General features: G+C 60.9%; 38 protein-coding genes and 1 riboswitch (1 of these 39 only partly in view). Of the genes, 34 read left to right on the forward strand and 4 right to left on the reverse strand.

Annotated features, from left to right (window positions below):
• Nucleotides 1-1134 carry the 5' portion of a 1-deoxy-D-xylulose-5-phosphate synthase gene (locus tag AAAT03_RS06835; protein WP_117640240.1) on the reverse strand. Its footprint begins 648 nt before the window's first position, so only the first 1134 of its 1782 coding nucleotides appear in the window; the start codon lies at nt 1132-1134; the stop codon falls past the left edge of the window.
• Nucleotides 1135-1362: 228 nt separating this feature from the next.
• Here AAAT03_RS06835 and AAAT03_RS06840 point away from each other — a divergent pair, with 228 nt between their 5' ends.
• The 11 genes from AAAT03_RS06840 to AAAT03_RS06890 all read left to right on the forward strand — a co-directional run bounded on the left by AAAT03_RS06840 (nt 1363) and on the right by AAAT03_RS06890 (nt 15762).
• Nucleotides 1363-1920, forward strand: coding sequence for an HD domain-containing protein (locus tag AAAT03_RS06840; RefSeq protein WP_117790168.1), 558 nt, complete (start codon nt 1363-1365; stop codon nt 1918-1920).
• Nucleotides 1921-1923: 3 nt separating this feature from the next.
• Nucleotides 1924-2943 carry a putative ABC transporter permease gene (locus tag AAAT03_RS06845; RefSeq protein ID WP_233540202.1) on the forward strand — a complete coding sequence of 340 codons (1020 nt, stop codon included), beginning with the start codon at nt 1924-1926 and terminating at the stop codon, nt 2941-2943.
• Nucleotides 2944-3141: 198 nt separating this feature from the next.
• Nucleotides 3142-4419, forward strand: coding sequence for an ammonium transporter (locus AAAT03_RS06850; protein ID WP_349102940.1), 1278 nt, complete (start codon nt 3142-3144; stop codon nt 4417-4419).
• A gap of 212 nt (nt 4420-4631) precedes the next feature.
• Nucleotides 4632-4970, forward strand: coding sequence for a P-II family nitrogen regulator (locus AAAT03_RS06855; protein ID WP_349102941.1), 339 nt, complete (start codon nt 4632-4634; stop codon nt 4968-4970).
• Nucleotides 4971-5044: 74 nt separating this feature from the next.
• A complete protein-coding gene (locus tag AAAT03_RS06860) occupies nt 5045-5707 on the forward strand; it encodes a TetR/AcrR family transcriptional regulator (protein ID WP_158565718.1) in 663 nt (220 codons plus the stop codon).
• A 99-nt stretch (nt 5708-5806) separates the two neighbouring features.
• Complete coding sequence (locus AAAT03_RS06865; protein WP_349102942.1) at nt 5807-7069, forward strand: MFS transporter; 1263 nt, start codon at nt 5807-5809, stop codon at nt 7067-7069.
• Between the two features lie 115 nt (nt 7070-7184).
• The gene (locus AAAT03_RS06870; RefSeq protein WP_349102943.1) at nt 7185-8042 is read left to right on the forward strand and encodes an HAD family hydrolase; all 858 of its coding nucleotides are present in this window, start codon (nt 7185-7187) and stop codon (nt 8040-8042) included.
• A gap of 121 nt (nt 8043-8163) precedes the next feature.
• On the forward strand, nt 8164-8874 hold the full coding sequence (locus AAAT03_RS06875; RefSeq protein ID WP_040358972.1) for a TetR-like C-terminal domain-containing protein: 711 nt from the start codon (nt 8164-8166) through the stop codon (nt 8872-8874).
• A gap of 11 nt (nt 8875-8885) precedes the next feature.
• Entirely contained in the window at nt 8886-13667 is a 4782-nt protein-coding gene (locus AAAT03_RS06880) for an acyl-CoA dehydratase activase-related protein (RefSeq protein ID WP_349102944.1), read from the forward strand.
• 415 nt (nt 13668-14082) lie between these two features.
• Nucleotides 14083-15042: a 3-hydroxyacyl-CoA dehydrogenase gene (locus AAAT03_RS06885; RefSeq protein WP_117756876.1), complete on the forward strand. Its 960-nt coding sequence runs from the start codon at nt 14083-14085 to the stop codon at nt 15040-15042.
• A 270-nt stretch (nt 15043-15312) separates the two neighbouring features.
• Nucleotides 15313-15762 (forward strand): hypothetical protein, encoded by a 450-nt coding sequence (locus tag AAAT03_RS06890; protein WP_117637650.1) that lies wholly within the window; start codon nt 15313-15315, stop codon nt 15760-15762.
• Between the two features lie 125 nt (nt 15763-15887).
• On the opposite strand, the gene AAAT03_RS06895 is transcribed toward AAAT03_RS06890, so the two are convergent.
• The gene (locus tag AAAT03_RS06895) at nt 15888-17027 is read right to left on the reverse strand and encodes a DUF389 domain-containing protein (protein WP_349102945.1); all 1140 of its coding nucleotides are present in this window, start codon (nt 17025-17027) and stop codon (nt 15888-15890) included.
• A 215-nt stretch (nt 17028-17242) separates the two neighbouring features.
• Nucleotides 17243-18946, reverse strand: coding sequence for an OPT/YSL family transporter (locus AAAT03_RS06900; RefSeq protein ID WP_349102946.1), 1704 nt, complete (start codon nt 18944-18946; stop codon nt 17243-17245).
• A 289-nt stretch (nt 18947-19235) separates the two neighbouring features.
• On the opposite strand from AAAT03_RS06900, the gene AAAT03_RS06905 reads away from it, so the two are divergent.
• The 11 genes from AAAT03_RS06905 to AAAT03_RS06955 all read left to right on the forward strand — a co-directional run bounded on the left by AAAT03_RS06905 (nt 19236) and on the right by AAAT03_RS06955 (nt 29693).
• Entirely contained in the window at nt 19236-20087 is an 852-nt protein-coding gene (locus AAAT03_RS06905) for a type III pantothenate kinase (protein ID WP_117770097.1), read from the forward strand.
• A gap of 82 nt (nt 20088-20169) precedes the next feature.
• Nucleotides 20170-20694 carry a dCMP deaminase family protein gene (locus AAAT03_RS06910; protein ID WP_349102947.1) on the forward strand — a complete coding sequence of 175 codons (525 nt, stop codon included), beginning with the start codon at nt 20170-20172 and terminating at the stop codon, nt 20692-20694.
• A 172-nt stretch (nt 20695-20866) separates the two neighbouring features.
• Complete coding sequence (locus tag AAAT03_RS06915; protein ID WP_099432127.1) at nt 20867-21145, forward strand: NifU family protein; 279 nt, start codon at nt 20867-20869, stop codon at nt 21143-21145.
• A gap of 109 nt (nt 21146-21254) precedes the next feature.
• Nucleotides 21255-22076 (forward strand): prolipoprotein diacylglyceryl transferase, encoded by an 822-nt coding sequence (gene lgt, locus AAAT03_RS06920; protein ID WP_349102948.1) that lies wholly within the window; start codon nt 21255-21257, stop codon nt 22074-22076.
• A gap of 145 nt (nt 22077-22221) precedes the next feature.
• On the forward strand, nt 22222-24405 hold the full coding sequence (locus AAAT03_RS06925; RefSeq protein ID WP_349102949.1) for a DUF6020 family protein: 2184 nt from the start codon (nt 22222-22224) through the stop codon (nt 24403-24405).
• Between the two features lie 167 nt (nt 24406-24572).
• The gene (locus tag AAAT03_RS06930) at nt 24573-25379 is read left to right on the forward strand and encodes a YebC/PmpR family DNA-binding transcriptional regulator (protein WP_055251993.1); all 807 of its coding nucleotides are present in this window, start codon (nt 24573-24575) and stop codon (nt 25377-25379) included.
• 166 nt (nt 25380-25545) lie between these two features.
• The gene (locus AAAT03_RS06935) at nt 25546-26091 is read left to right on the forward strand and encodes a hypothetical protein (RefSeq protein WP_349102950.1); all 546 of its coding nucleotides are present in this window, start codon (nt 25546-25548) and stop codon (nt 26089-26091) included.
• Nucleotides 26084-26461 carry a DUF2273 domain-containing protein gene (locus AAAT03_RS06940; protein WP_117806079.1) on the forward strand — a complete coding sequence of 126 codons (378 nt, stop codon included), beginning with the start codon at nt 26084-26086 and terminating at the stop codon, nt 26459-26461. Before AAAT03_RS06935 ends, AAAT03_RS06940 begins: the two co-directional genes overlap by 8 nt.
• Before the next feature lie 44 nt (nt 26462-26505).
• Nucleotides 26506-27021: an Asp23/Gls24 family envelope stress response protein gene (locus AAAT03_RS06945; RefSeq protein WP_055251999.1), complete on the forward strand. Its 516-nt coding sequence runs from the start codon at nt 26506-26508 to the stop codon at nt 27019-27021.
• A 206-nt stretch (nt 27022-27227) separates the two neighbouring features.
• Nucleotides 27228-28250: a YitT family protein gene (locus tag AAAT03_RS06950; RefSeq protein ID WP_349102951.1), complete on the forward strand. Its 1023-nt coding sequence runs from the start codon at nt 27228-27230 to the stop codon at nt 28248-28250.
• A 150-nt stretch (nt 28251-28400) separates the two neighbouring features.
• Nucleotides 28401-29693 carry a zinc-ribbon domain-containing protein gene (locus AAAT03_RS06955; protein ID WP_349102952.1) on the forward strand — a complete coding sequence of 431 codons (1293 nt, stop codon included), beginning with the start codon at nt 28401-28403 and terminating at the stop codon, nt 29691-29693.
• A 140-nt stretch (nt 29694-29833) separates the two neighbouring features.
• Here AAAT03_RS06955 and AAAT03_RS06960 read toward each other — a convergent pair whose 3' ends face one another.
• Complete coding sequence (locus AAAT03_RS06960; protein ID WP_349102953.1) at nt 29834-31297, reverse strand: M20 family metallopeptidase; 1464 nt, start codon at nt 31295-31297, stop codon at nt 29834-29836.
• A gap of 168 nt (nt 31298-31465) precedes the next feature.
• Between AAAT03_RS06960 and AAAT03_RS06965 the strand changes: the two genes are divergently transcribed.
• The 12 genes from AAAT03_RS06965 (at nt 31466) to AAAT03_RS07020 (ending at nt 45562) form a co-directional block, all read left to right on the forward strand.
• On the forward strand, nt 31466-33103 hold the full coding sequence (locus AAAT03_RS06965; RefSeq protein ID WP_349102954.1) for an amidohydrolase: 1638 nt from the start codon (nt 31466-31468) through the stop codon (nt 33101-33103).
• A gap of 378 nt (nt 33104-33481) precedes the next feature.
• The gene (gene groES, locus AAAT03_RS06970; RefSeq protein ID WP_022094351.1) at nt 33482-33775 is read left to right on the forward strand and encodes a co-chaperone GroES; all 294 of its coding nucleotides are present in this window, start codon (nt 33482-33484) and stop codon (nt 33773-33775) included.
• 98 nt (nt 33776-33873) lie between these two features.
• Nucleotides 33874-35511: a chaperonin GroEL gene (gene groL, locus AAAT03_RS06975; RefSeq protein ID WP_022094352.1), complete on the forward strand. Its 1638-nt coding sequence runs from the start codon at nt 33874-33876 to the stop codon at nt 35509-35511.
• A 476-nt stretch (nt 35512-35987) separates the two neighbouring features.
• Nucleotides 35988-36180: riboswitch (FMN riboswitch) on the forward strand.
• A 5-nt stretch (nt 36181-36185) separates the two neighbouring features.
• A complete protein-coding gene (locus tag AAAT03_RS06980; RefSeq protein WP_346971746.1) occupies nt 36186-36776 on the forward strand; it encodes an ECF transporter S component in 591 nt (196 codons plus the stop codon).
• Nucleotides 36773-38677: an energy-coupling factor transporter ATPase gene (locus tag AAAT03_RS06985; RefSeq protein ID WP_349102955.1), complete on the forward strand. Its 1905-nt coding sequence runs from the start codon at nt 36773-36775 to the stop codon at nt 38675-38677. Before AAAT03_RS06980 ends, AAAT03_RS06985 begins: the two co-directional genes overlap by 4 nt.
• Complete coding sequence (locus tag AAAT03_RS06990; RefSeq protein WP_117563814.1) at nt 38677-39477, forward strand: energy-coupling factor transporter transmembrane component T; 801 nt, start codon at nt 38677-38679, stop codon at nt 39475-39477. The genes AAAT03_RS06985 and AAAT03_RS06990 overlap by 1 nt, the downstream gene beginning before the upstream one ends.
• Before the next feature lie 30 nt (nt 39478-39507).
• A complete protein-coding gene (locus tag AAAT03_RS06995) occupies nt 39508-39954 on the forward strand; it encodes a pyridoxamine 5'-phosphate oxidase family protein (protein ID WP_117563813.1) in 447 nt (148 codons plus the stop codon).
• A 51-nt stretch (nt 39955-40005) separates the two neighbouring features.
• Entirely contained in the window at nt 40006-40416 is a 411-nt protein-coding gene (locus tag AAAT03_RS07000; protein WP_117637582.1) for a pyridoxamine 5'-phosphate oxidase family protein, read from the forward strand.
• 257 nt (nt 40417-40673) lie between these two features.
• Nucleotides 40674-41744, forward strand: coding sequence for an N-acetyl-gamma-glutamyl-phosphate reductase (argC, locus tag AAAT03_RS07005; protein WP_117774044.1), 1071 nt, complete (start codon nt 40674-40676; stop codon nt 41742-41744).
• A gap of 134 nt (nt 41745-41878) precedes the next feature.
• Nucleotides 41879-43147 carry a bifunctional glutamate N-acetyltransferase/amino-acid acetyltransferase ArgJ gene (argJ, locus tag AAAT03_RS07010; RefSeq protein WP_349102956.1) on the forward strand — a complete coding sequence of 423 codons (1269 nt, stop codon included), beginning with the start codon at nt 41879-41881 and terminating at the stop codon, nt 43145-43147.
• An 81-nt stretch (nt 43148-43228) separates the two neighbouring features.
• Complete coding sequence (gene argB / locus AAAT03_RS07015; RefSeq protein ID WP_117648252.1) at nt 43229-44209, forward strand: acetylglutamate kinase; 981 nt, start codon at nt 43229-43231, stop codon at nt 44207-44209.
• 69 nt (nt 44210-44278) lie between these two features.
• Entirely contained in the window at nt 44279-45562 is a 1284-nt protein-coding gene (locus AAAT03_RS07020) for an aminotransferase class III-fold pyridoxal phosphate-dependent enzyme (RefSeq protein ID WP_117745772.1), read from the forward strand.
• Nucleotides 45563-46277: the final 715 nt, after the last annotated feature.

A 46277-nucleotide genomic window follows, 5' to 3' on the forward strand; every position in this document is an offset into this window, starting at 1 on the left:
GGGGGCGTCGTTGAGGCACAGGTCGTGCCACAGTTCGTCGTAGGCACGCTGCAAGAACGTACCGTACACGCCAAAGACCGGCTTGGCACCCGAGCGGGCGAGTGCGGTGGCAAAGGTCACGGCGTGCTCCTCGGCAATGCCCACGTCGACAAACTGCTTGCCTGCCGCGGCGCGAAGCTCGGGTGTAAAGCCCATGATGTAGGGCGTGGCGGCCGTGATGCCCACGACCTGCGGATCGCGCTCGATGGCGGCGCTGAGCGCCTCGCCCGTAATGTCGGCATAGGTGCGCGGCGCAGGCTCGCTCGGATGGCCCGGGCAGAGCTTGCGCCCAGTCGCCATGTCAAACGGACCCACATGATGCCAGCGCTCGGGGTCGCTCTGGGCTGGCTCAAAGCCCTTGCCCTTTGCGGTGGAGACGTGCAGCACGATGGGATGATCGATATCGCGCAGCTCCTGCAACGCGTCGACCAGGGCCAACACATCGTTACCGGCGTCCAGATAGCGGTAGTCGAGCCCCATCGCGCGGAAAACGTTGCGCTCGCAGGTGCCGTTGCTGGCGCGCAGCTCGGCCAGATTGCGATACAGGCCACCGTGGTTTTCGGCGATGGACTGGTCGTTGTCATTGACGATGATGATCAGGTTGCTGTCGAGCTCGGCGGCATTGTTAAAGCCCTCAAACGCCAGACCGCCCGAAAGCGAACCGTCGCCAATGATGGTAATGACGTTGTAGCTGTCGCCCGCCAGATCGCGGGCGTGTGCCAAGCCGCAGCCCAGGCTCACCGATGTGGAGGTGTGGCCCATGGCGAACAGGTCGTGTTCGGACTCGTCGGGATTGGCAAAGCCAGAGGCCTCGCCGTAGCGTGCCGGGTCGATATAAGTGTACGCGCGCCCAGTCAGCGCCTTGTGGGCATAGGTCTGGTGCGACACGTCAAAGACAATTTTGTCGGTGGGGGAGTTAAACACGCGATGGAGCGCAACCGTAAGCTCAACGACGCCCAGGTTGGGGGCAACGTGCCCGCCGACGGCGGCGGAGCTTTCGAGGATGGCGTGGCGGATCTCGCCGCAGAGCAGCGGAAGCTCGGCGCGATCGAGAGCCTTGACGTCCTCGGGCGTTGTCGTTTGCGTAAGCAGCATCGTTGTGGGTTACTCCATGCGAATCGTGCGCCGGCACTCCCTCGGCCGGCACAATTGCACAAGACAGTCTCGCACATTTTGGCGTTTGATATGTGACGGCGGCGCGGTAATTCGCCAACTGGTGGGGCAAAACGTTTTGTCCGATGCCATACTGGTAAATTCGATGATGATTTTATTCATTGCGTGCAGGCTGCGGCTTGCCGCCGAGCGCCGCCGGAAGGAGGCCGCATGTCCGATACCGTTCGTGCCGAGAAAATCGCGCGCGAGGTCGACGATGCCGCCCGTCAGCTTGCCCAGGCGGGCCGCTTGGACCTGATGCATGAGTTTATCCAACATGGCGATGTGACGGTCTATACACATGTGACCTCGGTAGCGCGGGCAAGTCTGTCCTTTGCCGAGCGCCTGGGCCGCGTCGGTATCTCCGTCGACCGCTTATCGCTGCTGCGCGGGGCCCTGCTGCACGATTACTTTCTCTATGACTGGCACGACCCCGACCCAAGCCATCGACTGCATGGCTTTCGTCACCCGTTTTTTGCCCTGGCGCGTGCGGAGGAAGATTTTGAGCTGACGTCGCGCGAGCGGAATATCATCGCGCGCCATATGTTTCCGCTGGTGCCGGTGCCGCCGACGTGTCGTGAGGCATGGATTGTGTGCCTGGCGGATAAATGGTGCGCGCTGCGCGAGACGATTGCCGGCCGTCTGCCGCGCAAAGGCGGCGCGAACGATTTGAACGAGGGTTCGAGCGACGGCTCGAGCAAAGAATCGAACGAAAAGAGGAGTGGGTAGACGGTGGGAACCGCGATCGGCATGGCATTTGACGGCGCGACGCTTGCCGCTTGTCCGCTCTCGGCGCTGGTACTCTCGTTTGCCTTCTACGGTTTTTGCGGCTGGGTATGGGAGTCGACAGTCTGCGCCATGCTCAACCACGGACGCTTTGCCAACAGCGGCTTTTTGCTAGGGCCGTGTTGTCCCATCTACGGTGCGGGCGGCATCGCGTGCTGGTTGCTGCTGCGTGGAATCCCAGACGCCTCGAGCCAGTTTGTCGCTGCCGCGCTCGTATGCAGCGTAATCGAGTACAGCGTGGGCGTGCTGTTGGAAAAAACGACGGGTGCCCGGTTTTGGGATTACTCGCATCTGCCGTTTAACCTGCACGGACGCATCTGCCTGTACTGGGCCTGCGCGTTTGGCTTGGGTGCGTTGTGTATTTGCCGTTTAGTGGAGCCGGCATTGCTGGGGCTGCTTGGCCATCTGCCGGTGCTGATTGTGCGGCTGTCCGCCTTTATCGTCGCGGTCGCGATGATGGTCGACGCGGCGTGCTCGTTGGCGAGCTGGCGGCGTCTGTCAGATCAGCTGGAGCGTGTGCGCGCCGACCTTGCCGACCGCATCAATGAGTCGCTTGCCGATGCCTCCGACTCTATGCTCGAACGTATTCCCGATTCGGCGATCGACTCGGTGGCGCAGACGCATATCCGCGGTCGCGCCGTTAACGCGTGGCTGGCGGAGCTGGGCGACGCGGCACTCGATGCCCTGCGTGAGAAGGCTTCGATGCCGACGTTTATCTCGGATGGTGCTCGCGGCCTGGCGCTTGCTGCCCGCCGCGTTGCCGATGCCGCGCCGAGCATGCCGCGTCCGTCGCTCAGTCGTCGCCTTGCCGGCAAGCACATGAGCCGTCCGGTGCCGAGCGTGTCGCTCAGCCGTCGTGACCTGCGCTTCTTCAATGCTTTCCCGCGCTTGCGCATCAACCGCTACGAGGGTGTCATCCGAGCCACCAACCTCCGCGACCGAGCCCGTGAGCTGTTCCGGCGCTAGCCGGGACGGGCGCGCTCACGGCTCCCTTGCCCTCGCATTTCCCGTTCGTTTCGCGCCCGTTGCCGCGCCGTTTCCAAGATTGCGGCACCGTTTCCATTCGACAACGCAGCGTTTAACAACGCCGTATCTGGTCTACACCAGTTGCCCCTCGGCCGCACTATGGGCGCCGACAACGTTCATGCGACCAAGGGGGAGCGAATGTACGATACGGGGTCGACAACGTTTATGCTCATCTGCACCATGCTCGTGTTTTTAATGACACCGGGCCTGGCGTTTTTCTATGGCGGCCTGTCCAGGCGCAAAAATGTCATCAACACCATGCTTATGTGCTTTGGCGCCATTGGCCTAGTTGGTGTGCTGTGGATTGTTGCCGGCTGGTCGCTGGCCTACGGCGGCGACGGCTCCAGTCCGTTTATTGGAGGCCTTGACCAGCTGCTGTGCCTGCCGGTGCTCAACCAGGTGCTGCAGGCGGCCGAGGGCAATGCTGCGGACGGTGCCGTCTACCCTCAGATCATCAACATCGCCTTCCAGATGGCGTTTGCCATGATCACCGCCGCTATCATTACGGGCAGCCTGGCCGGTCGCGTTAAGTTTGGTGCCATGACGGCCTTCCTAGGCATTTGGCTGCTTGTGGTCTATGCGCCGCTCGCCCACATGGTTTGGGGCGGCGATGGCTCCTTTATCGGCGACATCATCGGCGCGCTCGACTTTGCCGGTGGCGACGTGGTGCACATTTCGTCCGGTCTTACCGGCCTGGTCCTCTGCTTAATGCTCGGCCGTCGTCGCGGCTTTGGCATGGTGAGCTACCGTCCGCATAACGTACCGTTTGTGGCGCTGGGCGCCGGCCTACTTTGGTTTGGCTGGTTTGGCTTTAACGGCGGCAGCGAGTTTAAGGCCGACGCCGTGGCGGCGCTCGCCATCCTCAACACCGTGACGGCCAGCGCGGCAGGTATGGTCTCGTGGCTTGCCGTCGAGCGCGTGCACACTGGTCGTCCCACGCTGGTGGGTGCCAGCACCGGTCTGGTCGCGGGCCTCGTGGTGGTCACGCCGGGCGCGGGCTTTGTCGGGCCGTGGGCGGCGCTGGTCATGGGCCTGATCGTATCGCCCGTCTGCTACCTGGCCATCAGCCATCTTAAGACCATGTTCGGCTACGACGATGCGCTCGACGCGTTCGGTTGCCACGGCATCGGCGGCATCTTGGGCGGCGTGCTCACGGGTCTGTTTTGTGTGCCGGAGCTCTCGTGGACCGGTAAGGGCGGCCTGTTCTACACGGGCGACGTGTCGCTGCTCATCTCGCAGATCCTGGGCATTGTGGTGACGGTCGTTATTGTGCTGATGCTCGACTTGGTGATCGCCGCGGTGGTCAAGGCGCTGTTCCACGGTAGCCTGCGCGTGGACGAGGCCGACGAGGCACTGGGCCTGGATGCCAGTCAGCACGGCGAGAGCGCCTATCCTTCTTTCTCCGGACTCGATTAGCAGCTTCCCCAAGCACCGCACCTTGCCGTTCAATCGTCGCTCACGTACTTAAGTACGCTTCGCTCCTCTTTCACGGCAATCTGCGGCACTTGGGAAACCTGCTAAGACCAGTCAGTTGAACTTATTGATCTCTGAGGTTGGTTTGCGGCACCTGGAAAACCCGTGCCATGTGAAGGACAATTCATTTCTTTTATTGAAGAGAGGAATTCACTATGAAGAAAATTACGGCTATCGTGCGCCAGGAGAAGCTTGAGGTTCTTAAAGATGCGCTGTTTGCTGCCGATGTTCGCGGCATGACTATCAACCAGGTGCAGGGCTGCGGCGCACAGCATGGCTGGAAGGAATACGTGCGCGGCAACGAGTTGCTTGTCAACACGATCCCTAAGGTGCAGTTCACCCTTATCTGCGCTGATGAACATGTCGATGGCATTGTCGACATCATCTGCAACGCCGCCCGCACCGGTGCCGTTGGAGACGGCAAGATTTGGGTCGAGCCGGTCGAGGATGTTATCCGCATCCGTACCGGCGAACACGGCCCCGCCGCGGTGTAGAATCGACCGTCTGCCATCCGCAACGTTAAAATGCTGCAATGAGGCACAAGGCTTGCGTTGCGGATGGGCGGATTATGGGTCGCAATAAATATCCCGAGGAGACGGTCGCGAAGATTCTCGACGCGGCACTGGAGCTATTCTGCGCACAGGGTTATGAGGGGACGAGTATTCAAGATATCGTTGACCGTCTCGATGGCATGACCAAGGGCGCTGTCTATCATCACTTCAAGAGCAAAGAGGAGATTTTCAACGCCGCATTTGATCGGGCAATGGCTCCGATTGTTGAGCACCGTCGCTCGATGCTTGGCGTCGGTAATATGACCGGCGCCCAAAAGCTAAAAAGGCTTTACGCTTCCGAGTCCGTTGTTCCGCAAATTGAGCTATGGGCACGTATGCGTCCTGCAGCAGATCCGGTAAAAAGCTCGCGTCTACTGGCGATGCAGTACCAGGGCTCGTTTGACGAGTCAGCCGATGGCTGTCTCTTGCCAGTGATCGAGGAGGGCATCGCCGACGGATCCATTGCGTGCGAATGCCCGCGCGAAGCGGCGGAGGCCGTATCGTTGCTGGCGAATCTCTGGTTGCTGCCACTGTTTCGTCCGCTTGAGCCCAAGGATCGAATGCTCGCTCGCGCTCAATGTTTGGCGCAGATGGCCGCCGCGGTGGGACTCGATTTGGGTGAGGAAGTGCTCCAGACAACGGCACGGATTTGGGACGTATGGGACCGTGCCGGGTGGTAATATAGATACCAACGGTATGTAATTGATTTGTGAGGGCAGCTCAGGCTGCCCTTTTCAAGTCGATAAATACATACTAGCGGTATGTATGGGGGCGGACTTATGGCTGGGCTGAGAGACGTCAGCGTCTCGTTGAAATCAAAAACAGTGCGGTCAATCAGGCTCGCGGAACTTCTGGTTGCGCAGCTGTGCACGTATTCGATGCTGTCGGCGCTGTGCTTTGCGTATCCACTTTACTTGTTCGATTGCAGTGGATCGTCAACGTTATATGGCGTCGTCGTGGCGATAGCGTTCATACCCGGCGTACTCGCAGCTCCGGTTGGCGGAATCTTGGCGGATCGGGGAAGACATCGCGAGGTCCTCGTGGCCCTCGGCATTGCTCTGATGACTGCATCGCTGCTGTCTATCCCCATGAAGCGCTCGTTGCCTCTTGCGGTCGTCGTAGTAGCGATACTTTGTGTTCAATATGGTGTTCAATCGCTGCTAAAGCCAATGCTCCAAATTGAGACGGTGCGCATGGCGGGTGAAAAGAAGGTTGAGCGGGCCACTGCATTGGTTTCGCAGGTGACCATGGTGAGCAATATCTTGGGTCCTGTGGTCGGGACGGCAGTCTATGGGTGCTTTGGCATCGATGCTCTTTGCACAACCGCGTCGGTGGCGTTTGCGATTTCAGCTCTCTTGTTTGGGGTCGCACTCAAGCAAAATGCCTCATCTGAAACGATGGGAGACGGCGCGACTCGCACGACATGCCGAAACGATTTTCGGGAGTCGATTCGGTATCTGTTGCAAAATGCATCATTGGTCGCTGTGATTTTGCTTGCGGCCGTTTTGAACCTTGCGTTGGTTGGGCTAACGATTGGCGCTCCCATTATTGTTACAAAGCATCTCGGCATGCAATCGTCCTGCGTTGGGATAGTTGAGGTTGCTCTGGGCTTGGGTGGTCTTACTGGCAGTGGCTTGGTCGGCATTTGGCCGCATCGTTTTTCTTTCAATGGCATATGTCGATATGTTGCGATGATCTGTTTTGGAGTCGCACCGATCATTGTCACGCTACTGTTCGGCGCAGATACATACATGTTCACCGTGTTTGCAGTTGGTTCGGCATGGGTCATGGTGTGGGCAAGCATTGCGTCGGTTGAAATCATCGCGTTTGTTCAGCGGGCAGCGCCGACTGAGCTCTGCGGAAAAGTGCTTTCGGTCGTTTACATGGTCCTTTCCTGCGCAACACCTATCGGCCAATTGACGTACGGGGTTGCATATGATCGATGGACACCGGCGATTGTATTCGCAGGCATGCTGGCGGTGCTGACGTTGACGACGGCGCTGTTTTATCGGCTGAAAAGTTGCTTGTGGCGATTGTCTTAACGCGCTGGGGCACCGTGAATTTGCGGAGGCAGTGGCCCGCCACGCCAGGACGGCATTGTTTGGGCATGCCTCTCTTTCGTCTACAATATCGTGCAGACGAAAGAGAGGCATGCCCATGATCAAGATGTTCGCGAGTGACTTAGACGGTACGTTGCTTAACGCCCTGCACGAGGCGGATGGGACCATCCGCCGTGCCATTCGCGAGCTGACCGAGGCTGGCCTGCATGTGGTTCCCGCGACCGGACGCTCGACGCTGCCGATCGGCGAGCATGGCTTTACGGGTCTGGCGATCGACGCCTGCTGCTCCAACGGATCCATCGTGCGCGACAGTCATGGCGAGGTGCTCAAGATCTGGACCATCGACCCACAGATCACCGAGGAGCTGCTCAAGGCGTTCCCGGACATTTGCTTTGACTGCTCCACGCCCGATGGCATGTTCTCAAGCGGATCGTTCGAGATGCATCAGGCGGGCTTTAAAAAGGACAGCCCTATCAAGCGCATCGTGATGCGCGGTATGCGAGCGCGTGGCGGGTATCACGAGGAACAGTATTTCGACCAGTCGATCGGCGATATCTTGCGCCACGATGTGTGCAAGATCAACTGTCGCGTGACCTCGCCCGAGCTGGAGCGTGACCTTAAGGCGTATCTTGCCGAGCGCTCGGACCGTGTGGTCAACGCGCCGTTCGATCCGGTGATGTTCGAGATCACGGACGTGGCGTGTAACAAGGGCGAGAGTGTGGCCTGGCTGGCGGGCTACTACGGCATTGCCGAGGACGAGGTCGCGGTTTATGGCGACGGCGGAAACGACATCGCCATGCTCAAGCGTTTCCGCCACAGCTACGCGACCAAAAACGCTAGCGATGCAGCCAAGGTCGCCGCGAGCGCAACTATCGGCAGCTGCATGGTCCACGCCGTCCCCAAACACATGCTCGCCACCATGCATAAGCAGAGCTCCCGCACCATCATCGAATAATGTGACAAAGGGACTGCCCCCTCGTCACATTCCAAATATTGCCTTTACGTGTTGATGCACACGGTGTGCAATAATACTCGCACTGTGCAATAGCGCACAGGCTGAGTAACAAGGAGGACGCTTGTCCCAGCTCGAGAAATGCGACCGCCGATCCCTTCGCTCGCAGCGTGCCCTTCGCCAGGCACTTGCCAGCGAGCTTGCCGAAAGCGGCGACCTTTCGCGCATTAATGTCGCGTCGCTCACCGAGCGTGCTGGCCTTACGCGCCGCACGTTCTATTCGCACTACCGCGATATCCCCGACTTTATCAATCAAATCGAGGACGGCTTGCTGGCCGAGATCCGTGAGCGCATTGAGCTCATCACCGCAGCTCAGCTGCCCGATCTCTATCACAATATCGACGAGCTCGAGCCGGCGCCCGGTTCGGTTGAGCTGCTGCGTTATCTTGCGGCCAACCGCGACTTAATCGGTGCGCTGCTGGGTCCGGGCGGCGACCAGGCCTTCATTAAAAGGATCATCGACACCGCGCGTGAGGCTGTGGTGCCGCGTGCGCAGACGGGCATTTTGGGCCTGGCGCTGGGCACGTTCTTTGACTACTACGTCACCTACGTCGTGAGCGCCGAGGTTGGCATGATTCAGCGCTGGTTTGAGCGTGGGCTCACCGAATCGCCCGAGGCCATGGCGCGCATTATGACGGTGCTCGCTTTTGTTCGTCCTGGTGACCTGTATGGCCAACCCATCGATATCAACGTGCCGGAATACGGCATGAAGCTATTGAACTTGCAGCTCGAGGACGCGGCCGACACCGCCGCAACCGTCGAGTCCAACAACTAAGAGGAGAGACAATGAGCAAACTCGTCGAGGGCATCAAGGATCGTATGGTCGCTGCCGCACGCGAGGCCGCGCCCGCCGTGGTGGACGCCGCGCAGAAGGCCGCGACCGCGGCTGCCGAGAAAGTTGCCGAGGCAGTTGCCGATGCCAAGAACGCGGCAGGGGAGACGTCCATCGCTAGCGAGCTCGCCACCGCCGCTGAGCCCGTGGCCGCCGCCCACGCCCCCGAAGGCGCGATTTTCAACTCCGAGGCCGCCCGCGGCAACCTGCACCTGGGCATCGACGTGGGCTCCACCACCGTCAAGCTTGCCGTGCTCAACGATGACAACCAGATCGTCTACGCCAAGTACCAGCGCCACCACACCGACGTCCGCGCTTGCGCCCGCGACTTGTTCGAGGGTGCCGCGACTGTGCTGCCGACGGCCCAGATGACCTGTGCCATCACCGGCTCGGGCGGTCTGCTGCTGTCCCAGTGGCTCGACCTGGAGTTTGTCCAGGAAGTCATCGCCAGCAAGCGCGCCGTCGAGACCCTCATCCCGGCCACCGATGTCGCCATCGAGCTGGGCGGTGAGGACGCCAAGATCATCTACTTTGACAACGGCATCGAGCAGCGCATGAACGGCACCTGCGCCGGCGGCACGGGCGCGTTCATCGATCAGATGGCCACTCTGCTGCACACCGACGCGAGCGGCCTCAACGAGCTCGCGGCCAACGCCACCACCATCTATCCCATCGCCAGCCGTTGCGGCGTCTTTGCCAAGACCGACGTGCAGCCGCTCCTCAACGAGGGCGCCCGCCCCGAGGACGTCGCCGCTTCCATCTTCCAGGCCGTCGTGACCCAGACCATCTCGGGCCTGGCGTGCGGCCGTCCCATTCGCGGTAACGTCGCCTTCCTGGGCGGCCCGCTGCAGTATCTCTCCGAGTTGCGCCACCGCTTCTACCTCACGCTCAACCTGGACGAGGAGCACCGCATTGTGCCCCAAAACGCCCACCTGTTTGTGGCGAGCGGCGCTGCCATGGCGCACGAGTCCAACAAGCTCAGCACGTTCCCGCAGCTTATCGAGGCCATCGACAGCCTGGGTGACACGCAGGGTGCCGAGGTCGAGCGCCTGGATCCGCTCTTTGCCACCGACGAGGACTTTGCCGAGTTCAAGAACCGCCACGACCAGGAAGTCGTCCCCAAGGGTAAGCTCGACGGCTACACCGGCCGCGTGTTCATCGGCATCGACGCCGGCTCCACCACCATGAAGGCCGCGCTCGTGGGCGAGGACGGCCAGCTGTTGCACACCTGGTACGGCAACAACAACGGCGACATCCTGGGCACGGCCAAGGTCATCATGGCCGATTTCTACAATCACATCCCTGCCGGCTGCACCATCGGCCACGTGACCACCACGGGCTACGGCGAGGCGCTGCTCATCGAGGCCCTCAAGGCCGATTCCGGCGAGATCGAGACCGTCGCGCACCTGCGCGGCGCCAAGGCATTCCTGCCCGGTGTCGAGTTTATCCTGGACATCGGCGGCCAGGACATGAAGTGCCTGCGCGTGAAGGACGGCGTCATCGAGCACATTATGCTCAACGAGGCCTGCTCATCGGGCTGCGGCAGCTTTATCGAGAGCTTCGCCGTGTCCATGAACATGGACGTGCGCGCGTTCGCCGATGCCGCCATCCATGCCAAGGCCCCGGTCGATTTGGGCAGCCGCTGCACGGTCTTTATGAACTCGCGCGTCAAGCAGGCGCAAAAGGAAGGTGCCACGGTGGGCGACATCGCGGCCGGCCTGTCCTATTCCGTCATCAAGAATGCTCTGTTCAAGGTCATTAAGCTGCGCGACCCCAAGGAGATCGGCAGCCAGGTGATCGTTCAGGGTGGCACCTTTATGTCCGATGCCACGCTGCGCGCATTTGAGCAGCTCACCGGCGTGCACGCCGTGCGTCCCGACATCGCCGGCTGCATGGGTGCTTACGGTGCGGCCCTGCTCGCCCGCGACCGCGCCGGCGCCGACGGCACCTCGACCATCCTGTCGGCCGAGGACATCGCGCACCTCACCGTGACGCAAAAACACGTCCGCTGCGGCCGTTGCTCCAACAACTGCCAGCTCACCGTCAACGATTTTGGCGGCGGCAGGCGTTTCATTACCGGTAACCGCTGCGAGAAGGGTGCCGGCCACAAAAAGCAAAAAACCGAGGCTCCTAACCTCTTTAAAAAGAAAAACGAGCTGCTCTTTAACCGCGAGGTGCTGAGCCCCGACGAGGCCCCGCGCGGCACCGTGGGTATCCCGCGCGCACTCAACATGTACGAGAACTACCCCTTCTGGCATGCGTTCTTTACGCGCCTGGGCTTTAGCGTGCAGCTGTCCGACCAGTCGAGCAAGAAGACCTACCAGGCGGGCATCGAGTCCATGCCGTCCGAGAGCGTGTGCTATCCGGCAAAGATGAGCCACGGCCATGTGATGAACCTTATCGACCGCGATGTCGACTTCATCTGGATGCCGTGCGTGCGCTGGGAGCGCAAGGAGGATCCGACGGCTGGCAACTGCTATAACTGCCCCATCGTCATGAGCTACCCCACGGCGTTGGCACTCAACATCGACGAGATCCGCGAGCAGAACATCGAGTTCCTGTATCCGTTTGTGCCGTATCACGACAAGACCGAGCTCAAGCGCCGTCTGTACCAGGTGCTCGCCGTCGACCGTGTGGCCGATGCGCAAGCCGGTCGCGGTCGCGTGCGTGGGCCCAAGATCACGCGCTCCGAGGTCGATGCCGCTGTCAACGCTGCCTTTGAGGCCGATGCGCGTTTCCATGAGGACATCCAGACCATGGGCGAGGAGGCTCTTAAGTGGGTCGAGGACCACGGTGGCCACGGCATTGTGCTCGCCGGCCGCCCCTACCATAACGACCCCGAGATCAACCATGCCCTGCCCGAGCTTATCTCGAGCTTTGGCTTTGCGGTCTTTACCGAGGATTCGCTCGCGCACCTGGTAAAGCCTGAGCGTCCGATTCGCGTCGTCGACCAGTGGATGTACCACAGCCGCCTGTATGCCGTCGCCCGTTTTGTGACGATGCGCAACGACCTGGATCTGATCCAGCTCAATTCCTTCGGCTGTGGCCTGGACGCTCTGACCACCGACCAGGTGCAGGAAATCCTTGAGGCCAGCGGCAAGATCTACACCGTGCTCAAGATCGACGAGGTGTCCAACCTGGGCGCTGCGCGCATCCGCATCCGCTCGCTCATGGCGGCGCTCAAGGACCAGGAGGCCGAGCGCTTGGCCGAGGCTACGGCAGCGGGCGAGGCCTACGAGCAGGGCGACGCCGCGCCGGTGGCACCCTCCATGGATGCTCCCGCATTCGCGAGCCGCAAGTACACGTTCGAGGCGCAGCGTGAGAGCGCCTCGACCGCATGGCCCAAGGTGCCCTTTACCGAGCAGATGCGCGAGGAGGGTTACACCATCCTGTGCCCGCAGATGGCGCCGATCCACTTTGACCTGGTCAAAGAGGTGTTCCGCGGTGCCGGCTACAACCTGGAGCTGCTGCCCTCGACTGACCACGATGCCGTCGAGGCCGGTCTGCGCTATGTGAACAACGACATCTGCTATCCGTCGATCCTGGTGACGGGTCAGATCATGGAGGCCATCGAGAGCGGTCGGTACGACCTGTCCAAGACAGCCGTGGTCATCAGCCAGACCGGCGGTGGCTGCCGTGCCACCAACTACATCGCGCTTATCCGCAAGGCCCTGCGCGAGAGCGGCCACCCCGAGATTCCGGTGATCTCGCTTTCGGCCGTGGCGCTGGGCGAGGACAACCCCGGCTTTAAGATTACGCCGGCGCTGCTTAAGCAGGCAGTCTACGCGGTGCTCTTTGGCGACGTGATGATGCAGATGCTCTATCGTTGCCGCCCGTACGAGGCAACGCCCGGTGCGGCGAACGCACTCTACGAGGAGTACATGGCGCGCGCCCGCAAGCTGGCGCCCAAGTTCAACAGGCATAACTACACCAAGCTGTGCCGCGAGGCCATCCGAGCGTTCGACACCATGCCGCTCGTGGGCGAGGGTACTAAGCCGCGCGTGGGCGTGGTCGGCGAGATCTTGGTCAAGTTCCATCCCACGGCCAACAACCACGTGGTCGATGTCATCGAGCGCGAGGGCTGCGAGGCCGTGGTGCCGGGCCTGCTCGACTTCTTCCTGTACTCCATGAGCAACGCGGAGCTGCAGAAGGACGAGCTGGGTAGCTCTGCCACTACGCGCGCGGGCATGCAAGCGCTCATCAAGCTTGTGGACTGGATGCGCACGCCGGTGGAGGAGATGCTCGAGAAGTCCCGCCGCTTCGAGGCGCCCGAGCGCATCGGCACCATGGCCGAAAAGGCCCGTACGGTACTTTCGGTGTGCAACAACATGGGCGAGGGCTGGTTGCTCACGGCCGAGATGCTCGACCTGATCGACCATGGTGCGCCCAACATCATCTGCACGCAGCCCTTTGCGTGCCTGCCCAACCACGTGGTGGGCAAGGCCGTGATCAAGGAGCTGCGCCGCCAGCATCCCGAGAGCAACATTGTCGCGGTGGACTACGACCCCGGTGCGTCCGAGGTCAACCAGCTCAACCGCATTAAGCTCATGATCAGCGTGGCCAAGGAAAACATGCGCGCCGGCAAGGGCTTTAAGCTCGAGAAGGTGGCGCCGCTCGCGATGGACGAGGTCACCGGTCAGATGCGTGCCCATGACGACTGCGTGAGCTGCGGGCCGGCCAGCGAGGAGGCCGTCACATCGGTCGCCAAGCGTCTGGGACGCGGCATTAAGAAGTAACTGGCCTGCTATGGGCTAGATATGAGACAAACGGGCGGTAGCGTATCGACTACCACCCGTTTTTGCTGGACATATGTTGCGTAAATGCCCCAACTATCACCCTTTGCGAACTTAGATTTCGGAAGTATGCGGCAAAATCTGAATAGGCCGAGCACACCTGATATGTCCAAGCTCTGTACCTGCGGTTTTATTGGCGAAAAACCAGGATGTGCTCAAGAGTTCCGGAATTTGCCGCATACTTCCAAAAACGACGTCTCGGTGGCACCAAAAACTGTCCTCGGAACCCTGAGATAATGAACATATGTAGCCGTTTGCCGCGAAATACCGCCCGTTTATAGAACCCACCCCCAGCGCGCGTCATCCTTACGGTTGAATAAATACACATCTATGGAATTACGTAAGAGAGGACCGTTCCATGAGCTACAAGACCGTTTGTGTTGCCGGCGGCGGCGTGTTGGGAAGCCAGATTGCCTTTCAGGCTGCCTACTGCGGCTTTGATGTAACGATTTGGCTGCGCAGCGAGGGCAGCATCGGCCGCACCCAGCCCAAGATCGATCGCGTGCGCAAGGAGTACATCGCGGCAATCGAGGGCATGGCGGACGGTACGGGCGAGTGGTGCGCCGGTATCGCCGATGGCACCCAGCCCTTCGACAAGGAAGCGGCGCTCGCCGCCGTCGAGCGTGCCTACTCCACACTCAAGCTGGAGCTCGATCTTGCCAAGGCCGTGGCCGACGCCGACCTGGTCATCGAGTCTATGGCCGAGGACACCCAGGCAAAGATCGACTTCTACAAGAAGCTCGCCCCGGTTCTGCCGCAAAAGACCGTCATCGTGACCAACTCATCCACGCTGCTGCCGAGCACCTTTGCCAAGTACACCGGCCGTCCCGAGAAGTACCTGTCGCTGCACTTTGCCAACTCTATCTGGAAGAACAACATGACCGAGGTCATGGCACAGGACCAAACCGACAAGCGCTACTTCGACGAGCTCGTCGACTTCGCCAACGACATCCGCATGCTTGCCCTGCCCGTCAACAAGGAAAAGAACGGCTACCTGCTCAACTCCATGCTGGTACCGTGGTTGCTTTCGGGTCTTGACCTGTACGTCTCGGGCGTGAGCGACCCCAAGAGCATTGACCTCGCATGGACGCGTGGCACCGGCGCTCCCAAGGGCCCGTTCCGCGTATTCGACACGGTGGGTATCCAGACGGCCTACAACATCGTCATGCAGTATCAGAAGGTGCCGGGCTTGGTGAGCCCGCTGCTCAAGAAGATGATGATGCCCTACAACTTTAAGGCTATGGCGTCCGTCCTCAAGAAGATGCTCGACGAAGGTAAGCTGGGCGAAAGCTCGGGCGAGGGCTTCTTTACGTACTAAAAATGATCTCTTGGGGGCGGAAGCGTTGGGGATCTACGGTAGTATGCGACAAGATCTGAATAGGTCGAGCAAGAGCCGTAGCGCGCGTTGACGTTTGGCCAATAGAACGCAAAAATGCACCGTTCGCCGATACTCCTCTCGCGAGTGGTTGCCATATGGTTTGATGTTGTAAACATATGATTGCCGGCAGGCCGTAGGTGACGTTCGTCATGATACCGGAGGTACCAAGTATGTTTTGCACTCCGTTAAACAAGTATCGGGCTGGTTGACATGAACCGCCGTACTATCTCGATAGCCCTCGCAGTGGTCTGCCTGGCTGTGCTCCTGGGCGCTGCAGGGCAGTTTGCTATAAATCGAGAAACATCCTATATGCAGGAATGCGTTTCCGAAGGCTTTGCCATTGATGGTTACTATCGGGATGACGAAACAAGTCGGGAAACCCTGGCTTTTCTTGAGGAGGACAACTGTCGATGGCAGCTGGTCGACCAAGACGGAATCTGCACGGACGGGCAGTTTAAGCGTACGGATGACCCCAACATCCTGATATTAAAGAAGGAAAACGGCGAAGAATTCGGTGCGGTCCACGTGGCGTATATTTCGCGCCGACGCGATCAGGGCTTGCTCTACCTATTTAGAGATACCAGGGTGACCCGTTTTTATCTGGTGAGTACCGGTCCGGCGTTTACAGTGGAGTCTGGCGATGTCGATGCGGACAGATGATTCACGGCAATAAATCAGCGAGCGGAGCGCGGCCATGGACCGCGCCCCGCTATTTGCTCGTGGCCCGCGTCACGTCTGCGCCATGTCGTGACTCGCGGCTGCGCGCATCCATCCCACGTCGCGTATTACTGCACATCAAACTCCACGCGATCGAGCTCGGGCACATTGAGGTCGATGAGCTTGCGGGCTACACGGCGGTCGTGTGCCCCAAGCGCCTCGCTTGTCGTCACGTGGGCGACAACCTCGCGCTCGACAAGGCCCTCCTCCTCGCCTTCGGTGGCCGAGGTCTCGACGGCAACGGTGTAATCCTTAAAGCCCGGCAGCACCGCGGCAAGCTCGCGCGTGGTTTCGGTGACGCCGTAGCCGTCCTGCACGCCGGCCTGTGCCGAGCCAATGGACCCCGCGGTCATGACGATGCAGGGGATGGCAAAGATCACCGTACCCACGATGATGCGGCGGCGCACCTTGTGTGACAGCTCATCGACCTCGGCATTTTCCTCGGCGGTCACAATGCCGTCGTCGTTGAGGTCGCGCTTGAGCGGCACGCGCAAAAGAAGTAGTACGGCTTCGGCCGCCAGCGCGATAAAGACGACGTTGATGCCAAACTCGTAGAGGGCCGAGAGAAACAGCGACCCGCTCGCGATGGCGATGCCATAGCCCGCCGCGCACAGGGGCGGCATGAGCGCGGTCGCCACGGCCACGCCGGCGATGAGCGTGGCGGGTTCCTGGTCGCGCGAGTTGCCCAGTCCGCCCGCAAAGCCGCCCGCGAGCGCGACGGCAAGGTCCCACACAGTCGGTGTCGAGTTGTCGATGATGGCGGCCGTGGTGGTGCCAAGGGGCGAGAGCTTAAAGTACAGCGTGGACGTGATTAGACAAAAGACCATCTGCAGCGCGAGGCCGGCAATTGCCTCGACGGCAATCTCGCGGTCGAGCGTGGCGATGCCGTATGCCATGGCAAGGACCGAGCCCATGAGCGGACAGATGAGCATGGCGCCCACGATGGCAATGTCCGAGTCGATATCGAGGCCGATGCTCGCGATCAACATGGCAATGATCAGGATGCATAAGTGCGAGCCAGTCAGGCGCGCCCCGTTTACAAAGCGCTTGCGAATCACGTGATAGGGCGCGCGTCCCTCGCGTATGTTGAACGCCTGCTTAAGGAAACGGGTGGCATTCTCCATGGCCTCGCTGTGTGCAGGGCGTATACCGTGACGACGATGATGACGCTCGCGCAGCCGCTTGATCTGTTGTTTGTCGAGTTCCATGCTTACCTCGTTTAGCTTCTGAGCCGCTTCTTGCGTCTGTCGTCTTTACTCTACACCGCGTTAGGCGAGGTGTCAGACAAGGTTTGTTGACCTGGAAGTCAGGACAATCGACATGGCTAAAACGCCGTGAGGATCATAAGAGTCAAATAGACAAAAAAGCGCGGGGCCGGTTTGATTCCGACCCCGCGCTCTGCGCTGGTGCGTTGTTGTTCGGCCTACCCCAGCAGGCTCAGACCAACAGAGACAAACGCCAGGATAACGCCGACGATGGACTCGCCGCCGAGCAGGCCGCTGGCGACGACCAGGCCCTGCTCCTGGAAGGCGGCATCCTTGGAGGCCTTCTCCTCGTCCGAAAGACCGGCAGCGGCGTCGCGGCGTGCGGCCCACTTGTCGTAGGCGAGCTTGGCGCAGGAGCCCAAGAAGGCCGTGAGCGACATGTAGAACGGCAGGTATACGCCCAGGCCGATCATCATGGCCGGAATGCCGAGCCAGTACATGACGATGCCGGCGATAAAGCCGCCTGCGAACCACGGCACGCTCGGGATGCCCGAGACCATGGTGGCGACGACGCTTGCCTGCGCGGCCACAAAGCTCTTGTCGGGGCCGAAAGCATCCGGACCATAGGCGGTGACAAGCGCGACCATGACGGCAGCGGCGACCAGGGCGCCCACGATGCCGCCGATGGCCTGGCCGATCCACTGCGCACGCGGATTGGTGCCCAGCACGGCGCCGGCCTTAAAGTCGTTCATGACGTCGCCCGCAAGGCCGCATGCCACGGCCACGATGCCGGCGATAAAGAACAGCTTGACCTGGGCGATCTGTGCGAAGGCAGCCACGATGAGCATGACGATGAGGCCGAAGATCTCCATGGGGTCGATGCCCGTCTGGCCGCAGCTCTGCGCGCTCATGATGGTGGTGACAAAGGTGAACAGCGTGACGATGACGGCCGGGACGGGGCCAAGGTCGAGCGCGATGGCGACGATCACGGCGATGGCGGCAGTACCCAGGCCGATGATGCCGGCGTCGAGCTTAAGCGAGCCCGAGATGAGCGACTGCTCGTCGGTGTCGCTGGAGCTGTCGGCGGCGAGGCCGCGGGCGATGCCGGCGACCTGCGGCAGGATGTCCTTGAGGACGACGGCGACGCCAAAGCCCATCATGAGGCCCATGCCGAGCGATTTGACGATGCCCTGCGCAGTCACAACGTCGAATAGACCGGCAGCGGTGCCGCCCACGATGATGCCAAAGTTACCTAGCAGCGCGCCGGCAAACCAGAAGGCAACCGGGGCGAAGCCAACCAAAAAGCCGATGGAGAGCAGCATGGGCGAGTTATAGATGGCAAAGGTCACGCCGGGGATATTGAGCGTGCACAGCATGCTGGGCACCACGCCCAGAGCGTCGCGAAGCACGCTGTAGATGCCGGCGACGGCCATGGAGCCAAAGAGCTGCTTGCCGGTCTTGCCGCCGGCCTCGGTGGCGCGCAGTGTCTGAGCTGCGGCATTGCCGGTGGGGAACTCGAGCGCGGCGTCCACGATAAAGTGGCGGTGGATGAGCGCCGTTGCCAGCAGGCCCAAGATGGTGCCGGCGAGTGCCACGATAAACATGTCGAGCCAGCTGATCTGGTCGGCATAGCCCAGCATCCAGGCGCCCGGGATGGTAAACGCCAGGCCGCCGGCGACCATGGCGCCCGCGGACATGATGGTGTGGGTGACGTTGGCCTCGTTGAGGCTGGCGTCACCCATGAGCTTCAGGAAGAACAGCGAGATGACGGCAGCGAAAATAATCGGCCAGGGGAGTGCACCCATCTTGAGGGCCGTGTAGGCCGAGCTTGCCGTGATGATCACGCAGCCAAGGACGCCGATGACGACGCCGCGCAGCGTGAGTTGCCCGCGCATCGAAGCGCGGTTCGAGGGATTGCTCATATAAAACTCCTTTGCGTATATCCGCTTCCCCCGGGAGCGCCGTTACGGATACGGCGCGGGAAGTCGGGTTACCAAGGGCCGCCGCGTGAGCTCGCAAACGACCGCGCACCAGTATAGCGGCACGGCAGTTAATTTGGGACTGGGCTTTTTTAGCTATCCCAAACGAAGCCGAAGGATGATTATTCTGGGACGGGGATTTAAAAATCATCAGGTACGCAATGATTTTTAAATCCCCGTCCCAGAATAATCATCGGGATATACTGCTGGGCAGACGAAAGGAGCGCCGACGATGCTTAATGGGTGCGCATATATATTGACGGTCGACGTGGGCAACACGTTCATTCGCTTTGGCCTGTTTGCAGAGGATTCGGCCGCGGCGCAGGAATGTCCGCTTGCGACATGCGAGATCACGACGCCGTCGAGCATTACGGCCGACGAAGCGCGCATGCGACTTATGCAGGTCATGGGCGCGCTCGCCGCCGATGCAGGTGTGCCCGGGGTGCTTGCACCCGCCGCGGCCGTGCTGAGCTGTGTAGTCCCGGCGCTCGAGCGCCCGTGGAAGGCGGCACTTTCCCGCACCTGCACGGGGCGCGTGCTCACCGTGGGGCCGGGACTTAAGACCGGCATACCCGTGCACTACGACGATCCGGCCGAGATCGGCCCCGACCGCATCGCCGATGCCGTGGCGGCCCGCGCCGTCTACGGCTCGCCGTGCATCGTGATTGACCTGGGCACGACGACCAATATCGAGGTCATCGACGTGCACGGTACCTTTGTGGGCGGCGTTATCGCGCCAGGCCTGGCCCTCGGCGCCCGTTCGCTTTCGGCGGCAGCAGCGCGCCTACCCCAGGTTGAGCCCTCGGCGCCAACGCACGTCATCGGACGCAACACGCGCGAGGCCATGCGCTCGGGTGTGGTTTTGGGCGAGGTAGCCCGCATCGACGGAATGCTCGACATGGTGCTTGCCGAGATGCGCGCGACCAAGGCCGCGGGGGAGGGCGATGTGCCCATCGTCATTACCGGCGACGATGCCGAGGCACTTGCGGCGCTGGTCGGCCATAGCCTGACGGTAGACGACGCGCTGACGTTGCGGGGTCTCGCCGAGCTCTACCGCATCAACCAAAAGCCCCGCTGCGCGTAGGGCGAGGGGCTGGTGGGATAAGCGCCCCTACCTTTCACCTGCTACAATGGGCCAAACTATTGCGATTGCGGAGGTGTCTGCCATGTCGGACGATCTTCATCAAACCGCGTCGGGCAAGCGCCTGGACGTCATTAGCTGGGACGAGTTCTTTATGAGCGTGGCCATCGCCGCGCAGCGCCGCAGCAAGGACCCCAACACGCAGGTGGGAGCGTGCATCGCCAGCACCAACCACCGCATCCTTTCGGTGGGTTACAACGGCACGCCCTCGGCGCTCAACGACGACTTTTTCCCGTGGGGTACGAGCGATGACCCGCTGCAGGACAAGCACAACTACGTGGTCCATGCCGAGGCCAACGCCGTGCTCAACTACCGTGGCTCGCTCAAGGACCTCGAGGGTTCCACGGTCTACGTCACGCTGTTCCCGTGCCACGACTGCGCCAAGATCCTGGCGCAGGTGGGCGTGGGTGAGGTTGTCTACCTGGACAACAAGTACGCCGACACCGATGATGGGCGCATCAGCCGTCGCATCCTCGACTCCTGTGGCATCAGCTACCGCCAGGTTATCGTCGATGTTCACATCGGCACCGAGGGACAGGCTCGGCAGTAGCGCGTGGCAACGCCAGCTGGCAACAAAAAACAGCCAAAAGAGACCCGTCCCAAATTGACCGCTCGTGAAAGTCGTGTCCGCACGCATGGCTGGCGCCTAAGCGGGTACATGGCTGTAGTAACATAGCCCCTGTCCGCGGGCGCGCCCGCGTAATTGTGAGAAAGGAGCCCCTGTGGCTGTTAACGAAGAGCTGCTTAAGAAGGTTCTTGAAGAGATTCGCCCCAACCTGCAGGCCGACGGCGGCGATATGGAGTATGTGGGCGTTGACGACGAGGGCGTCGTCAAACTGGAGCTGCAGGGCGCTTGCGCCGGCTGCCCCATGAGCTCGCTGACCCTGTCCATGGGTATTGAGCGCATCCTGAAGGAGCATGTGCCCGGCGTTACCCGTGTCGAGCAGGTCAATGCCTCCGGCGAGACCGACGACCTGTACGACGAGTACGCGCCGTTCTAAGATGCGAAAGCTGCGGACGGCATACTCCGCATAGACGTTACGCCCAAATATGCGGCTGCGAGCGTAAGGCCCGCGGCCGCATTTGTATGTAGGGAGTAGGAGGGTCGACATGCTCAACGACTTCTACCATATGCTTGATCCCGTCGCGATTTCGGCGGGGCCCATCACGATTTACTGGTATGGTCTGGCCTATGTGGTCGGTGCCCTGCTCACGGCGGTCGTCATGTACCGCACGCAGCGTCGCTGGGGCTTTAGCATCACGATTGACGACCTGACGAGTGTCGTGGTCGGCGTGGTCTTTGGCCTTATCATTGGCGCCCGTCTGTTCTACGTCATCTTTTACGGCGACGGCTACTACTGGGCGCACCCGCTCGAGATCTTTGCCACCAACGAGGGCGGCATGAGCTTCCACGGTGGCCTGGTCGGCGGCATCTTGGGCGGCATCATCGTGTGCCGCATGTATAAGCTCGATGCATGGACGTTGGCCGATCTTGCCGTCATTGGCGCTCCGCTGGCCCTGTGCCTGGGCCGTTGTGCCAACTTTGTCAACGGTGAGCTGTGGGGCAAGCCGACCGATCTGCCCTGGGGCGTGGTCTTCGGTGGCACCGCGGGCGATATGCCGCGTCACCCCTCCCAGCTCTACGAGGCATTTCTTGAGGGCATTGTGCTCTTTTGCATTCTGCAGGTGCTCAGCCGCAAAAAGCCGCTGCTGCCCCAGGGCACGTTTATGGGCGTGTTTGTGATGGGTTACGGCATCGTCCGCTTCCTCGTCGAGTTCGTGCGCGTGCCCGACGCCCAGCTTGGCTATCTGCTGGGCGGCGTCATCACGATGGGTCAGCTGCTGAGCCTTCCGCTCGTTATTGCGGGCCTGGCGCTCGTCATCTTTGCCCGACACCGCAATCGCCCCCAGCGCATCTACCTCGACGCTTAACCACCACATACGACCACAAAGGGGGCAGGCACCTTTGTGGTGGTTTGCTGGGCAATGATGACAGAACCGTAACGTTTCCCCAGATAAAACCTGCCAAAATAAACCTGTCCCTTTTTGGTAGGTTTCTAGAAAGGCTCTTTGGACTGTGAAGGATTCCGATCTCTCCACAACGGCTGCGCGCGACGCTGCCCGCATCGTCTGGTTTAAGCGCTACCCCGCCAAGCAGACGCTCATCGCATTTCTGCTCGCGCTGTTGGCGACCACGGCGTTTTCCATCGATCCCGCCCCGGTGTCGAGCAACGCAGTCTTGGCGATTGACCCCAAAGCCTCGGGCATGCTGTACGTGTGCTACGAGGTGCTCCTCTCGTTTGCCGGCCATACCGACGCGGTCATGCTGCTTGCGCTTGCCTGCCTGCTCACGCTGCCGTTTCGCTACGTGTTCTTTGGCCGTGGCGACACCTGGCGCCCATCGATTATTCTGCCGTCGCTGTTTTTCGCCATCTGCATGGTGTTCGGCCGCAGCTACGACCTTATCGACTCGGCCGAGATTGTTCTTGGCGACAAGGCCCGCATCATCTGCGCCTGGATTGGCGGCGCGGGCTGGATGCTCCTAGCGATCGTGGCCTTCTATCTGGCTTTTGAGTGCCTGGATTGGCTGAGCTCTCGGCGCATTCCGTTTTCCGAAGCGCACTTTGGCCGCGTATGGCGTGTGGCTCACGCCGTGCTCTCGGTCCATCCCTTTGCCGGGCCCTTCCTGGTGCTTATGATCGCCTGGGCGCCCACGCTCATCGCTTCGCTGCCCGGCCTTTTTATGGGAGATACGGGTGCGCAGATTCGCCAGTGGTTCAACTATCCCAATGGCACGAGCGACTACCTGCGCCTGCTCAACCCCAACGTGCTGCTCAACGGGCACCATCCCGTAGTGCACACGGCCATTATCGGCTCGTGCGTTCAACTGGGACTTTCGCTGTTCAACAGCGCTAACGCGGGCCTCATCATCTATACCTGCGCTCAATTTGTCATCACGGCTGCCTGCATGGCCTATTCCATTTCGTCGCTGCGCAAACTGGGCGTGAGCCTGCCGGTTCGCGGTACGATCCTGCTGTTCTTTGCGTTTATGCCGATGTTCTCCAACTACGCGGCGTTGCTCACCAAAGACGTGCTCTTTGCCGACGCGTTTTTGGTGCTGCTGGTACAGACCGTCAAGCTCGTGGCATGTGGCTTGCCCCGTCGTGATGCCAATGCCGAGCGTGCGGGCGAACAGAGGCCCGTGCTCTTTGCGCGCCACGACTGGCTGTTGCTTGCGCTGGCTGCCATGGGTTCCACGTTTTTGCGCAATGGCGGTCTGGTCTTTCCGTTGGCGGCCTGCGTGATTGCGGCGGCGTTTTGCGCATGGGATGTACATGTCGCCCGTCGTGCGGCTAAGCAGACGGGCACCGCGGTCTCATGCGCCACGCCGCGCTTCCGCTGGGTTGGCGTCCTCGCGGTGCTCGCACTCTGCCTTGCCTCTAATATGTACTTCACCAAGGTCTTTATGCCGGCGCACGACATCACGCCTGGTTCCAAGCGCGAAATCCTCTCGATTCCGTTCCAACAGACGGCTCGTTTCGTCCAAAAGCACGACGGCCTCAACTCGGGCGTCAACCCCACGGTAAAGGAGGACGGCACCATCGTGGAGGCTCCTTGCGACGGTTTGGTGACCGACGAGGAGCGCGCCGTGATCGACCGGGTGCTCAAGTACGAGAATCTGGGCCGCCGTTACAACCCGGATAAGTCGGACTCCGTCAAAAATTGCTTTAACGAGTACGCCTCGCAGGAGGACATCAAGGCCTATTTTGAGGTCTGGGCGCAGATGTTCAAAAAGGATCCCGAGTGCTATATCTCGGCGCTCATCAATAACTATTACGGCTACTTTTATCCGAGCGCGCGCGATGCCTGGGTCTACAGCACGGCGCGTAGTGCCGAGATCATGGCGCGTCCCGACAACCTCAAGTACTTCGACTTCCATCCGGTTGACAGCAACGTGGTGCGCTGGTGCGACCACCTGATCAATCTGTACCGTGTGGCGGTGCAGCGCATCCCGTTTATTTCGCTCACCATGAGCTCGGCCACCTATGTGTGGATTATGATCGCCGTGGTGGTCTACCTGCTGCGTCGTCATTCATGGCGTGCGCTGGCGATCTGGGTGCCGCTGTTGGGCGTGCTCGCCGTGTGCCTGATTGGTCCGTGCAACGGCTCGACCTACATGCGCTACCTGTATCCGGTCATCGCCTGCATGCCCTTCGCCATCGGCGCCACCGTCACCCGCAGTGACTTCCTCTGGTTCTAACCTGGTGCATTGGGGTCAGGTTTCTTTGCTGCACCAAAGGGGCCATCATCACGACGCCTTCATTTTGGGGTTTATCTTGAAGGCCAGTAGGTATATCATAACGACGTTTGTTTATATTGCCCGAGCATCTGCGCTGGGCTTTAGGTCGAAACCGATAGGAGACACGTATGTCCGGACACTCTAAGTGGGCCACAACCAAGCATCGTAAGGGCGCGCAGGACGCCAAGCGTTCCGCCCTCTTCTCCAAGCTCAGCCGCAACATCACCGTTGCTGCCCGTCTCGGCGGTGACCCGCTGCCCGAGAACAACGCCAGCCTCGCCGCTGCCGTTGCCAAGGCCAAGGCTCAGTCCATGCCTAAGGACAAGATCAAGTCCGCTATCGACAAGGCTTTTGGTTCGGGTGCTGACGCCGCCGTCTACGAGAACATCGTGTACGAGGGCTACGGTCCCGCCGGTGTCGCCGTCTACGTCGACTGCCTGACCGACAACCGCAACCGTACCGCCGCTGATGTCCGTTCCGCCTTCTCCCACGCTGGTGGCAACCTGGGCACCTCCGGCTCCGTCGCCTTCCAGTTTGAGCGCAAGGGCCAGATCGTCGTCGCCAAGGAGATCCTGGACGAGAACGCCAAGAAGGAGACCATGATCGCCAACGGTGCTGCCGGTGACGAGGATGAGTTCATGATGGCCATCGCCGAGGCCGGTGGCGAGGACTACGAGGATGCCGGCGAGGAGTGGATCGTCTGGACTGCTGCCAACGACGTCATGGCTGTCTCCAAGGCGCTCGAGGAGCAGGGCGTCCAGGTCAAGGGTTCCGAGACCACCATGGTCCCGACCACCCCGACCGAGGTCTCTGGTACCGACGCCAAGAAGGTCCAGCGCCTCATCGACCGTCTTGAGGAGCTCGACGACGTCCAGGATGTTTACAGCACCATGGACATGACCGACGAGGTCATCGCTGCCCTCGAGGAGGAGTAGCGCTCGCACGGGTTAAGCCGTGCATATCTGGGCATAATGAAGCAAGCATGCAAGCCTCGTGGAATAGATGAGCCGGATCCGCGTGCGTAGAGCACCGGACCCGGCTCTTTTATAATGATGCGAACCGTTTTGCATTTCGAGAGCCGAGATTTGAAGGGAGCGCCGCGTGCGCGTACTCAAACGAGCCCTAGCGATCGTGTATCTTGCCGCCACCATCGTGGCGCTGGGTACGCTTGTCTGCCAGTTTTGGGGGCCGTATACGTATCGCTTTATGCTGCTGATGCGCGACCCCATGCCGCGCATCGTCGTCAAGGCGTGCGCCGGCGTCGTGGCGATCGGCGTGCTGGTAAGCTTTTTCCGCCTGATGTTCGCCCGTCGCGAACCGTCCTGCGTGCATCCGGCGGGGGAGCGCAATATCGAGGTTACCCTTGCGGCGCTTTCTTCGTGCGCCAGGGCTGCTGCCGAGCGTGACGACCGCGTGATGGTCGAGCATGTCGAGGCCCGCGTCCAAGGCCCCGACGATTCGCACGTCCGTTTTAAGGTCGAGGCCATCGCGCTCGATGATAAGGACGTTGCCGCTCTTGCCACCTCGATGCAGCAGCGCATCGAGAAGGCCTGCGACACCATGCTCGGCACGCCGGGTACGACCGCGCGTGTCCGTTTTTTGCCGTCCAAGACTACCGTCCAGACCGTGGAGGTTTCCGGTGAGTGATACCAATCAAGATAAGACCGCTCGTACGCCGCGCCTGACGATTGACCAGAGCGCCACGCCGGCGAGCGAACCTGTTGATTCCAAAGCAGAGGCAACCGAGTTACAAGAAGCGGCAGCCGCGGATTTTGACGAGGCTGTGGGTCTCATCAAGGGTACGGGCGCTGCCATCTGGAGCTATGCGGTGCGTCATCCCAACACCACACTCGGCGCCGTCGCCGGCTTTATCCTCGCCGTGTTGGTGCTCACGTTGGGCCTGTGGGACACGCTCGTCATTGCATTCTTCGTGCTGATCGGCGCTGTGATCGGCCAAATTCGCGACGGCGAGAACGGGATCGTCAACTTCTTCGGCCGTTTGTTTAGCGGCCGCTAATATGTATTCGACTGTCGCATCCGCGGCAGGCATAAGGAGGAACCATGGCTTTTAATACGAAGGTCGATGTAGCCGATACCGAGCTCGAGGAGAACGAGGCGGTCGTCGCCGAAGCTGAGGATGTGACGCTCGAGGACGAAGCTCTCGTCGAGGCCGAGTCCGATACGGATGAGGACGACGAGGAAGCAGACGAGTCCGAGGACTCGCTGACCTATTCCAACGGCGTGATCGAGAAGATCGTTGCCATGGCCACTCGCGAGGTTCCGCACGTTCTGGGCATGAAGGGTAACCTCATGCACTTTGTGCAGGAGCAGTTTGGTGCCGAGAATCTGACCAAGGGCGTGACGGTCGAGGTCACCGATGACAATCGCGTGGTCGTCAACATCTCCGTCATCATCGAGTACGGCGCCTATGCGCCCGCGATCTTCGACGATGTCAAGGCACGTGTCACCGAGCGCCTTGCCGCGATGACTGGCCTTGAGGTGGCGGGCGTCAACCTGCGCATCGAGGATGTCATCACCCCCGAGGAGTACGAGCACCGCACCAGCCAGCACGAATAACCTTCCAAAAAGGGACAGGTTTGTTTTGGCAGGTTTTATCTGCGAAAACATTAAACGGCCGACCGCGCAAGCAAAAGCGTGGCCGGCCGTTTTTGTACGCTCCCGATATAGTCATACCGCTCGTCTAACTAAGGGTTGCAATCCCCACGTTCCGCGTTACTCTAATGGGCGCATTGTTTCCAAATTGTTAACGAGGGGTTGCCGTAATGGCCGACGAGCACGAAACAGAAAGCAAGGCATGGGCAATTGAGGCCGCTGCGGCAGAGGCGGCGTCGCGTGCTGCCGAGGAGGTGCATCGTCCTCCCGTAGTGCCGATGGAGCGCGTGGTCGATCGCGATGTTATCGAGCGGGGCGAGCGCGCTGGTCGCAAGCGCAGCCAGGAGCCGGGCTTTCCGCGCTTTTTTGCCGAGCTCAATTTGGGCCTGATCCTCACGGCCTTTGCCATCGTCGCGTTTAAAACCCCTAATCACTTTGCTTTTGGCGGCACCTCGGGCGTGTCGGTCATTCTGTCCACGCTGTTCCCGACCCTGCCCGTCGGCGTTTTTATGTGGATTATCAATGCGGTCCTGGTCGTTTTGGGCTTTATCTTTTTGGAGCGCAAAGCCATCCTGTGGAGCGTCTTTGCCTCGTTTGCGCTGTCCGCCTATGTTTCGCTGTTTGAGCTCTTTATTCCGACCGATGTTTCGATGACGGGCGATATGTGGCTCGACCTATGCTTTGCCGTGATTCTGCCGGCGCTCGGCAGCGCCATCGTCTTTGACATCGGCGCCTCGACGGGCGGCACGGACATTCTCGCCATGATCCTCAAACGTCGCACGACGCTCGAGATTGGCCGCGCCCTGCTGTTGGTCGATATCGGCATCGTGACCATCGCGGCCTTCTTGTACGGTCCGCGCGTCGGTCTGTATTGCGTGCTCGGCCTGTTTGCCAAGACGCTTGTGGTCGACAAGGCCATCGAGAGCATTCACCTGCGCAAAGTCTGCACGGTCATTTGCTCCGAGCCCCTTAAGGTCGAGGAGTTTATCGTCAAGCATCTCAACCGCACAGCAACGATCAGCCGTGGCTACGGCGCCTTCTCGGGCAAGTGCGTCACGGTGATCATGAGCGTGCTGAGCCGTCGCGAGGCCGTGCAACTGCGCCGCTATACCCGCGAGATTGACCCTGGCGCCTTTATCACGATCGTCGACAGCTCCGAGATCGTTGGCAAGGGTTTCCGCGGAACGAACTAACGCGGTCGAGCTCATCAAACAATCGAATAGCGCCCTGCGCATTGCAAATGCGTCATGTTGGAGTATTTGTCCCCACATTGGGTGATAATGATGCCAAAGACATCGTTTGCGATCCAGATGATTCGCTCAAGATACGAAGGGATGATCTCGATGTTCTGTTCGCAGTGTGGTGCCCCCATGGGCGACAACGATAAGTTCTGTGGTGCGTGTGGTGCCCCCAATGTCGGTGCCGCAGCCTCTGCCCCTCAGGGTCAGCCCCAGCAGTTTGTTCCGCAACCGCCCGTGGCGAATGCGTCCAAGGGCTGTGTGGCTCAGGCGTTTGAGGACATGACCAAGACGCCGGGCGTGCTGCAGCGCGTGTGCCAGATCGCCTTTTTGCCGGCGCTCATCTGTGTCGTGTCAGTGCTCGTGCTGTTCATTCCCGTTATCGGCGGTATCGCGGCTGCCATCGGCTTTTTGGCTGCCTGTGTGGCAAGCGCGTGCGGTTCTGGCTTTGGCATCGAATGGGGCCGCGACCTGTCGCTTAAGGTCGATGACGGCATGGATCGTCCGCTGATGCGCTCCACGTCGTTTGGTCTGGGCGTCTTTTCGGGTGTTATCTCGGGCGTGCTCAAGGTTATCGCTGCCATTCCCGTTATCGGTGTGGCGCTTTCGCTGGTGGAGAGCGTGGTAATTGGTGCCGCGGGTTCGTATTCATATTACGGCTCTTATGCGCTCGAGGCCGCGCTGATCGGTTCGCTGGGCCTGTTTGTTCTGGCTATGATTGCCGCGGCGGTCCTGGGCGTCTTCTTTACCATGTTCGCCGACATCGCCGTGATGCACTTTGCGGTGACCGGCCGCGTCGAGAGCGCGTTTTCGCTCGATAAGGTCTGGGCGGCCTTTAAGAACAATAAGACCAAGCTGTTCTGCGCTTCGTTCCTTCCCGAGTTTTTGACGGGCCTGGTCGCCAACGTTGTCACCTGGATCCTGACGTTCGTCTTTGGCACCATTGCCTCTGTCGGTATGTATAGCTACTACTACCGTCCTACGGCTATTGAGGCGCTTGTTACCGGCGGTGGCATCACGCTCGTATTGTTCTTGGTGCTGACGGCGTTTGTCACGGTATTCCTCACGGTCTTTGGCAACATGCTCAAGCATCGCGCCGTTGGCTATTGGGTTGCACGCTACGCAAGCGAGTGGGCCGACGAGGACAAGGACGACGTCCTGACTTTTGTGCTGCCGTTTGAGAAGAAGTCTGCTCCGGCTGGTTTTAGCGCCGACGCAGCGCCCGTATCCGATTCCGCTGCGGCGCCGGCGCCTGCGCCCGAGCCCGAGCCCGAGCCCGTGCCTGAGCCTGAGCCCGCGCCCGAGCCCGAGCCTGCGCCTGAGCCCGAGCCCATGCCGGAACCGGAGCCCGAGCCCGAGCCTGCACCAAGCTCCGACGAGGACCCGCAGGACGAGTAGCCCTGCCGCCTGCCATTTGGGGACGGGGTAGAAACGGTAGAAATAGCGCTTGACAAATGAGCGGGGGCGGACGTGTCGAAACGTCCGCCCCCGCTTTGATATCGCGATGTGGCTATGACTGCGAGATGGCCGCGAATCGACTACTCGCCGCGCTTCTCCTCGCGGCGAGCGGCGGCACGTGCATCGTGGATGCCCTTGATCGCGGCATGGCGTGCCGTGCGGGCGTCATGGATGGCGTCGCGAGCCTCGGCGGTCGTTGCCTTGGCAGAGCGCAACTTGGCGGCCAGGTCGGGGTTGGTTTCGGCGACCGCGGTGATCGCGGGGCCGTCGAGCTCCTCTTGCGTGGGCTCGGCCAAAAAGTCGATGGCATACTGGGCGGCCACCATGGAGCCCTTTGCCAGCACAGCCTCGTCGATCTTGTAGAAGCAGGAATGTTGGGCGTACGTGGCGCCAATCTTGGGGTTGCGCGTACCTACAAAGGCGAGCACGCCCGGTACACGGCGCAGGTACTCCGAAAAATCCTCGCCCGAAAGTGTGCCGCGATAATGGCCTTCGCCGGCTGCACCCAGGCACTTGACCACGGCCTGACGACAACGCTCGCTCGAGGCGGCATCGTTTTCGACCTTGTAATTGGCGATGGTGTAGTCGGTGAGCTCTGCCTCGGCGCCCAAGGCGGCCGCGGTATGCTCCACGATGCGGCGCATGAGCTCCGGCATTTCCTCGTGGGTCGAATCTCCGTAGGTGCGCACCGTGCCGGCGAGGTAGGCCGTGCCGGCGATAACGTTGCGCGCGGTGCCGCCGTGCAGCTCGCCGACGGTAATGACGGCCGGCTCGTAGGGACTGATCTCGCGCGAAACGATGGTCTGCAGAGCGTTGACGATCTCGGCGGCAACCATAACGGCGTCGTGACCGCGCTGGGGCATGGCGCCGTGGCACGAGGTGCCGCGGACGTCGATGCGGAACCAGTCGGTATTGGCCATGCGCGGTCCGGGCTCGCAGCTCACGGTGCCGGCGTCGACCTCACTCCAGATGTGCGCGGCGTAGGCGCCATCGACGCCGTCGAGCACGCCCGTGCCGATCATGAGCTTGGCGCCCTGGCCGTTTTCCTCGCTGGGCTGGAACACGATGCGGACTTCGCCGTGGATGTCGTCGGTCATATGGCGCAGGATTTGCAGCGTGCCGAGCATCATGGCGATGTGGCAGTCGTGGCCGCAGGCGTGCATGCAGCCCTCGTTGACGCTGGCAAACTCCTCGCCGGTCTGCTCGGTGACGGGCAGGGCGTCGATATCCGCGCGCAGCAGGATACGGCGGCGCGGCGTGCCGTCCTCGTGGTAGGCATCCGACGCGGTACCGCGAAGCGTTGCCACCAAGCCGGTCTTGAGCGGACGCTCGTAGGGGATATTCATGGCGTCGAGCTGGTTGGCGATGTCGGAGGTCGTGCGCTCCTCGGCAAGGCTCAGCTCCGGGTGCTTATGGAAGTGCCGGCGCTGCTTGATGATATAGGGTTCAAACTCGGTAGCGATATCTTTGATGGCTGCGGTGACGTCGTCAGCCGCGCGAGCCTCGGTCGCCGCCATAATCTGCTGTGCCTTGGTCTTCGTCATGGTCGATTTGCTCCTTGCTGGGTTGATCGCAAAATCGTACAGGCTCTCTCCAGTATGCCACCTGCCGCTAGGGCTGGTAAAGTTGCCGTTTGCCGCTTGGGGTTTTGTTACAAGGGCGGGGGAGTACACTCGGGGGTGTTGAATTTCCTGCCAGAGATGGGGATGCCCATGCAACATATCGATCGGATTATCCGCTCCAAGAACGTCTTTACCGCGCAAGACGGCATCGATACCGCCCGCGAGCTGGCGATTGCCATCGCAGGCGACCGTATCGTCGCAGTCGGTGCGCCCGATGACGTGATTGCCGCCGCGCCTGCCGCCACGCCGGTTATCGACTACGGCGAGCAGTTTGTCTGCCCAGGTTTCCATGACGCTCATCTGCACTTCTTCCATACCTCGGTCGGCTCCTCGCCGTACATGCTCATGGATATGGGCACGTCCGAGGCGGCGCTGGTGCAACACGCGCTCGAGTTTTCCCAGGACCTGCCCGACGACGCTTGGGTTGTGACTCAGGGCTGGCGCGACTACCGTTGGGACCCGCCCGAGCATCCTACCAAGGCGTCGCTCGATGCGGCATTCCCCGATCGCCCCTGCGTTATGTATTCGGGCGACGGGCACACGCTGTGGCTCAACAGCCGCGCACTCGAAGCCCTCGGCGTCACGCGTGACAGCGAGCCGCCAGCGGGCGGTAGTTACGACAAAGACTCAAACGGTGAGCTTACGGGTATCGTCCACGAGGCAGCTGCTATGCAGCTGCTGCCGCGCTGCCTGGAGTGGCTGGGCGAGGACCGCATCGCGAGCGCTTACGCCGACCAGATGAAGCGTATGGCCGAGCAAGGCATCACCTCAATCTGCGATATGTCGCTCATGCCCATGCCGGGCTGCGACTTTATTCGCGACGATGTTTACGACAAGCTGCAGGCCGCCGGCAAGCTGGGCATCCGCGCCCATCTATTTCCCACGCTGCTGGATGACCAATCGCGCTTGGAAGAACTCCAGACCCGCTACGCGAACAACGCGCTGCTCTCGGCGCCAGGCTTTAAACAGTTCTTCGACGGCGTGTCGAGCGAGCATACCGCATACCTCACTGAGCCCTATACCAACCCGCGCTTCCCGGGCGACCAGGGCCGCCTGACGGTCCCTGTCGAGCGTATGCGCAAGTTGGTTTTGGCGGCAGCCGAGCGTGACCATACCGTGCGCATCCACGTTATCGGCGATGGTGCCATCCATGCTGCGCTCGATATCTTTGAGGAGGCGGCAGAGCTCTACGGCTTGCCCCAGCACGGCCATAATACGCTTGAGCATTTGGAGAATCTGCTGCCCGAGGACATCGATCGTCTGCGCAAGCTCAACGTCATTGCCTCGAGCCAGCCCTGCCACATCACGCTCGACCCGGGTGGCCCGGAGCGCGACCTGGGCCCGGAACGCAGCCGCATCATGTGGCCGTTCGCGACCTATAAGCAGCGCGGCATCCGCCAGGCCTTCGGCACCGATAGCCCCATCACGGCCGTTACCAGCATGAACGTGCTCTACACGGCTATCACGCGCCAAGACCCCCGCAGCCACTGGCCCGAGGGCGGCTGGTTACCGAGCGAGCGTATCGACGCGGCAACGGCCCTGCGCAACTACACCCTGGGCAGCGCCTATGCAGCAGGTGACGAGCAAAATCTCGGCAGCCTGGAGCCCGGTAAATACGCCGACCTGGTAGTCCTAGACCAAAACCCACTCACCATCGACCCCCAAGAACTCCAAGCCACCAAAGTTCAGGCCACCTACCTGGCAGGTAACGTAATCTACGAGCGCTAACCCCATCCGCATCGCCATTTTGCTGCACTGACTTTTCCGAATGCCGGGCCCGAATTATTTACTCAGCCCCCGTGTGGCTCCGGAGGGGCGGGGCATAAGGTTTATCGCGAGTTCCGCACGAGCCGAAGGCCACTTAATGTGGCCTTCGTGCGAGCAGGACTGCCCGAGCAGGAAACCTTATGCCCCGCCCCTCCGGAGCCACACGGGGGCCGCGCACAAGTTATCCCCCGGCATTCAGAAAATCTAAGTGCCAAAAAATAAGATTTTTTGACTCCGTGTTGTATAACCCGCCATTCGTGGGTACCATTCAACGCGTACGCAAACAAAAGGGTTAGTGCGCGCGGCATAACCGCGCAACCCAAAAAGGAGGAGACAAGCATGTCGTCTTTGAAGCCGCTTGCAGATCGTGTTCTGGTCAAGCCCGACGAGGCCGAGCAGAAGACCGCTTCTGGTCTGTATATCGCCAGCAACGCTCAGGAGAAGCCGCAGCGCGGCACCATCGTTGCCGTTGGCGCCGGCAAGGTCAACGACAAGGGTGAGCGCATCCCCATGGACGTCAAGGTCGGCGACGTTGTCATCTACGGTAAGTTCGGTGGCAACGAGGTCAAGGTCGACGGCGAGAAGTATCTGCTGATGCGCGCCGACGACATCTACGCCGTCGTCGAGGCCTAGGCTTCAACCGGAATCGCACGATTCGTCTTTGAACGCGTCCGCCGCAAATGACTCGGTGCGGCGGCGCGAGTCACGTTTCTTTTGGAGGATTACCTACCATGGCAAAGAACATTACGTTCAACACCGATGCCCGCGCTAAGCTTGCCAAGGGCGTCAACACTCTGGCCGACGCCGTTACCGTCACCATGGGCCCCAAGGGCCGCTACGTTGCGCTGCAGCGCACGTTCGGTGCTCCGACCATCACCAACGACGGCGTTTCTGTCGCCAAGGAGATCGAGCTCGAGGACAACATCGAGAACATGGGCGCTCAGCTGGTGAAGGAGGTCGCCACCAAGACCAACGACACCGTGGGTGACGGCACCACCACCGCAACCCTGCTCGCTCAAGCCATCGTCAACGACGGTCTGCGCAACGTCGCCGCTGGCGCCAACCCGCTGGCCATCCGTCGCGGCATCGACAAGGCCGTCAACGCCGCCGTCGCCGAGATGAAGAAGCAGGCCAAGCCGGTCGAGACCAAGGAGCAGATTGCTTCCGTCGGTACCATCTCCGCCGGTGACCCCGAGGTCGGCGAGAAGATCGCCGAGGCCATGGAGGTCGTGGGCAAGGACGGCGTCATCACCGTCGAGGATTCCCAGACGTTCGACATCACCATCGACACCGTCGAGGGCATGCAGTTCGACAAGGGCTACGTCTCCGCTTACTTCGTCACGGATAACGACCGCATGGAGGCCGTGATGAAGGATCCGTACATCCTCATCACCGACCAGAAGATCTCCAGCGTCCAGGACATCATGCCTGTTCTCGAGGCTGTCCAGCGCGCTGGCCGTGGCCTGCTCATCATCGCTGAGGACATCGATGGCGAGGCTCTGCCGACCCTCGTCCTCAACAAGATCCGTGGCGCCCTCAACGTCTGCGCCGTCAAGGCCCCGGGCTACGGCGATCGCCGCAAGCGCATCCTCGAGGACATCGCCGTCCTCACCGGCGGCCAGGCTGCCCTGGACGAGCTGGGCGTGAAGGTCGCTGACATCACCGCAGATATGCTCGGTACCGCTAAGTCCGTCACCATCTCCAAGGACAACACCGTCGTCGTCGGTGGTGCTGGCTCCAAGGAGGCCATCGACGCTCGTATCGCTCAGATCAAGGGTGAGATGGAGAACACCACCTCTGACTTCGACCGTGAGAAGCTCCAGGAGCGCCTGGCCAAGCTCTCCGGTGGCGTTGCCGTCATCAAGGTCGGCGCTGCTACCGAGTCCGAGCTCAAGGAGATCAAGCACCGCGTCGAGGACGCCCTGCAGGCAACTCGCGCTGCTGTCGAGGAGGGCATTGTCGCCGGCGGCGGCGTCGCCTTCATGGACGCTGCTCCTGCGCTCGACGCTGTTGAGCTCGACGACCCCGAGGAGAAGATCGGCGTCGACATCGTCAAGAAGGCTCTGACCGCTCCGGTCGCTACCATTGCCAAGAACGCTGGCTTTGAGGGCGCTGTCGTGGTCGACAAGGTTGCCGAGCTGCCCGCCGGCCAGGGTCTCAACTCTGCCAACGGCGAGTGGGGCGACATGATCGAGATGGGCGTCCTCGACCCCGTCAAGGTCAGCCGCGTCACCCTGCAGAACGCTGCTTCTGTCGCCAGCCTGATCCTCATCACCGAGGCCACCGTCTCCGATGTGCCCAAGAATACTCAGCTTGAGGACGCTATCGCTGCTGCCACCGCTGGTCAGCAGGGCGGCGGTATGTACTAAGGCCGACAAGGTCTAGAACTCCCACCGGGAATCCGGGGGCGTGACGGGGGCTTCCCTCCGGAACGTCCTCGGACATGCAAAGAGGCTCCGCATCGCGCTTCGCGCTGCGGAGCCTCTTTGCGTCCTGCGGAATGTTCCGGAGGGAAGCCCCCGTCACGCCCCCGGATTCCCTGCGTTTACGGCCTTGAGGTCGGCGGGCGGAGAAGGACGTGGTCGATAGGGATACGTGTCCCCTTCGCTGTTTCGCGCTTTGCGCGAAAGGCGCGCTACTTTGGGATGGATGGGGAACGTGGTTGTTGCGGTGGCTTTTCCCTTTTGCTGTTTCGCGGCTTTGCCGCGAAAAGCGCAGCACTTTGGGATGGGCGGGTACGTTATTGTCGCGCTGCTCTGTCCCGGCTGCATTTCTAGAGCGTTTCCCCCGCCATAAATTACCCTCGGCATACTTGCGTGAAAACCTGCTCGTGCTACACTTGCAAGTGCTGTTTCAGGGCGGGGTGGAATTCCCCACTGGCGGTAAATCGGGCGGTGCCAAAGGGGTGCCGTGGCGTAGGCGAGGTGCCTGCGTTCGTGCCGATGAGTCCGCGACCCGTGTGTGCGTTGGTTCGCATACCGGCTGAACTGGTGAGATCCCAGTACCAACGGTTAGAGTCCGGATGAAAGAGGCAGGTGATCTTATGTCTGAACAGTCGCAGCATATCCATTTTGAGAACACGAATAGGTGGAGCACCAAACAGCTCGTTACCATGGCGCTGATGTGTGCCTTGGGCGCCCTGTTTATGTACGTGCAGCTGCCTATCCTTCCTTCGGCGCCGTTTTTGACGTATGACCCGTCGCTGGTGCCGGCGATGGTGTGTGGATTTGCGTACGGCCCTGGTGCCGGCACTGCCGTTGCCGCTATGGCGATCGTTATCCATGCGCTCACCACGGGTGACTGGGTCGGCGCGCTTATGAACCTGGTGGCTACGCTGGGCTATATTCTCCCCGCGGCTATCGTGTACCAGAAGATGCATACCTATAAGGGTGCTGTGATTGGCCTGGCGCTCGGCGTCATTGCCGCTACGGCGTTGTCTATGGTCGCGAACCTGACCATTGGCGTATGGTTCTGGTATGGCTCGGTCGATGTGATCGCACCGCTCATGATTCCTGCCGTGCTGCCGTTCAACCTTATCAAGACCGTGCTTAACTCGGTGTTGACACTGGCGGTGTATAAAGTGGTCTCCAACCTCATCACGCCTAAAAAGGACCAGGTCAAAGGCCGCGCATGATTGAGTGTCGGGGCGTTTCCTTTAGCTATGACGGTGCCGTGCCGGCACTCGACGGCGTCGATCTAAACATCGAGGATGGCGAGTTTTTCTGCATCCTCGGTGGTAATGGGTCGGGCAAGTCGACGTTTGCCAAGCACCTGAATGCGCTGCTACAGCCCGATGCGGGAACGGTGTGCGTCAACGGCATGGACGCGTCCGATCCCGAGCTGGTCTACGACATCCGCTCGACTGCTGGCATGGTGTTCCAGAATCCCGACGACCAGCTTGTGGCGACGCTTGTCGAGGACGACGTTGCGTTTGGTCCCGAGAACTTAGGGGTCGAATCGGCCCAGACCGCACCGCGCGTGCGCGAGGCGCTGAAGGCCGTGGGTCTGGTGGGCTTTGAGCGCCACGAGACCCATGCACTCTCGGGTGGCCAAAAGCAGCGCGTGGCGCTTGCCGGCGTGCTCGCCATGGAGCCGCGCGTGCTCATCTTGGATGAGGCGTCCTCGATGCTCGATCCGCGTGGACGCAAGGGCCTCATGAAGGCTTGCCGCGCGTTGCATGATCGTGGCATGACCATCGTGATGATTACGCACTTTATGGAAGAGGCCGCCGAGGCCGATCGTGTCGCGGTGTTTCGGGCGGGGCGCGTTGCCATGCTCGGTACGCCCGAGGAAATCTTGACGCGAGCGGACGAACTTGCGCAGCTCAACTTGGATATGCCGGCGTCGTGCTGTCTAGGTAGGGCACTTCGTGAGAAGGGCGTATCCGTTTGCGCACAGGTGCGTGAGGCGGATATGGTCGCTGAGATTGCGCAGGCTTATGCCGAGCGAAGTGGGGCAGGCACCGCGGGACAGTCTTCCGCATCCCAGTTGGAAATCGCTGACGGCACTGTTCCGGTAGACAACGAGGGCAACGCGTCGGAGCCCGTCATCGAGCTATCCCATGTTTCGTACAGTTATTCGCTCAGTCCGCGCGAGCGCCGCCGCTGGCATAAGCGCTCGGTCACTGCGGGCAAATCGAACAAACAGACCCTCTGGGGCAACGACCCTAGCAGCCCGTGGGCGCTGCGCGATGTATCGCTGACGGTGCGTCGCGGCGAGTTCCTGGGCTTAGCAGGTCATACCGGTTCGGGTAAGTCGACGCTGGTCCAGCATCTCAACGGTTTGATTCGCCCCCAGGAGGGATTCGTTCGCGCGCTGGGGCTCGACCTGGCAAACAAGAAAGATGCCGCTGCGGTTAAGGCCAAGGTCGGCGTGGTGTTTCAATATCCCGAGCGTCAGCTGTTTGCCGAAACCGTGACGCAGGACGTGGCGTTTGGCCCGCACAACCTTGGCTTGCCGCAAGATGAAGTCGACCGTCGCGTCGAGTCGTCGCTCTCGCGCGTGGGCCTCGACCTTTCCACGGTCGGCGACAAGAGTCCCTTTGAGCTTTCGGGCGGTCAGCAACGGCGTGTGGCATTCGCCGGTGTGCTCGCCATGGAGCCCGAAGTCCTGGTGCTCGATGAACCCATGGCGGGGCTCGATCCGGCTGCGCGCAGGGATTTCCTTGAGCTTATCGATCGACTTCACCGCGATGGCCTGACCGTTGTCATGGTTTCGCATAGTATGGATGACCTGGCCAACTGCTGCGACCGCATCGTCGTGATGAACGAAGGTGCGGTGTTTGCCGAGGGAACCCCCGCGCAGGTGTTTGCACATGCCGATGAGCTCAAGTCGATCGGCTTGGGCGTTCCCGCCGCCCAGCGCATGGCGTTGGCGCTCGCGGAGGCGGGCGTGCCGCTGCGTTGCAGCGGGCTCTATACGGTTGAGTCGCTGGCCGACGAGCTGGCAGATTTGCTGATCGGTCGCTCAGACGGTCCTTCTAACGTCGCGGACATTGCTAAATCCAAGACGGTCGCGCGAGAGGAGGGCTGCTAATGGAGGCGTTTTCGTTTGGCAGCTACTATCCGAGCGATAGTGCGATCCATCGCCTGGATCCGCGCACCAAGCTGCTCCTGGGCTTTGTGTTTTTAATCACGACGCTGACCGTCGGCGGCTTCCGCGGACTGGCTCCTGTCGCAATTTTCGTCGTGCTGATCTATGCCGTGTCCCGGGTGCCGGCTCGTCGCGTTCTGTCGTCGATGGCGCCGCTGCTGGCAATCGTCGTCGTGGTCGCGGTGCTCAACTTGTTTACCGATCAGAGTGGGCGCATCCTGTGGCAGCTCGGCTTTCTGCAGATAAGCGAGGGCTCACTGCGTTCTGCCGCCTTTATGGCGTGTCGCCTGACCCTGATGATGGCCGGCATGAGCGCCATTACGCTCACCACGCCTACGCTCGACCTCACCGCGGGCTTTGAGCGTCTGCTCGCACCGTTTGCGCGCGTGGGGCTCCCTGCGCATGAGCTCGGCATGATCATGGGCATCGCGTTGCGCTTTATGCCGCAGTTTGCCACCGAGATGAAGCAGACGGCGGACGCGCAGGCAAGCCGCGGTGCACGCGTAACGGGTGGCCCGCTCGGCGGCGTGCGTATGCTCGGCAGTGTGGCGATTCCACTGTTCACGGGCGTGTTCCGTCATGCCGAGACGTTGTCTGCCGCCATGGATGCACGCTGCTATCACGGCGAGCAGGGCCGCACGCGTCTGCATGCGCTTGCATTTCGCCGCGGGGATGCGCTGGCTGCGGTTGTGACGATGCTGCTGTTTGCGTGTGTCATCGTCGTCAACCTTCAACTTGTTTAGGCGCGATTCGAGCGCAAGAAAGGGGTCCCTATGACCGACAACGACCGCACGGCTCAGCTTGAGCGCGCCTGTTCGTATCTCAGGCGCATTCCGGCGTGGTATCTGGCCACGACCGATGTGACCGACGGGCATCAGCCTCGCGTGAGGCCGTTTTCGTTTGCCATGGTCGATGACGGTAAGCTGTGGTTTTGCACGTCGCGCGACAAGGATGTGTGGGCGGAGCTGAGTGCGAATCCCAAGTTTGAGCTCTCGGGCTGGAAGCCGGGGGAATGTTGGATCGTGTTGACCGGCGAGGCCGCACTTGAGGACGACGCGGTTGCGAGCGACAAGGTGCGTCAAGCGGGTTTTAAGCACATGGTGGGCATCGGCGAGGAACACGAGAGTGCCAACGACGGCCGCCTTGCTTTCTTTTCGGTCCGCAACATTGCCGCGCGCTTCTGTGATATCGACGGCAGCGAGGAGCGCCTGGAGCTCTAGAGCGTCTCAAATTAACTACCCGTTCCGAATTAGCTAGCGCCAGGAGGACACATGGACGGATTGAATACGGTGTTGGAGTATCTGACGTCGGTGCCGGCATGGTATTTGGCGACGAGCGTTGACGGACAGCCTCATGTGCGTCCGTTTTCGTTTGCGCAGATCCAGGATGGCAAGCTGTGGTTTGTAACAGCGCGCACCAAAGATGTGTGGCAAGAGCTGCTGCAAAACCAGCGCTTTGAGGCCACGAGTTGGTGGCCGGGCCATGGCTGGCTCATCTTGCGCGGGCGTGCCGGCTTGGATGACCGGGCTTTAGGCGAAATGCGCGAAGCTGGGTGGAAGCATCTAGAGCGCCTGGGCGAGCACTATGAGGGGCCTAACGACCCCACGCTCGTCTTCTTTAGCGTCGAGGATCCCGAGGCTTTTATCTGCAATCACGACGAATGGGTGCCGGTCGAGCTCTAGCCAGCTGGCTCATCCTAACAACTTGGTTTTCGCATGGGCGGGCCCCGTATTGCCCGGCGCCGTTAGGAGCGCCGGTCAATACGGGGCCCGCTCCATTTGTCAATTCCTTCAAGCGAATGTGTCGGGAATGTTTCAATGCATGAATATGCAAGCCATTTACGTATTAATGCATCTTTTGGTGCTAAAGTTTCAACTCACTTCATAACGACCGCTGCGAAATGCGCATCGGTGCATAAATCGCAGACAAGGAGTCTGATATGTCTTTGAAGGTTGGAATCGTCGGCGCGGCTGGATATGCCGGAGCCGAGCTCATTCGCCTCGTCCTCGGTCATCCCGAGTTTGAACTTGCTGCCATTACGTCCAACGCCGATGCCGGCCAGCCGTTGTCTGCGGTGCACCCGAGCTTCACCGGCGTAAGCGATCTTGTCTTTACGACGCATGATGCCCCTGAGCTCAAGAACTGCGACGCGGTCTTTTTGGCCGTGCCGCACACGGCTGCCATGGCACAGGTGCCCGCGCTGCTTGCATCGGGCGTCTCCTGCTTTGATCTTTCGGCCGACTACCGTCTGAACGACGCGTCCGTTTTTGAGGCTTGGTATGCCGCCGAGCATACGAGCCCCGAGCTGCTCAAGACCCGTGCCTTCGGTCTGCCCGAGCTGTTCTGCCAGGACTTGGAGACCGCCGCATCCGACCATGCCGACGGCAAACCCGTGCTGGTCGCCTGCGCCGGTTGCTATCCCACCGCAACGAGCCTTGCCGCCGCGCCCGCCGTGCGCGCGGGCTGGGTGGCCGAGAACGGCCCCGTGATTGTCGATGCCATCAGCGGTGTGACGGGTGCCGGCAAGTCCTGCAACGCTCGTACGCATTTTTGCAGCGCCGACGAGAATTTGGAAGCATACGGCGTGGGCAAGCATCGCCACACGCCCGAAATCGAGCAGATCTTGGGCCTGACCGATCGCGTCGTCTTTACCCCGCACCTGGCACCGCTCAAGCGTGGTCTGCTCTCCACGGTGACGCTGCCGCTCGCGCCGCAGGCTCTCGACACGTTGGCTCTTGAGGATGTTGTCGACTATTACAAGCAGTTCTACGCTGGACGCACCTTTGTGCGCGTGCTCGACGCCGGCCAGCAGCCCAAGACGGCTTCGGTCGTCGGCACCAACGCCGCCCAGATTGGCCTCGCGCTCAACAAGCGCGCGGGCGTGCTGGTGGCGACGGGCGCCATCGACAATCTGTGCAAGGGCGCTGCGGGCCAAGCAGTCCAATGCGCCAATATCGTCTTTGGCTTTGACGAGCGACGAGGCTTGCCCACAGTGGCGTGCCCGGTGTAGCACATTCGATTGTTAACGATTTGGTAGTCGGGCATCGAGTGGGGCGCCACTCTTAAGCTGGTCTCATGATCACGACTGGCATGGCGCACCAACCGATGTCCGTTTTTTGTTTGATATAAGGAGTCGTAAGGACGATGAATACAGAGCAGTTCGATATCAAGATTCGTGCCGTCGAGGGTGGCATTACGGTAGCGGCCGGCTTTAAGGCCGCGGGTATTCATGCGGGTTTTCGCAAGAATCCCGAGCGCTTGGATTACGCGCTCGTCGTGCCCGATAAACCCTGTCCCGGTGCCGGCGTGTTTACGACCAATCGCTTTTGCGCAGCGCCTGTGCAGGTGAGCCGCGCCAACCTGGGCGGTGTGGGCAAGGGCTATGGCATCATCGCCGGCGTTTCAATCAACTCTGGCAATGCCAACGCCGCCACGGGTGAGACCGGCCTTGCCTGCGCGCGCGAGACGTGCAGCATCGCATCGCAGGTCATCGGCTGCGAGCCCCAGCAGATTCTGGTTGCCTCCACGGGTGTGATTGGCCAGATTCTGCCGATCGACACGTTTGAGACCGCCATTCCTGCTGCCTACGAGGCGCTCTCCGCCCACGGTGGCGCCGATGCCGCTCGCGCCATCATGACGACCGACACGCACTCCAAGGAGTACGCCGTATCCTACGTCAGTGAGGCTGCGGGTCATGCGGGCAATGTCTATACGGTAGGCGGAATGTGCAAGGGCTCGGGCATGATCATGCCCAATATGGCCACCATGATCGCAGTTATCACCACCGATGCCCCCGTCGAGCCTGCGGCACTTCATGCCCTGCTGCTCTCGACCGTCAAGCAGACCTTTAACAAGGTAACGGTCGATTCCGACACCTCGACCAACGACACCTGCATCATGCTTGCCTCCGGCGCCGCTGCCGCAGATGCCGAGCCTATCGTCGAGGGCTCCGATGCCTTTGACGAGTTGGCATTTACCGTGCACGAGGTGTGCGAGAGCCTGGCGCGCAATATCGCCGCCGATGGTGAGGGCGCATCCAAGCTTGTTACGGTCAACGTTACCGGCGCCGCCAACGACGAGGAGGCCGATATCGCCGCCCGTGCCGTTGCTAACTCGCCGCTCGTTAAGACCTGCATCGCCGGCCACGACTGCAACTGGGGCCGCGTTGCTATGGCGCTTGGCAAGTGCGGCGTGAAGTTTAATCAGGAAGACGTTTCCATCGACATGATGGGCATGCCTGTCTGTCGCGATGGTCTGACTGTTCCCTTTGACGAGGACGAGGCTCTACGACGTTTCGAGGCGCCCGAGATCGTGATCTCGGCCGACCTGGGCGCAGGCGACGCGGCAACGACCGTGTGGACCTGCGACCTCACGCATGAGTACATCTCCATTAACGGCGACTACCGTTCCTAGATTCCAGGCACGCTGCGCATCTTGCCGCGATTGCGGACAGCGGAGCACGGCGCGATAACGATACGAAAGACGAGGCAGATTATGAAATTCGCACGCGATTGTCGTTCGAACGAATCCAACGAAGCAACCGCGCAGCTGCTGTTCGAAGCGCTGCCGTGGATTAAGAACCTGACCGGTAAGACGGTTGTTATCAAATATGGCGGAGCCGCCATGGTTGATGAGCAGCTGCGCCGCGACGTGATGAGCGACATCGTGCTGCTCAAGATCATCGGCATGCGCCCTGTTATCGTGCACGGTGGCGGCAAGGCCATCAACGAGGCGCTGAGCCACTACGACATCCCCGTCGAGTTTAAGAACGGCCAGCGCGTGACCACGCCGGCGACTATGGATATCGTGCGCGAGGTGCTGGGCGGCAAGGTTAACCAGGAGCTGGTTGCCGCCATCAACCACCACGGCAACCTGGCCGTGGGCGTGTCGGGCAGCGATGCTGGCACGCTCATCGCCGAGCCGCTCGACCCCGAGCTCGGTCGCGTGGGCAAAGTGACGCACGTTAACACCGACTATATCGAGCGCTTACTCGATAGCGAGTACATCCCCGTTATCGCTACCGTCGCGGCGGGGGAGGACGGCGGTTTCTTCAACATCAACGCCGATACCGCCGCCGGTGCCGTTGCGGCAGCGCTCCACGCGCACAAGGCGATCTTTTTGACCGACGTCGACGGCCTGTACAAGGACTTTAGCGATAAAGACTCACTCATCTCCAACCTAACACTCGACGAGGTTAACGAAATGCTCTACGGCGGCGAGGTCGATAAGGGCATGATTCCCAAGCTGCGCGCGGCCGTCGATGCGCTTGCCGGCGGCGTATTTCGCGCTCACATCATCAACGGCACCACGCCGCATTCGCTGCTGCTGGAGCTGCTGACCGATGCCGGCGTCGGTACCGTGATCCATTCCACCGAGACGGCTTACGAGTTCGATACGCATCCGCATCCGCTTTCGACGTTTGCTGCGCGTCTGACCGAGAATCTTGACGAGGTCGAGAAGCTTCAGACGGTCTAGCTGACCCTCAGCCGCCCCATTCCTACACCCATAGGCCTGCGCCGTCCGGCGCTCAACGAAAGGCATCCCATGTCACTTGCAGCTCAGCAATCGCTTGAATCCCATTACGTTATGCATACCTTTGGCCGCTCTCCGGTCGAGTTTGTCGAGGGTCACGGCATGAAGCTCACCGGCGACGATGGCCGTGAGTACCTCGACTTTCTTGCCGGCATCGGCGTGTGCAGCCTAGGTCATGGCGACCCGGCTGTGCTCTCGGCGCTCGAGGCACAGACCAAAAAGCTCATGCATGTCTCCAATTACTTCTACATTGAGCAGCGCGGACAGGTCGCGGCGCTGCTGTCCAAGCTTGCTAACGACGACGTAGATGGTGCGCGCGTGCTTGCCGATGCCATTGCCGCCGGCGATGAGACCACGGCAGCTGCTCTTGGTGCCCCGGCTGCGGATGAGCAGGTTTGGGAGACCTTCTTTGCCAACTCTGGCGCCGAGGCCAACGAGGGCTCGATGAAGCTCGCGCGCCTGTACGCCAAGCGTGCCGGTAATGGCGGCAACACCATCGTGTGCATGCGCGGCGGCTTCCACGGCCGTACGCTCGAGACCATTGCCGCCACCATGCAGGATTGGCTGCAGGACAGCTTCCGCCCGCTGCCGGGTGGCTTTGTGGCCTGCACGCCCAACGATGTGGATGAGCTGCGTGCGATCTTTAAGCAGCTGGGGAGCGAAATTTGTGCCGTGATGCTCGAGCCGATCCAGGGTGAGAGCGGTGTGCATCCCATGACCGAGGAGTTTATGGCTACGGCGCGCGACCTGGCACACGAAGTGGGCGCCGTGCTTATCGCCGACGAGGTCCAGTGCGGCATCTTCCGCTCCGGCAAGCCGTTTGCGTTCCAGACCTATGGCGTGGAGCCCGACATCATGAGCCTTGCCAAGGGCATTGCTGATGGCGTGCCCATGGGTGCCGTCGTGGCGAAGAAGGAGATTGCCGACGTGTTTAAGCCGGGCGACCACGGCTCGACCTTTGGCGGTAGCTGCTTGGCCATCGCGGCGTGTGCCGCGACGCTCTCCGCGCTTGTGCGTGGCGATTATGCCGAGCATGCTGCCAAGGTGGGTGCCTATATGGAGGCAAAGCTCGCCAAGCTGCCGCACGTGACCGAGGTACGTGGTCGCGGCTTGATGCTCGGCTGTGATTTGGATGATGCCGCGGGCGACGCGCATGGTGTTGTTGCCCGCGCGCTGGCCGCCGGTGCCGTGATCAACGCTACGGGTGCGCATACGCTGCGTTTCCTGCCGCCACTCGTCTGCGAGGAAGCCGACGTGGACAGTCTGATCGAGATCCTGTCGGGTGTTTTGGGCTAACGCGGCGCAATAACTCAATTTGGACCGAGTTCCGGACTGCGGACGTGCCCTATGCGGCATGATTCAGCGGTCTGGAGCCCGTTTTGCCTTAGATTTGCTAAGGCAGGGAGACCTGCTGGTCAAAAAACATCAAATATGAGTACTGTTACCGATTTGGTAGCAGCAATTTTGGACTAATAAGGCCAGATGGCAAGTCGAAATGGCGATGAATACACGATTTTGATCTGACTGTTAGTCCTTATAATGGACATATGTTGCGTAACCTAAGCAAACACTATCTGTTTATATGTTGCAAGCAAAGTAGCAGTACTCATTTTTGCCATTATTTGGCCACGGCCTTTGTGACAGATGTGCTGGCGGGTTCGAATCCCATGCGCTGGGCCCAAAAAAGAAAGGCTCCCATTGCTGGGAGCCTATCAAATCAGTGGTGGGCGATGAGGGATGTCGCGTGCGGCTGACGCCGCCCGCTTTCGCTTCGGGCCTACGGCCCTCGCGTGCTGCGCTGGAAAACGCTTCGCGTTTCCTCAGCTCCGCACCCTTTCGGGTTCGAATCCCATGCGCTGGGCCCAAAAAAGAAAGGCCCCCATAGCTGGGAGCCTATCAAATCAGTGGTGGGCGATGAGGGATGTCGCGTGCGGCTGACGCCGCCCGCTTTCGCTTCGGGCCTACGGCCCTCGCGTGCTGCGCTGGAAAACGCTTCGCGTTTCCTCAGCTC

The organism is Collinsella sp. CLA-AA-H167, assembly GCF_040095305.1.
Classification (GTDB): Bacteria; Actinomycetota; Coriobacteriia; order Coriobacteriales; family Coriobacteriaceae; genus Collinsella.

Excerpts from the sequence above, each read along its gene's own strand:
- AAAT03_RS06955 (WP_349102952.1), top strand. The coding sequence starts at position 28,401 with ATGTTCTGTTCGCAGTGTGGTGCCCCCATGGGCGACAACGATAAGTTC.
- AAAT03_RS06880 (WP_349102944.1), top strand. The coding sequence starts at position 8,886 with ATGAGCAAACTCGTCGAGGGCATCAAGGATCGTATGGTCGCTGCCGCA.
- argC (WP_117774044.1), top strand. The coding sequence starts at position 40,674 with ATGTCTTTGAAGGTTGGAATCGTCGGCGCGGCTGGATATGCCGGAGCC.
- groL (WP_022094352.1), top strand. The coding sequence starts at position 33,874 with ATGGCAAAGAACATTACGTTCAACACCGATGCCCGCGCTAAGCTTGCC.
- AAAT03_RS06870 (WP_349102943.1), top strand. The coding sequence starts at position 7,185 with ATGATCAAGATGTTCGCGAGTGACTTAGACGGTACGTTGCTTAACGCC.
- argJ (WP_349102956.1), top strand. The coding sequence starts at position 41,879 with ATGAATACAGAGCAGTTCGATATCAAGATTCGTGCCGTCGAGGGTGGC.
- AAAT03_RS07000 (WP_117637582.1), top strand. The coding sequence starts at position 40,006 with ATGGACGGATTGAATACGGTGTTGGAGTATCTGACGTCGGTGCCGGCA.
- AAAT03_RS06895 (WP_349102945.1), bottom strand. The coding sequence starts at position 17,027 with ATGGAACTCGACAAACAACAGATCAAGCGGCTGCGCGAGCGTCATCAT.
- AAAT03_RS06945 (WP_055251999.1), top strand. The coding sequence starts at position 26,506 with ATGGCTTTTAATACGAAGGTCGATGTAGCCGATACCGAGCTCGAGGAG.
- AAAT03_RS06905 (WP_117770097.1), top strand. The coding sequence starts at position 19,236 with ATGCTTAATGGGTGCGCATATATATTGACGGTCGACGTGGGCAACACG.
- AAAT03_RS06855 (WP_349102941.1), top strand. The coding sequence starts at position 4,632 with ATGAAGAAAATTACGGCTATCGTGCGCCAGGAGAAGCTTGAGGTTCTT.
- groES (WP_022094351.1), top strand. The coding sequence starts at position 33,482 with ATGTCGTCTTTGAAGCCGCTTGCAGATCGTGTTCTGGTCAAGCCCGAC.
- AAAT03_RS06965 (WP_349102954.1), top strand. The coding sequence starts at position 31,466 with ATGCAACATATCGATCGGATTATCCGCTCCAAGAACGTCTTTACCGCG.
- AAAT03_RS06885 (WP_117756876.1), top strand. The coding sequence starts at position 14,083 with ATGAGCTACAAGACCGTTTGTGTTGCCGGCGGCGGCGTGTTGGGAAGC.
- argB (WP_117648252.1), top strand. The coding sequence starts at position 43,229 with ATGAAATTCGCACGCGATTGTCGTTCGAACGAATCCAACGAAGCAACC.
- AAAT03_RS06930 (WP_055251993.1), top strand. The coding sequence starts at position 24,573 with ATGTCCGGACACTCTAAGTGGGCCACAACCAAGCATCGTAAGGGCGCG.
- AAAT03_RS06860 (WP_158565718.1), top strand. The coding sequence starts at position 5,045 with ATGGGTCGCAATAAATATCCCGAGGAGACGGTCGCGAAGATTCTCGAC.
- AAAT03_RS06950 (WP_349102951.1), top strand. The coding sequence starts at position 27,228 with ATGGCCGACGAGCACGAAACAGAAAGCAAGGCATGGGCAATTGAGGCC.
- AAAT03_RS06840 (WP_117790168.1), top strand. The coding sequence starts at position 1,363 with ATGTCCGATACCGTTCGTGCCGAGAAAATCGCGCGCGAGGTCGACGAT.
- AAAT03_RS06865 (WP_349102942.1), top strand. The coding sequence starts at position 5,807 with ATGGCTGGGCTGAGAGACGTCAGCGTCTCGTTGAAATCAAAAACAGTG.
- AAAT03_RS06890 (WP_117637650.1), top strand. The coding sequence starts at position 15,313 with ATGAACCGCCGTACTATCTCGATAGCCCTCGCAGTGGTCTGCCTGGCT.
- AAAT03_RS06990 (WP_117563814.1), top strand. The coding sequence starts at position 38,677 with ATGGAGGCGTTTTCGTTTGGCAGCTACTATCCGAGCGATAGTGCGATC.
- AAAT03_RS06960 (WP_349102953.1), bottom strand. The coding sequence starts at position 31,297 with ATGACGAAGACCAAGGCACAGCAGATTATGGCGGCGACCGAGGCTCGC.
- lgt (WP_349102948.1), top strand. The coding sequence starts at position 21,255 with ATGCTCAACGACTTCTACCATATGCTTGATCCCGTCGCGATTTCGGCG.
- AAAT03_RS06980 (WP_346971746.1), top strand. The coding sequence starts at position 36,186 with ATGTCTGAACAGTCGCAGCATATCCATTTTGAGAACACGAATAGGTGG.
- AAAT03_RS07020 (WP_117745772.1), top strand. The coding sequence starts at position 44,279 with ATGTCACTTGCAGCTCAGCAATCGCTTGAATCCCATTACGTTATGCAT.
- AAAT03_RS06900 (WP_349102946.1), bottom strand. The coding sequence starts at position 18,946 with ATGAGCAATCCCTCGAACCGCGCTTCGATGCGCGGGCAACTCACGCTG.
- AAAT03_RS06850 (WP_349102940.1), top strand. The coding sequence starts at position 3,142 with ATGTACGATACGGGGTCGACAACGTTTATGCTCATCTGCACCATGCTC.
- AAAT03_RS06910 (WP_349102947.1), top strand. The coding sequence starts at position 20,170 with ATGTCGGACGATCTTCATCAAACCGCGTCGGGCAAGCGCCTGGACGTC.
- AAAT03_RS06985 (WP_349102955.1), top strand. The coding sequence starts at position 36,773 with ATGATTGAGTGTCGGGGCGTTTCCTTTAGCTATGACGGTGCCGTGCCG.
- AAAT03_RS06995 (WP_117563813.1), top strand. The coding sequence starts at position 39,508 with ATGACCGACAACGACCGCACGGCTCAGCTTGAGCGCGCCTGTTCGTAT.